Genomic DNA, 55,469 nt, shown 5'->3' on the forward strand with positions numbered 1-55,469 from the left:
GAGGGGAGAGGCCGGAGGTGTTGCAACCCCACCCGCAGCTATCCGAAGACCAAAGCCATAAGGCCGCGCTAAAACCATGTGCCCCGCACCCACCGGCGAAGCCAATCCGACCGGCGCGCACCCTTTCGCCTCCGTCGCGCGACCGACCGCCTATTCCGCCGCGACGGTGATCACTGGCTCCATGCCCGCCAGGTCCGCGTCAGGCAGATGGCATTTCACCTGGTGCCCTTCGGCAAGTATCCTGACCGGCGGCACCTCGCGTTCGCAAAGGTCCCCGGCCACCTTCGACTTCCACCGGCATCGTGTCTGGAACGGGCATCCGGGCGGCGGGTTCATCGCGGAAGGCACGTCGCCTTCGAGGACGATGTGTTTCTTCTTGACCGAGGTGTCGGCGATGGGCACCGCCGACAGCAGCGCCTCCGTGTAGGGATGGTAGGGCGGGGCAAAGACCTGGTCGGTCGTGCCCAGTTCCACCACGTGCCCGAGGTACATCACCATGACCCGGTCGCTGAGGTACCGCACGATCGAGAGGTCGTGCGATATGAACAGCAGCGTCGTCTTCTGCGCGCGCTGGATCTCCATCAGCAGGTCGGTCACGGCGGCCTGCACCGACACGTCGAGCGCCGAGACAGGTTCGTCCGCCACCACGATCCGCGCACCGCCTGCAAAGGCCCGTGCGATGCCGACCCGCTGCTTCTGCCCGCCCGACAATTGCCGCGGCATCCTGTCGGCGAAGGCACGGGGCAGTTTCACGAGGTCCAGAAGGCGCAGCATCTCCTCGCGCCGCTCGGCATCCGACGTGCCGTGGTTGAAGATTTCCAGCGCCCGGATGATCTGCCGGCCCACGGTCATCGACGGGTTCAGCGTGTCGAAGGGGTTCTGGAAGACCATCTGCACGTCGGCAATGGTCTGGGTGTCGCGCGCCTCGATGGGCGTCGATTCGATGTTGCGGTTGTCCAGCAGGATCTGGCCGGAGGTCGCGGTTTCCAGACCCATCAGCACCTTGGCAAAGGTCGACTTGCCGCAACCGGATTCGCCCACGATGGCCAGTGTCTCCGCTTCGCGGGCCTCGAAGGTCAGCGTCTCGTTCGCCTTCACCACCTTCCGGCCGGTCGCGCCGCCGAACAGCTTGTTTGCCGCGACCTCGTAGTACTTCTTCAGGTCGTCCATCTTCAGGATGGTGCGCCCCGGTTCCGCCTTTGCCCTGGTCACCACATTGGCGGGCGGCGCATCCCAGTCGATCTCGCGGAACCTCAGGCAGCGCGTGCGGTGGCGTTCGTCTCCCGGCACCGGTTCCATCGGAACCCGGTCGACCGCATCGCAGCGCCCGGCCTCGAAATAGTCGCAGCGGGGCCCGAAGTTGCAGCCCGGCGGGCGCTCGTGGGGCAGTGGGAAATTGCCGGGAATGGCCACCAGCGGGTGTGTCGTCTTGTCGGCGCCGGGCAGCGGGATCGACCGGAACAGTGCCTGCGTGTAGGGATGCTGCATCTGGTCGAAGACATCCTCGATGGACCCGGTCTCCACCGCCTCGCCGGAGTACATCACGCAGATCCGGTCGCAGGTCTCCAGCACCAGCCCGAGGTTGTGCGAGATGAACAGCATCGAGGTGCCGTATTTCTTGCCCAGCTCCTTCACCAGTTCGACGACCGCCGCCTCCACCGTCACGTCCAGCGCAGTGGTCGGTTCGTCGAGGATCAACAGCGATGGCTCCGCCATCAAGGCCATGGCGATCACGATCCGCTGCTGCTGTCCGCCGGACAACTGATGCGGATAGCTGTCGAGGATCCGCTTAGCATCGGGCAGCTTCACGTCGGTGACCACCTGCAACGCGCGGGCGCGGGCCTCCTTCTCCGACGCACCCTTGTGGATCATCGGCACTTCCATCAACTGCCGGCCGATCTTCATCGCCGGGTTCAGAGAGGCCATGGGCTCCTGGTAGATCATCGCGATCTCCGACCCGCGGATGTCGCGCAGTTCCTCCTGGCTCATGGCGTTCAGGTCGCGCCCCTTGAACCGGATGGCGCCGCCGACGATCCTGCCGTTCCGGCCAAGGTCCTGCATCACCCCCAGCGCCACCGTCGACTTGCCGCATCCCGACTCGCCGACAAGCCCCACCGCCTCGCCGGGCATCACCTTGACCGAGAAGTCCATCACGGCCGGGATCTCCCTGAGCCGCGTGAAGAAGGAAATCGAAAGACCCTCGATCTCGAGGATCGGGCCGTCGTAGCTCTCAGTCATCTTGTCTCTCACGGACCATGTCCTTCATCTTGGCGGAAAATACCTCGGGGGTCCGGGGGCTGGCCCCCGGTCCGGCAGGTTTCAGTCGCGCAACGATTCCTCCCGCAGCCCGTCGGCCAGCAGGTTCAGCCCCAGCACCAGAGAAAGGAGCGCCAGCGCCGGCGGCAGGGCCGGGTGCAGGTAGACCGACAGCAGGCGCCGCCCCTCGTTGATCGTGGTTCCCCAGTCCGGGCTTTCCGGCGGCAGGCCCAGCCCGAAGAACCCCAGCGTGCCCAGCAGGATCGTGGTGTAGCCGATGCGCAGGCAGAAATCGACGATCAGCGGCCCGCGGGCGTTGGGCAGGATCTCCCACAGCATGATATACCATGGCCGTTCGCCGCGTGTCTGGGCGGCGGCGACATAATCGCGGGTCTTGATGTCCATCGTCAGGCCCCGCACGATGCGGAACACGGTGGGCGAGTTCACGAAGACCACCGAGACGAAGACCACGAGGATACCGCCCGGCACGTCGAACAGGTCGAGCGGCCAGAAGTCGATCTGTGACCGCGGCGCGTTGACCAGAGACAGGTAGATCAGCGTCAGGGGCACCAGAACGATGGCCAGGTAGACCCAGTTCCTGGCCGGCTGCGTGCGGTAGCGCGCGTGGATCAGCACCCCGAAGAACACCAGCGGGAAGACGAAAAGCACAACCGCCATGTACTGCGGCAGGCCTGTCGCCACGATCTCGGGCGTGACCAGCAGGTAAAACAGCAGGATCACCGGGAAGGCGAGGATCAGGTTGGCGAGGAAGGACAGGAACGTGTCCAGCCTGCCGCCGTAGTACCCCGCGGGCAGGCCCAGCGTGATGCCGACCATGAAGGCAAACAGCGTCGCCAGCGGCGCGATGGCCATGACGATGGTGGAGCCCGCCACGACCCGGCTGAACACGTCGCGGGCCAGATTGTCGCCGCCGAGCAGGTAATAAGGATATTCGCCTTCCTCTCCCAGCGGCGTGCCGGGCACCTTGTTCTTCAGAAGCGCGTTCTGGCCCAGCGGGTCATGCGTGGCGATCATGTCGAAGAGGCCGGTGAAGATCGCGGTATAGACCCAGAACATCACGAGGCCGAAGCCAATCATGCCGATGGTCGAGTCGAAGAGTTTCCCGTAAAGCCCCAGCCTGCGTTTGTAGACGACCGACAGGCCGAAGGTCGCGGTCAGGGCGATCCACACGGGCAGGAGCCGCCGCGCCATGCCGCCGAGGATGCCCGCGGCGGTGTCCATGACGATGCCACCGATCAGGTAGGCCAGCGCCAGCGCCACAAGCAGCACACCCAGCCAGTTGACCGTCGCCCGCGACAGCCCCCAGATGCCACCCGTGGCGACGATGGTGCCGTCCGGGTTGGCCTGAATGCCTGTGTCGGGTTCGAAAAATGACAACAGGATGCGCAGCACAACGGCCAGCAGGAACAGCGGCACGAGAATCACGAGGATCGGGTTGAGGACGGTGCCGAGGCTTCCGGTCCAGGTCAGCGGGTCCATGGGCCTCTCCTTCAGGTGACGCTGATGCGCGGGTTGAGGTAGACGTAGCCGATGTCGGAGATCAGCTGCGTCACGAGCACCACGATCACCGACACGACCGACACGCCCAGGAGCAGCTCGATGTCGTTGTTCGAGGCGGCCTGCACCAGCGTCCAGCCGAAGCCCTTGTAGTTGAACAGCGACTCGACGATCACCACACCGTTCAGGAGCCACGGAAACTGCAGCATGATGACGGTGAACGGCGCGATCAGCGCGTTCCTCAGCGCGTGTTTCAGGACGATGTTGCTGAACGACACGCCCTTCAGGCGGGCGGTTCGGATGTACTGGGCGCTCATGACCTCGGCCATGGACGCGCGCGTCATCCGGGCGATGTAGCCCATGCCGTAAAGCGCGATGGTCAGCACCGGCAGGAAGAAGTTGTCGAAGGTCGGCGCCTCCATGGCCGAGGTCGCCGACCCCTTGAACCACTTCAATCCGACAGCCGAGGACGTGAAGACCGCGATGAAGATCACGCCCGACACGTATTCGGGCGTCGCCGTGGTCGCGATGGAGAAGGTCGACAGCGACCGGTCGAGCGGAGAGCCCTCGCGCATCCCGGCCAGAACGCCCACGATCAGCGCGGCGGGCACCATCAGCAGCATGACCCACAGCATCAGCCGGCCGGTCAGCGCCAGCCGCGTGCCGATCACGTCACCCACCGGTTCCTTGAAGACGGTGGAGCGGCCCCACTTGCCCTGCAGGATGCCGCAGAACCGCGGGGCCTCCTCCAGCGCCGTGCCGGGTGCCTGGCAGCGGGCGTTGACCTCGCCGGACGGGGTCTCGATCACGTAGCCCGGCGCCACGCCCAGCCACTCCGCGTAATTCCGCAGAAGGCGCGGGTCGAAGCCGGTGTTGAGCTGCGCGCTGGCCTCTTCCTGCGTCATCTGGCCGGAACGGTAGGCGGCCAGCACCTCCGGGTCCACCGGCGAGCGGTAGCCGTTGCTCGACAGGAAGGTCGCGACCTCGACGTCGGTCATCCGGAAGTTGCCCTCGGACTTCGCCAGCTTTTCGAGGTTCGGGTAGAGGTTCGTCAGGAAGAAGACGATGAAGGTCAGGCAGAGCGCGGTCAGGATCATCGTGCCGACACGTCTGAGGATGAACAGGCCCAAGGGCGCCTCCGTGAGGTCTGTCCGGAACCGCGCGCAGGGCCCGACCGGATCGAAAAGGCCGCCCTCCCGGGGGAGGACGGCCGATCGGATGTCGCGTCAGGCGGCGAGACCCAGCTTGTAGACGTGGATCTCGAACGAGGGGTGCATCTCGGCGCCCACGACGCCCGGCTTGAAGTGCCGGTAGAGCGACCGCCAGTAGGGCTGGATGATGACGTGATCGTTGCGCAGGATGGTCTCCACGTCCTTCATCACCGCGCTGCGCGCCTCCGCGTCAGAGATCGACATGGCCTCGGTGAGTTTGGCGTCGAACTCCGGGTTGGAATACCCCGCCTCGTTCCACGCCTCGCCGGTGCGGTAGGCCAGCGCCAGCACCTGCACGCCCAGCGGACGGTGGTTCCACTCGGTGATCGAGAACGGGTATTTCGCCCAGTCGTTCCAGAAGGTCGAGCCCGGCAGGACGGTGCGGCGCACGTTGATGCCCGCGTCGCGCATCTGCGCCGCCGCCGCGTCGGCGGTGTTCTTGGTGAACCCGTCGTCGAGCGAGATCAGCTCGTGCTCGAAGTCCGCCATGCCGGATTCCTCCAGCAACGCGGCAACCTCGTCGGGGGCGTATTCGGCGGGACCGATGTCGGCGTATTCCGGATGTACGGGCGCGACGTGGTGGTCGGCGGCAACGGTGCCCCGGCCGGCATAGCCCAGTTCCAGGCAGATCGAGTTGTCGACCGCCTTGACCAGCGCCTCGCGCAGCTTGGCATTGTCGTAAACCGGGGCGTCGCCCACCGGGGTCTGCTGGTTGAACCGCATGACCACGGTCGCGCCGGTGACCACCTCGGACTTCTCCCAGCCGATGGCGTCGGCGATCTCGATGAACTCGTTCACGTTTTGATAGAGCATGTCGACTTCTTCGGATTCGACCGCCGCGATCCACGAGGCCGGATCGGTGCCGTAGTCGATGAACTCGATCCGGTCGAGGTATGCGCCGCCGATGTCCTCCGCGTCCGCGCCCCACCACGTGTGATCGGTGTTCTTGACCAGCACGGCCTTCACGCCGACCTCCAGGCTTTCGGGCAGGTAGGGGCCGGTGCCGATCGGGTTGGTCAGCATGGTGTCGGGGTCATGGCTTTCGTGCACGACCGCCGCCGGGTAGTCCGCCATGCCGACGACGATGGCGATGTCGGGCGCGGGCAGCGTGACCGTCACGGTCATGTCGTCGGTGGCGGTGACCGCACCTTCGATCATCTTTGAGGTGGCGGGGTCGATCAGCGAGGCCATGCGGCCGGCCATCGAATTGCCCTCCACTGTCTTGTCGCACCAGTATTCGAACATCCGCACCACGTCCGCCGAGGTGAACGCGTCGCCGTTGTTCCAGGTCACGCCGGGCCGGACGTGCAGCGTGTATTCCGTGGCGTCGTCGTTGGTTTCCCAGCTTTCCAGCAGCAGGCCGCGCACTGTGCCGTCGCGGTTGTACTCCACCATGTACTCAAGCCACCCGCGCGAGAAGTTGGCCATCTGAGTCCAGTCGTAGGTGCGCGGATCCTTCAGCGCGCGGACCTCCTGCTGGATGCGCAGCGTGCCGCCGGACTGGGCGTGGGCCGCCGCCTGCGCCGGGCTGCCGAGGCCGCCGAGCGCATAGGCCGTCGCCGCGGAGACGCCGAGCGCGGTGGCGCGCGTCAGGAATTCGCGGCGGTCAAGTTTCCCGGCCTTGAATTCGCGCGCGTACATCTGTGCAGCCGGGTGGACCCGCTGCAGGGTGTCCTTCGATGTCATCATCATCTCCCTGTGACATGTTCTGGTTATTTTGCGGGGTCGGCTTCCTGGACGCCGTCGTCCTGTCCCGAGCCATCCGGTGCCCCCCCTTTGTTTGTGCCCCATAGCGCACCATTGCCTTTCAGGCGTCAACGCTTGTCATCGGCGTTCTGGTGTCGAAAAGCGACATGGCTCATATTCAAAAGCGACACGGACAGCCATGCAAGCCCCGCGTCCGGGCCAGGGATGGAAAAAGTGCCCGCGTTATCAATGACGCGCGGCAAGCATCTTCCGCGCGTCGGTGCGGAGTTGCGACGGCGACTTGCCCGTGTGCGTCTGGATGAACCGCGTGAAATAGGCGGCCGAAGAAAACCCCAGCGACTTCGCGACATCCTGCACCGGCGGGCGCGGGCTTTCGAGCGCGATCCGGGCAGCGTGCAGCTTGCGTTCGGTCAGCAGGTCAGCCGCCGTCTTGCCGCAGCACTGGCGGCAGATGCGGCTGAGGTGGGTGGGCGTCACGTCCAGCGCATCGGCATAGGCTGCCATCGGCTGCGCAGTACGGAAATCGCGGGTCAGGGCCTGCGCGTACCTGCGGGCCAGCCGCTGTGCCGCAGTGTCCTTGGGGGTCTCGGCGGCGCCCTTCTCGATCTGGCGGTGCAGCCAGATGCCGAGCAGATGCACCCGCGCTTCGAGACTGTCCTGCATCAGCGCCCGTTTCTGGGTCAGCTCGCGGTGCATGGCGTCGATCTCGCCGGTCAGCTCGGCCTGGGCAAAGCTGTCGCGGATACGCAGCAGCATCGGAGTCTCCGGCTCTTTCGGGGCAAGCCCGGTGGGCGCATGTACGAACAGCGCCTGCGTGCCCGGCTGCAGGTCGATGGCGAACAGCGTACCCGCCGGCAGCCACAGCGCCTGGTGCATCGACACGCCGCGCAGGACACCCGCCACCATCGCCCGGCCCTGGCCCTTGGTGATCCACAACAGCGTGCTGTCCTCGCGATCGTGGGCCAGCTGGTAGCGCCACGGCGCGCCCTGAAGCTCCAGCATGAAGGACCCGCACCGCACCGGGCCGCGCGTCCGCTCGGGGGCGGGCGGCATCGGGTTCTTCAGGAAACCGGGGCGGTTCATGCGTTCAGGTCCTCCGGGGTGACACGCGGCCAGTCGGACATACGCGATTTGAACCACGTGCGCTGCCGCTTGGCAAACTGCCGTGTGAGGATCGTCGCCCGCTCGATTGCATCGTCGAGTGTCATCTGCCCCCGAAGGTGGGCGATCAGCTCGGCCGCACCGATGGCCTTGGCAGAGGGCAGGGCAGGCGACCAAGTGTCGAGGTTCTCGCGCGCTTCCTCCAGCGCGCCGTCCCGGACCATCTGCCGGAAACGGCGCTCGATCCGCGGGGTCAGCCAGTCCTTCGGCGCGTCGAAGAGGAAGGGCTGCGCCCGCGTGACCGGCAGGAGAGGCGCCGGGGTCTCTGCCTGCCACGCGGTGATTCCCTTTCCGGTGGCGCGCAGCACCTCCCACGCCCGCTGGACGCGCATGGGGTTCCTGAGGTCGATGACAGCGGCGGTGGGCGCGTCCAACTGATCGACAAGCGCCGAGAGACCACGTGTCATTCGCATGTCGTCGCCCTCTGCCCGGACAGCGGCGGGCACGTCGGGGATCCGGGCCAGGCCCTCGATCAGCGCGGTGAAATAGAGCCCCGTGCCGCCGGTGATGATCGGCCTCTCGCCCTTCAGCAACGGCGCAAGATCGCGCAACCAGTCGCCCACGGAATAGGCCCGCGTGCCGGGAACGTGACCATAAAGCAGGTGCGGCGCGCGGGCTTCCTCCTCGGCGGAGGGGCGTGCGGTCAGCACGCGCCAGTCCGCAAAGACCTGTATGGCGTCGGCATTGACGATGACACCGCCCTGCCTTGCGGCGATCTTGAGCGCCAGCGCCGACTTGCCGGATGCCGTCGGCCCCGCGATCAGCACCGGTAGGTCCGGATCGAGGGCATCGAGGCGCTCGGCCAGTTTATTGGTCATGGGCATCGGCTTCGGGGTCCTCGTCGCGCCTGTTCCTGCGCTGCGGCATTGCAGTGGGCGGGCTTTTCCGCCAGAAGGTGCCCGACATTACCCCCCGGCAAATACGGAGCGCAACATGAGCGAGAGCGAGAGCGACAAGCCCGCCACAACCTACAAACGCGTCATGCTTAAGATCTCGGGGGAGGCGCTGATGGGCGATCAGGGCTACGGCCTCCATCCGCCCACCGTCGAGCGCGTCGCGCGCGAGATCAAGGCCGTGCACGACATGGGTGTCGAGATCTGCATGGTGATCGGCGGCGGCAACATCTTCCGCGGTCTCGCCGGTTCGGCGCAGGGGATGGAGCGGACCACGGCGGATTATATGGGCATGCTGGCGACGGTGATGAACGCGCTGGCCATGCAGTCGGCTCTGGAAGGACTGGGCGCCTACTGCCGCGTGATCTCGGCCATCCGGATGGACGAGGTCGCCGAACCCTACATCCGCCGCCGCGCGGTGCGGCACCTCGAGAAGAAACGGATCTGCATCTTTGCCGCCGGCACGGGGAACCCGTATTTCACCACCGACACCGCCGCGGCCCTGCGCGCGTCCGAGATGGCCTGCGAGGCGATCCTGATGGGCAAGAACGTCGACGGCATCTACGACTGCGATCCGAAGAACAACCCGGATGCGAAGCGCTACGACGAGGTCACCTACGACGACGTGCTGCGCAACAACCTCAAGGTCATGGATGCCTCGGCCATCGCGCTGACCCGCGACAACAAGATGCCGCTCCTGGTGTTTTCCCTCAACGAGCCGGGCGGCTTCCGGGGAATCATGGCGGGCGAAGGCACCTACACGCGCGTCATTCCCTGATCCCGGAGGTCAGACTGCGCCTGCCCCGAGGGGCGGGCGACCTCGGTCGCCGCGTCCCAGCCGGTGGGCGTGGCGGCCTTTCCCAGCTGCGCCCTTTGCGCCCGGGGTGGTTTGCCGAAGTGGTTTCTGTAGCTGCGCGTGAAGGCCGAAGGAGAGGTGAAACCGGTTGCCGCCGCAATCTCGGCCACCGTTAGCGTGGTCTCTTCGACCAGTTGCGCGGCGCGCCGCAGGCGCAGGTCCAGGTAGAACTCTGCCGGGGTCCCGCCCAGGGCCTTGCGGCAGCGCAGGCGCAGGCGTTTCAGGCTCATGTCCAGTTCGGCGGCGATGCGCGGCAGAGGTAATGGCGCATCCAAGTGTGCCGCCATCAGGGCCGTCATGCGGGTCATCAACGGATCGCCCCGGCCCACGCGCGCCGCCAGCGTCTGTGCCCGGCTGGTTTCAGCGATTTGGCCGTGGCCCAACGCCGCTCCGGTGCGGGCCGCCAGCGCCGGTCCGTGGCTGCGGGCGATCCAGTCGAGCATCGCCTCCGCTGTCGCCAGACCGCCCGAAGACGTCAGCCGTTGCCGGTCGATCGCATGTGTCCGTTCCGACAGGGCAATGTGAGGATAGGTCCGGTCGGGATCGGGCGGCAGCACGGCCTCCCGCCCGTCGAGCAGCCCCAGCCGCGCGAGTATCAGCGCGCCCTGGTCCAGACCGGCCAGTGTCGCGCCCGCCGCGTCTGCCCTTGCAAGGAAGCCGCGCAGGCCCATGGGCAGGTGATCGAGCGGGTGGGGCCCGGCACAAAGCACCACGAGGTCGAAACCCTGCGCCCCCTCCCAATCCTGTGCCTCTGCCGCGATGCGCATTCCGTCCGATGCGGCGACGTCCGCGCCGGTCACGGTACGGATGCGGCAGGAAAACAGCGGCTGTCCGGCGATGCGGTTGGCAAGCTCCAGCACCTCGCGGATCAGGACGAACCCCAGAATGGGAAACTGCGGGAAGAGGATCAGGCAGACATGCATGGCGGTTCCGGCAGCGGTTCCTAAGGGGCACAAGGCAGGGCGTTTCCTGCACGGTTTCGGTCGGTGCGGGGCGGACGTCGCCGCAAATCCATGTCTTGCACGCGGGGCGTTAAGGAAGGATGAGGACGCCCGGAGACAGGTCGCGGCCATGCGGACCCGGCAAGAGACATTGATCTGCGCGCGGTGACGTAATAAGCCTGCGCACCGACAAAGGCTCAGCGAAGCGAGGCAAGACGCTCATGTCCGACGAATTCGAACTCGACACCGATGATCTCACCCGGCGCATGGAAGGGGCCATGGGCTCGCTGAGGACGGAATTCGCCTCGCTCCGCACCGGGCGCGCCTCCGGTTCGATGCTTGAGCCGATCATGGTCGACGCCTACGGCGCGATGACCCCGATCAACCAGGTCGGCACCGTGAACGTGCCGGAGCCGCGCATGGTCACGATCAACGTCTGGGACAAGTCGCTGGTCGGCAAGGTCGAGAAGGCGATCCGCGAGTCGGGGCTGGGCATCAACCCGCAGCTCAACGGCACGATCATCATGCTGCCGATCCCGGAACTGAACGAGGAGCGCCGCCGCGAACTGAGCAAGGTCGCTGGTCAGTATGCCGAGCACGCCCGCGTCGCGATCCGCAACGTTCGCCGCGACGGCATGGACCAGATCAAGAAGCACAAGGACGACATGTCCGAGGACGACGCAAAGCTCTGGGAAAGCGAAGTGCAGGAGCTGACCGACAGCTACATCAAGAAGGTCGACGCCGCGCTTGAGAACAAGCAGGAAGAGATCATGCAGGTCTGATCCCTGCGTGACTGATTGGGACGACAGGGGCGGGCGACCGCCCCTTTTTTCATGTCGCGCTTGCCCAAACCGTGTGCGCTGAGGGCGCCGGTCGCATGGCCGAAGTTGCGTTGAACGGGCCGGGCGGTACTGCCGTGCAACGTGCGCAGCACCTGCTGAAACCCTGCACGACTATCTCTTTGGCAAGGGCCGGGGGATCGGCTATGAAACCCGCAGACGTGGCCGATGCCTAAGAAGGAGCCTTGAATGAGCCGTGACGAAAGCCAGTCCCATGGTCCGCGACACGTGGCGATCATCATGGACGGCAACGGCCGCTGGGCGACCATGCGTGGCAGACCGCGCCTGTTCGGCCACCACGCCGGCGCCCGCCGCGTCCGCGAGATCGTCGAGGCCTGTCCGGCGGCCGGCGTCGACTACCTGACGATCTTCGCCTTCTCGACGGAGAACTGGCGCCGCACGCAGGTCGAGGTGGCCGGGCTCATGAGCCTCTTCCGGCGTTACATCATGAAAGAGATGCAGGCCTTCGTGAAGGAGAACGTCCGCGTCCGCTTTATCGGCGACCGCCCCCGGCTGGACGCGAAACTGCGCGGCCTGATGGACGAGGCGGAGGCGATCACCGGCCATTGCACCGGCACCAACCTGACGATTGCGCTGAACTACGGCGGCCGGGACGAGGTTGCGCGCGCCGTCAAGCGGCTGGCGGAGGACGTCGCCGCGGGCAGACTGCGGTCCGAAGACGTGACGGAAGAGACCCTGCCGCGCTACCTCGACACCCGCGTCCTTCCGGATCCGGACCTCGTGATCCGCACCAGCGGCGAGGCGCGGATCTCCAACTTCCTGCTCTGGCAGTCGGCCTATGCCGAGTACGAATTCGTCGACACCCTGTGGCCCGATTTCACGCCCGAGGAATTTGCCCGTCTGTGTGGTGCCTACGGTCGGCGCGACCGCCGGTACGGGGCCGTGAAGGCATGAGTGCACACCGCTGGGACGACCTGAAAGTGCGGCTGGCCTCTGCCGTCGTGATGATCGCCGTGGGCGTGATCGCCGTCTGGGCCGGGGGCTGGGTGTTCCACGTCCTGATCGCGGTGGCCTCGGGGGTGATGGTCTGGGAACTTGTCTGCCTGCTCGATACCGGGCGGACGAAATCGCAGTACATCCTCGGCGCCGCGACCTTCCTGGTGGCTCTGGCCGCCAACGTGATTCCACCGTCCTTTGCCCTGCCGCTGCTGATGGCGCCGGCGATGCTGGGCTTCACCCGGATGGAGCAGGGGGGCACCCGGTACGCCGTCTTTGCGACGCTGATCCTGTTCGCGGGCTACGGGATGATGGACCTGAGGGACGAGCTGGGCCTTGTCTGGATGCTGTGGCTGATCACCGTGGTCGTGGTCACGGACGTCTTCGGCTACTTCGCGGGGCGCGCCATCGGCGGGCCGAAGTTCTGGCCGAAGGTGTCACCGAAGAAGACCTGGTCCGGAACCGTCGCGGGCTGGATCGCCGCCGCAGCGGTGGGCGCCTATTTTGCGTGGTTCGCCGGGGCGGGCATCGGGCTGATGGGGATTTCCATCGCGCTCAGCATGGCCAGCCAGATCGGCGACATTGCGGAAAGCGCGCTGAAGCGGAAGGCGGGGGTGAAGGATTCCTCCTCGCTGATCCCGGGACATGGCGGGCTTCTGGACCGGTTCGACGGGATGCTGGGGGCTGCGGTCTTCCTTGTGTTCGCCGACCAGTTGGTGGCATTCCCGCCCGGCATCGGCTGACCGGGCAGGCGGAGGAGGTTTCATGCGGCGTGTATCCGTGTTCGGGGCCACGGGGTCCATCGGACAGAATACGCTCGACCTGATCGGTCGTGATCCGTCTTCCTATCGGGTGGTCGCGCTGACCGGCGGCCGCAACGTCGCGCAACTGGCCGCCGACGCCATGCGACTGCGGGCGGAGGTCGCGGTGGTGGCAGACGAGGCGCTGCTTCCGGACCTGCGCGCGGCTTTGGCAGGCTCCGGGGTCGAGGCCGGGGCAGGGCGCCACGCTCTGCTGGAGGCCGCCGACAGGCCCGCCGACTGGGTGATGTCCGCCATCGTGGGGGCCGCCGGGCTGGAACCGGGCTTGCGCGCGCTGAGGCAGGGGGCCACGCTGGCACTGGCCAACAAGGAAAGCATGGTCTGCGCCGGACGCCTGATGCTGCGCGAGGCCGCGGCACACGGCGGACGCCTGCTGCCGGTGGATTCAGAGCATTCAGCGGTCTTCCAAGCCCTCATCGGAGAGGACATGGCCGCGGTCGAGCGTGTCATCATCACGGCCTCGGGCGGCGCCTTCCGCGACTGGCCGCTGGACCGGCTGGACGAGGCCACGCCCGAGCAGGCCGCGACCCATCCCAACTGGGCGATGGGGCAGCGGATCACCATCGACAGCGCGTCGATGTTCAACAAGGCGCTGGAACTGATCGAGACGCGGGAGTTCTTTGGCCTCGACCCGGCGATGATCGAGACCGTCGTGCATCCCGAGAGCATGATCCACGCGCTGGTGGGCTTCAACGACGGTGCGCTTATGGCCCACGTCGGTCCCCCCGACATGCGTCATGCCATCGGTTTTGCCCTGCACTGGCCCGAACGACGGTCGCTTCCGGTCGAACGTCTCGATCTTGTGAAGCTCGGTCAGATGACCTTCCGTACCGCCTGTGAGACCCGATGGCCCGCGCTGCGGCTGGCGCGCGAGGTCATGGACGCAGGCGGCCTTTCGGGCGCTGTTTTCAACGCCGCAAAGGAAGTTGCGCTCGACGCCTTCATTGACGGACGCATAAGGTTCACGCGCATGGCGGGCGTGGTCGAGGACGTGCTCACCCGTGTTTCGTCGCAGCCGGGCCTTATTGATGACGACTTTGACCTTGATATGGTGGTCGAAGCCGACCATCTCGCACGGGTAGCGGCGGGTGATATCATTGACAGCAGTACCTAGAAGGGGCGCGTTTTGGACCTGACGACACTGACCTCGACATTCGGCGGCTTTCTCTGGACGGCCCTGTTCTTCATCGTGGCCCTGTCGGTCATCATCGCGATCCACGAGTACGGCCATTACATCGTCGGCAAGAAATCCGGGATCTTCCCTGAGGTGTTCAGTCTCGGCTTCGGCCCGGTGCTGTGGTCCAGGACGGACCGCGACGGGACGAAGTGGCAGCTGGCCGCGATCCCCTTCGGCGGCTACGTGAAGTTCCGCGGCGACGGCAACGCCTCTGGCGCCATCGCCGAAGAGGGCGCCATGGACGGCCTCGACGATGCGGAGAAACGCTCCACCATGATCGGCGCGCCGCTGTGGGCGCGGGCGGCGACGGTGGCGGCCGGGCCGTTCTTCAACTTCGCCCTGTCGATCCTGATCTTCACCTGCATCTTCCTGTTCCGCGGCGAGATCACCGAACCGCTGACAGTGGGCGAGCTGCGCCCGCTGCCGGTCCAGCAGGAACTGATGGAAGGCGACGTGCTGGTCGCCATCGAAGGGCAGGCGCCCCCGGGATCGGACGAGGCGCTGGCCTACGAGGCCTTCATGAAGGCGCTGCCGCATGAACCGACGCTGGACTACACGGTGGTCCGCGACGGCACGGAAATCGACGTCTCAGGCCCCTACGTCTACCCGCCGCTCGCCACGCAGATCGCGCCGCGGTCTGCCGCGGGCGACGCCGGGATGGAACCGGGCGACGTCATCATCGCCGTCGACGGGGAGGATATCTTCGCCTTCGACCAGCTGAAGGAAAAGGTCGAAGGCTCCGAAGGCGCGACGCTGGCCCTCACCGTCTGGCGCGACGGCGAGACGCTGGACCTCGACCTGACGCCCAAGCGGGTGGACGAACCGCAGGCGGAGGGCGGCTTCAAGACGTACTACCGCATCGGCATCGTCGGCGGCGTGGCGTTCGAGCCCGCCACCCAGACGCCGGGCTTCGGCACCGCCGTGGCCGGCAGCGTGACCCAGGTCTGGGAGATCATGCGCGGTTCCGTCTCCGGCCTGTGGCACATGGCGACGGGTGCGATCAGCACCTGCAACCTGTCCGGTCCCATCGGCATCGCCGAGACGGCGGGCGACATGGCAAGCCAGGGCACGACGAACTTCATCTGGCTGATCGCCGTCCTGTCGACCGCCATCGGCCTTCTGAACCTTTTCCCGATCCCGGTGCTGGATGGCGGCCACCTCGTGTTCTACGCCTACGAGGCCGTCTCCGGTCGTCCGCCGAGCGACAAGGCGCTGAAGGTGCTGATGTCCATCGGCCTGACGCTGGTGCTGGGCCTGATGGTCTTTGGCCTGACGAACGACCTGTTCTGCCCCTGATCGCAGGCGCCCGACCCGTAGAATGAAAGCGAAAGATCCCCGGCGAGGGGATCTTTCTGTTTACGGACCGGCAGAAAATTCTTCGGCGGCTGCCCAAATCCCGCCCGATTCCTCGGGCATAAGGCGTCGGTGAACACATCCGATCCAACTCTGATCGACCCAAGGACCGAATCCATGCAGCACATCCACGACGGCTACCGCAGCATGAGCCTGCTCGTGAGCATCAACTTCGACAGATTGCTGTACATCTTCACGATCGTCGCAGCCCTCTTTTTCGGAGCGTACCTCGGGACCTTCATGTACTGAAAGGCCGCCATGGCATGCCTGTCGCGGCGTGCCGGCGACACCTTCAGGAAATCCGCGTCATGGTTTTGACAAGCCAGGGCAATCCAGCTAGTGACAATCCGTGGGATGTCGAAGTGGATTGCGAGAATGGCAAAGGTCATTTCCGCGCAAGGCGCGCAAAATGATAAGAAAATTCAACGCCTGAGCGAGGTCGTTCAAGCCGTCTGCCTGTCTATGGCACTCGGGCTAGGCGCCGGGGCGGTCGCGGTCATTCCGCAGGCCGCCTATGCGCAGAGTTACGCCTTCAGCAGCGTTGACATTCAGGGCAACCAGCGCGTCGAGGCAGGGACCATCCTGTCCTACGCCGGGATTGCGCGGGGCCAGCAGGTTTCCGCCGGTCAGCTCAACGACGCCTACCAGCGTATCCTCGGCTCCGGCCTGTTCGAAAGCGTCGACCTGATCCCGCAGGGCAACACCCTCGTGATCCGCGTGGTCGAGTTCCCGACGGTCAACCGCATCGCCTTCGAAGGCAACCGCCGGATCAAGGACGAGGACCTCGCGCCGATCATCCAGAGCCAGACGCGCCGGGTCTTCAATCCCCGCGTGGCGGAGCAGGACGCGCAAGCGATTTCCGAGGCTTACGTGGTGCAGGGACGGATCGCCGCCCGTGTGTCGCCCAAGGTCATCCGCCGCAGCGAGAACCGCGTCGACCTCGTGTTCGAGATCTTCGAAGGCGGCGTGTCCGAGGTCGAGCGCATCGGCTTCGTCGGCAACCAGGTCTATTCCGACCGTCGTCTGCGCCGTGTCGTCGAGACGAAGCAGGCCGGTCTCCTGCGCGCCCTCATCCGTAAGGACACCTTCATCGAGGACCGCGTGGAATTCGACCAGCAGCTGCTGCGCGACTTCTACATGGCACGCGGTTACGTCGACTTCCGCATCACCGGCACCAACGCCGAGCTGGCGCGGGAGCGTGACGGCTTCTTCGTGACCTTCAACGTCGAGGAAGGCCAGCAATTCCGGGTCGGTGCCGTCACCGTCAACTCCGATCTGCCGGACGTCGACACCGAACTTTTCCAGCGGGCGGTGAAGCTGCGCTCGGGCGTGGTCTATTCGCCGATGCGCGTCGAGAGCGAGATCGCCCGGCTGGAACGGCTTGCTATCCGCGAAGGTCTGAACTTCGTCCGCGTCGATCCGCAGATCAGCCGCAACGACCGCGACCTGACGCTGGACGTGTCCTTCAACCTCGTGCGCGGCGACCGCATCTTCGTCGAGCGTATCGACATCGAAGGCAACACCACCACGATGGACCGTGTCGTGCGCCGCCAGTTCGACACCGTCGAGGGCGACCCGTTCAACCCGCGCGCCATCCGGGAAAGTGCCGAACGCATCCGCGCGCTCGGCTTTTTCTCGAACGTGGACGTGGACGCGCGCGAAGGCTCCACCCCGCAGCAGGTCATCATCGACGTCGACGTCGAGGAACAGCCGACTGGCTCGCTGTCCTTCGGTGCGAACTACTCGTCGACCAACGGCTTCGGCGCGGCGATCTCCTTCTCGGAGCGCAACTTCCTCGGCCGCGGCCAGACTCTCGGGTTCACGATCAACACGGCTTCTTCGTCCAAGAGCTACGGCTTCAACTTCGTCGAACCGGCGGTGTTCGGCCAGGACCTCGCGTTCGGGCTCAACCTCAACTACTCGGAGACCGACAAGCTTGGCGGCGACTACGACACCACGTCGGGCATCTTCCAGCCGTCGCTGTCCTTCCCGGTCTCGGACAACGGCCGTCTTTCCTTGCGCTACACCGCGAAGCTGACCGACGTCAGCAGTTCCGGCGCGATCGAGGGCGGTGTGATCGACGTCGAATCCGAGGAGGGCCAGCGCATCGACAGCTCGCTGGGCTACACCTACAGCTGGGACACGCGGCGCGCGGGCCTCGATCCGAAGAACACCTACCTGTTTGAATTCAGCCAGGACTTCGGCGGTGTCGGTGGCGACACCACCTTCGTCAAGACTGGCGTGAAGGCCATTGCCCAGACCAAGGTCATGTCCGAGGAAGTCACCCTCCGGGCCAGCATCGAGGGCGGCGCGCTCAACTACTCCAGCGGCGAAAGCCGCGTGACCGACCGGTTCCTGCTCAGCCCGAACCTGATGCGCGGTTTCGATTATGGCGGCATCGGCCCGCGGGAACTGGACGCGCAGGGCAACAGCGACGCACTGGGCGGCAACTTCTACGCGGTGGCCAAGTTCGAAGCGGAATTCCCCATCGGTCTGCCGGAGGAATACGGCATCTCGGGCGGCCTGTTCTACGACATCGGCTCCGTCTGGGGCGTGAACGACGAGAACAGCAACGTCGCGGGCGGCAGCATCGTTTCGGCGGACTTCGATCCCCGGCACGTGGTCGGCTTCTCGATCTTCTGGGACTCCGCGCTTGGTCCGCTCCGGCTCGACTTCTCCGAACCGATCAAGAAGGCGAAGTACGACGAAGAGAAGAACTTCAACCTGACCATTTCCACCGAATTCTGATCCCGTGGTCCGGCTCGTTCACTGGCTGCTTGTCCTGACGCTCTGCGTCGGGGCGGCGTCCGCGGGCCGGGCGCAGGACGGGGTGGAAAGCCCGGTGCTGGTGATCGACTTCGAACGCGCCTTTGCTGAGAGCGCCTTCGGCCGGCGGCTGAACGAAGAGGTGGAGCGCGAGGGCAATGCCATCGTCGCCGAGAACCGCCGGATCGAGGCGGAACTGACCGCCGAGGAACTGCGCCTGACGGAACAGCGCGCCACCATGGCGCCGGATCAGTTCCGCGCGCTGGCCGATGCCTTCGACCAGAAAGTGCAGCGCCTGCGGGCCGAGCAGGACGCCAAGGCGGAGGCGCTGGGGTCGCGTGGCGAGGAGAGCCGGATAGAATTCCTGCAGGCCGCGCGTCCGGTTCTCGAAGGGCTGATGCGCGAAACCGGCGCTGCGGTGATCCTCGAACGGCGCTCGGTTCTGGTGGCGGTGGATTCCGTCGACATCACCGACCGGGCGATTGCGCGGATCGACGCGCAGGTGGACCCGGAGCCTGCCGAAACCCCCGAGGCGCCCGACCAGTCCCAGCCCCAGTCTCCGGCACCGCAGGACGATGCCGTCCCGTCAGACGGCACGGCCCCCGCCCAGCCCTGACACAGCCGCCCGAGGCCCGCGCTTGCCCAGACGGGCGCGGCTTGCTAGGGACGCTGGCAAGAGATCAACGTGAAGGCCAGACCAGATGAGCGACCTGAAATCCGCAGACATCCAGCTGATCCAGCGGATCATCCCCCACCGCTACCCGTTCCTGCTGGTGGACCGCGTGGTCGACATCGACGGCACGCAAAGCGCCACCGGCATCAAGAACGTGACGATGAACGAACCGCATTTCCAAGGCCACTTCCCCGGTCTGCCGATCATGCCCGGCGTGACCATCGTGGAGGCCATGGCCCAGACGGCGGCGGTCATGGTGGGCACCACGCTCGACATGGCCGACAAGGAGATGAAGGTCTATTTCATGTCCATCGACAAGTGCAAGTTCCGCCGCAAGGTTGTGCCCGGCGACCAGCTCCGGATGAAGCTGACAACGCTGCGCGGGAAGCCCGGCGGTAAGGTCTGGAAGTTCGGCGGCGTGGCCGAGGTGGATGGCGAAATGGCCGCCGAGGCTGAATTCACCGCCATGATGGACCTCCCGTCGTGAGCGCCTCCATCCATCCGTCGGCCGTGGTCGAAGAGGGCGCCCGCATCGGCGAAGGCGTCATCGTCGGCCCGTTCTGCCACATCGGGCCCGAGGTCGTCCTGCACGACCGGGTCGAGCTGAAGAGCCACGTGGTCGTCACCGGCGCAACGGAGATCGGTGAGGAGACAGCGGTCTTCTCCTTCGCGGTGATCGGCGAGATCCCGCAGGACCTGAAGTTCAAGGGCGAGAAGACGCGGCTGGTGATCGGCAAGCGCAACCGTATCCGCGAGCATGTCACCATGAACACCGGCACCGAGGGCGGTGGCGGCGTGACCCGCGTCGGGGATGACGGGTTGTTCATGGCGGGCTGCCACGTGGCGCATGACGTCCAGGTGGGCGACCGGGTCATCATCGTCAACAATGCCGCGCTTGCGGGGCACTGTGTCATCGAGGACGACGTCATCATCGGTGGCCTGTCGGGCGTGCACCAGTGGGTGCGCATCGGCCGGGGCGCCATCATCGGGGCCGTGACCATGGTGACGAACGACGTGATCCCCTACGGCCTCGTGCAGGCGCCGCGGGGCAAGCTGGACGGGTTGAACCTCGTCGGACTGAAACGCCGTGGCGTCAAACGCGACGACATCACCGCGCTGCGCGCCGCTTTCCAGATGCTGGCACAGGGCGAGGGCGCCTTCCAGGACCGCGCAAGGCGGCTCGGGGACGAGACGTCCAGCCAGTATGTCAAGGAAATCGTTGCGTTTATCTTGGGCGACAGCGACCGGTCGTTCCTGACCCCGGGGTGACGCCATGCTGGCGCTGATCGCCGGAAAAGGCGCCTTGCCCGGGGCAGTGGCCGCGGCGCACGGCGGGCCGGTGCGCGTCTGTGCATTGGAACACTGCCCGCCTGACCTGCCCGTAGACCGGACCTTCCGACTGGAGACGCTGGGAAGCCTGCTGCGCTGGCTGCGGCGGCAGGGGGTGACGGAGGTCTGCCTTTGCGGGTCGGTCACGCGGCCGCCTGTGTCGCTGGCGCGGGTGGATCTGCGGACGTGGCCGCTTGTGCCGCGCGTGCTGCGTGCGCTGCGGCGTGGCGACGATGGGGCTTTGCGCATCTTCATCGCGATCTTCGAGGCGTCGGGCTTCCGCGTCGTGGCCGCGCATGAGGCGGCGCCGGCGCTGTTGCCGCCTGTCGGCGCGTGGGGGCAAATCCCTGAGGGCGCTGCCGAACTGGCCCGACTGGGCGACGCCGTGAGCGAACGGCAGGCGGCGGAAGACCTGGGCCAGGCCTGCGTGCTGCGAGACGGAATTGTCCTTCAACGCGAAGGGGTTGAGGGGACGGACGCGATGCTTCAGGCGCTGACGGATGCGGAGGGCGGCGTGCTCTACAAGGCGCCGAAGCCCGGGCAGGACCGGCGGGCCGATCTGCCGGTGATCGGGCCGGAGACGGTGCGGCGGGCGGCGGCGGCGGGGCTGTCGGGGATCGTGATCGAGGCGCAGGGGGTCATGGTGCTGGAGCAGTCGCTTGTCAGGGCGCTGATCGAGGAGACAGGCCTGTTTCTCTGGGTTCGGGAAAGGGGCGCCTGATGCGGGTTTTCGTTACGGCCGGGGAGGCCTCCGGCGACAAGCTGGGCGCGGCTTTCATGAAGGGTTTCAGGCAGTTGTGCCCCGATGTGGAGTTCCGCGGCATCGGCGGGCCATTGATGGAGGCCGAAGGGCTGGAGAGCCTTTTCCCGATGGACGAAATCTCGATCATGGGGATTTCGGAAATCCTGAAGGAATACAGGCATTTGAAGGCGCGTATTCGCGAAACCGCAGAGGCGGTCTTGGACTGGCGGCCGGACGTGCTGGTGACCATCGACCTGCCGGAGTTTTCGCTGCGCGTGAACCGGCTGGTGAAAAAAGCTGCGCCGGATCAAAGGGTTGTGCACTATGTTGCCCCCACGGTCTGGGCGTGGCGGCCGGGGCGCGCGAAGAAGATGGTCGGCGTGGTCGACCAGGTGCTGGCCCTGCTGCCGTTCGAGCCGCCCTATATGCAAGCCGTTGGAATCGCATGCGATTTCGTCGGACACCCGGTGGTCATGGAGCCTGTTGCCACGGCGGAGGAGGCGGCGGCATGGAAGGGCGACAGCGGCGACAAGGTGGTGCTGGTGCTGCCGGGGTCGCGGCGGTCCGAGGTGGCGCGATTGTTGCCGGTTTTTCAAGAGGTTGTGGAACGTATCGCGCGGCCCGGCCTGCGGTTTGTGCTGCCTGCCGGTCGGCAGGTCGTGGGGCCGGTGAAAGAGGCGGTAGCCGGCTGGAAGGTTCCGGTGGAAGTCATTGATCCGGAGGGAAATTCCGCGGAGAAACTGGCGGCGTTCCGGGCGGCGGACGTGGCCTTGGCGGCCTCCGGCACGGTGTCGCTGGAGCTGGCGGCCAATGCGACGCCCATGGTGATCGCCTATGATATGTCGTGGCTCAGCCGCCAGATCATCGGGCGGATGCTGCTGGTGGATACCGTGACGCTGGTCAACCTTGTGAGCGAGACGCGGGATATCCCTGAATTCATTGGAAAAAACTGCAAGCCTGAAGCGATAGCCAAGGCCGTGCTCGACGTACTGGAGGCGCCGGACAGACAGCTTCGGGCGATGGATCTGACCATGGAACGGCTGGGTCGCGACGGCGAGGAGCCGGGGTTAAGGGCGGCGCGTGCCGTGCTTAACGGACTGTGAATTAACAGGATCGGGCCGTTCCTTGAGCGACCGCACGATGGTTAACGCACCGCGCGCCTACAGAATCTGGGGGTGCCGACGCACGGGCCACATAGGTAAACGAATGGTAAACCGCCGTTCCGGGCAGGTTTAACGGTTTTGAAAGGGGTGAACCGGCCGGTTCGACCCCTCCAACCGGCCGGTTGTTAACACTTGCGATTTCAACGCCTTGTTAAGGTTAACGCTTTGCCGGACGGCACGCTCTGGTCGGGTGGCAGGAGGCCTCCGAACCGACGGCTGTGCCGCCCGGTGGACGCGTGTTTCAAAGCTCAGGCAGCGCACCGTTCACGGGTCAGGGACGGCGCGGGCGCATGCTGGCCGACACGCGGATGCGTGCCACAGCCTCCGTCCCTCAGTGGTGCAGGACGATGTTGAACCCCTCGTTCGGAGAGGGCGGCACGAAGTGGCTGGAGATTTGCCGGAACTGTTCGTCGGTGACCGCGAAGGGATGATCGCCCTGCGCGTTGCGGGCGTGCAGGCGCGCCAGACAAACCTGGTCGGGCACATCGAGGACATGCAGGACATGAGAGGCGCCCGCCTGTTCGAAGATGCCGCGCATCCAGTTGCGGGCGTCCACGGTGTTCGCCTGAAAGTCCAGAACGACGGACACACCCGCCTGCAGCACCGACGCGATGTGCGGCGCCATGACCTTGTGAAGCTTCGCCGTGCATCGGACGTAATCGGCGATGGAGGTCATCTCGTCACCGAAGAGCGCCTTCAGCCAGTCGTCCTCTGCGATGACGATGGTGGCCGGTTCCTGCCCGAGGGTGGCGGTCAGCGTCGATTTGCCGGAGGCGATCTTGCCGCAGATCATGTGCAGGGTGGGTGTCTGTTGGGTCATGGGGTCTTCCGGGGCGGTTCATCGGGTCGTGCGGGGGGTGTCGGTGACGACACATGCGACGTGACCGGACGGAATGCAACAGGGGGAGGCGTTTGTGGCGCGGACAGGAAAAGGCCCCCGCCGGGCGTGGCGGGGGCCTTTCTGGTTGGTGCGTTGATAAGGTTGGTGCGTTGATAACGCACCCTACGGTGGTGCCTTTACAGCAGGCCCTTGGCCGCTTCGGCCACCGCCTCGGGGGTGATGCCGAACTTCTCGTAGAGCGTCTCGTAGGGGGCGGAGGCGCCGAAGCCGGTCATGCCGACGAAGGCGCCCTTGTCGCGCTTGCCGCGCTCGGAGAACAGCCACTTGTCCCAGCCGAAGCCCACGGCGGCCTCGACCGCGACGCGCACCGGACCTGCGGGCAGGACCTTGCGGCGGTAGGCCTCGTCCTGCGCCTCGAACAGTTCCCAGCAGGGCATGGAGACGACGCGGGTGCCGATGCCCTCGGCCTGCAGCGCGTCGCGGGCAGCCATGGCGATGGCGACCTCGGAGCCGGTGGCCATCAGGATGACCTGGCGCTTGCCCTCGGCGTCGGCCAGCACGTAGGCGCCTTTCTCCGACAGGTTGGCGGTCTTGTGCTCGGTCCGGACGGTGGGCAGGTTCTGGCGGGTCAGCGACAGCACGGAGGGCGTCGCCTTCTGCGTCAGGGCGATTTCCCAGGCCTCGGCGGTTTCCACCGCGTCGGCGGGGCGGAAGACCAGCGTGTTCGGCGTGGCGCGGGAAATGGCCAGATGCTCGACCGGCTGGTGGGTCGGGCCGTCTTCACCGAGGCCGATGGAATCGTGGGTCATCACGAAGATGGTCGGGGTCTTCATCAGCGCGGCGAGGCGCATGGCCGGCCGGGCGTAGTCGGTGAAGGCCATGAAGGTGCCGCCGTAGGGACGCAGGCCGCCGTGCAGGCCGATGCCGTTCATCGCCGAGGACATGCCGTGTTCCCGGATGCCCCAGTAGACGTAGCGGCCCTTGCGGTTGTCGGTGTCGAACTTGCCGAGATCGCCGGTCAGCGTGTTGTTGGAGCCGGTGAGGTCCGCCGAGCCGCCGATGGTTTCCGGCATGATCGGGTTGATGACCTCGAGCGCCATCTCGGACGCCTTGCGGGTGGCGACCTTGGGCTGGGTTTCGGAGATCTGCTTCTTCAGCGCCTTGATGGTGGCGGAGAGCTTCTTCGGCGCGTCGCCGGCGATGACGCGGGCGAATTCCTTCTGGCGGGAGTCGGAGGCGGCGGCGAGGCGCGCTTCCCATTCCGTGCGGTCGGCGGCACCGCGGGCGCCGGTGGATTCCCACCAGGATTTCACCTCGGCGGGCACTTCGAACGGGCCGGTGTGCCAGCCCCAGGCTTCCTTGGCGGCGATGTTCTGTTCGTTGTTGGTCAGCGCGCCGTGGCCCTTGGAGGTGTCCTGCGCGGCGTGGCCGAGGGCGATGTGCGTCTTGCAGGCGATCATCGAGGGCTGGTCGGAGGCCTTGGCGGCGGTGATCGCGGCGTCAATGGCGGCGGGATCGTGGCCGTCGATCTCCTGCACGTGCCAGCCGGCGGACTTGAAGCGCGCCACCTGGTCGGTGCGGTCCGAGAGCGAGACCTTGCCGTCGATGGTGATGTCGTTGTTGTCCCAGAAGACGACGAGCTTCGACAGGGCGTAGCGGCCGGCGAGGGTGATCGCCTCCTGGCTGACGCCTTCCATCAGGCAGCCGTCACCTGCGATGACATAGGTGTGGTGGTCGACCAGCTTCTTGCCGAAGCGGGCGCGGAGCATCTCCTCGGCCATGGCGAAACCGACGGAGTTGGCGATGCCTTGGCCGAGCGGGCCGGTGGTGGTCTCGACCGCCTTCAGAAGGAAGTTCTCCGGGTGGCCGGCGGTCTTGGCGCCCCACTGACGGAAGTTCTGGAGCTGGTCGAGCGTGACCTCCGGATCGCCGCAGAGGTAGAGCAGCGAGTAGATCAGCATGGAGCCGTGACCGGCGGACAGGATGAAGCGGTCGCGGTCGGGCCACTCGGGGTTGGCGGCATCGAACTTCAGGTGGTTGCCGAAGAGCACGGTGGCGACGTCGGCCATGCCGATGGGCATGCCGGAGTGGCCGGAGTTGGCGTTGGCCACACCGTCGAGGGCCAGCGCGCGGATCGCGGTTGCGCGCATCCAGTGGTCGGGATTGGCGTTGCGAAGCTCTGAAATGTCCACCGTGAGGTTCCTTGCGTTGCAGCGTTTCGCGCTGAATAGCAGCCGCGGGGCAAATGGCAAGGTCGCGGCCCGGCAGGCCGCGGGCAGGCGGATGAAAACCGCCGTCCAAGTGCTTGGGAAGGCGTTGGTAAACAGGGGGGCGCATTTTCCTTTTGCGCTTGCTAGACTTCCTCCAAAGGGTCGAGGGGCGATTCGCGATGCGGTTGTCCCGGCACAAGACCCGAAAGACGGGACGGCCCGGCATACGGGCGAGGAAACGGGGGCGAGAGGGCAGATGACCCAGATCGACGAGTTGCAGACGCGCCTGTCGCGCGCGCTGGATCGGATTGGCCAGCGGCTGGAGGCCCATACGCCCGGGCCGGACGGCGGAGAGCTGGAGGCCTTGACGGCGAAACTGGCGGCGGCGGAATCCGCGCTGGCGGAGGCCGAGGAACGGGCCGCCGCGGCGGCGGAAGCGACCGAGGCCGAGCGCGCCTCGGCCATCGAGGCGGCGCGGCTGGACATGGCGGAGGAACACGCCTCGGCGCTGGCCACCCTGAGGGGCGAGGCCGCGGCGGAACAGGAACTGGCGGTAGCCCAGGCGCTGGAGAAGGCGGCGGAGGAGCGCGACGCGGTCATCGCCGCCGTGCGCGCCGAGGCCGAGGCGGCGGTCGCCGCGGCAGGCGCGGGGTCTTCGGACGACAGCGCGGCCGGGGGCGAGGGCGCCGACCTGAGCGAGATCGAGGGCGAACTGACGGCGCTGCGCGAGGCGCTGGACGACGAGAAGGTTGCCAATGCCCAGCTCGAGGAGCGGATGCGCCACCTGAAGGCGCGGCTGGCCGAGGCGGAAGCCGGAGCCGGGGCCTCGGGCGAGGCGGCGGGTGTCCCGGCGGAACTGATCGAGGGGCTGGACGCGGAAGTGCAGCGCCTGCGCGCGGCCAACGCCGCCCTGTCGGAGAGCAACGCGGCCCTCAGGGCGGCCAACGCGCAGGGCGTCGGCGATGCCTCGCTCATCAACGATGCGATGAAGGCGGAACTGGACGGGCTGCGCGCGGCGCGCGCGGTCGACGCGGCCGAGACCGAGGCGCTGATCGCGACCCTCGGGCCGCTGCTCGAGGCCGCCGGAACGGACGGACAGGAGGCCAAGTCATGAGCCAGGTCGAAGTGGAGATCGGGATCGGCGGGCGCACCTTCGAGGTGGCCTGCCAGGACGGCGAACAGCAGTTCCTGCTGTCGGCGGCGGCGCTTCTGGATGCGGAGGCGCAGGTGCTGGTGCAGCAGATCGGGCGCATCCCCGAGACGCGGATGCTGTTGATGGCCGGGCTGATGCTGGCGGACAAGACCGCCGGTCTGGAAGAGAAGCTGCGCGATGCCGAAGAGCAGCTTGGTGCCATGAAGGCGGAGATCGCCGAGCTGAAGGGGCGGCCCGCGCCCGCGCCCGAGAAGGTCGAGGTGGCGGTGATCCCCTCGGACGTGACGGATGCGCTGGCGGAGCTTGCGGCGCGGGCGGAATCGCTGGCCGAGACGGCGGACGAGAAGCTGGGCGCCTGAGAAGGCTGTGCGGCCGGGCAGGGCGGGTGGCCAACCCGGCTGCGCCGGAAAGCCCACCCTACGGCATGTTGCGCCTCAGGCGGTGGCCCTGAGCCGGTCCGCCAGACTGTTCCCGAGGGAAATGAACGCGCGCAGCTGCTCCGGCTTGCGGATGAGGCCGGTCTGGCGCAGGGCGAAGCCTTGCGTGTCGCGGATCGCCATGGGCTGCTGCGCGGGATTGCGCCCCTCGCGCGCGGCGGCGAGGTCCGGCGCGTCGCGGACCGGGTCGAGCGCGGTTTCGGCGCCGGGGGTCGCGAGCAGCGTTCCGGGGCCTGTGCCCGGGGCGGCCTGAAGGCGGGCCATGTCCTCGCCCAGCGGCCCGAGGAATTTCATGAGGATCATGCGGCCCACGCCGCCGGTGCTGCCGAGCGCGCTTTCCATGCGGATGCGGGCGCCGTCGGGCATGTCCGGTCCCAGCACGGCCAGCCCTTCGGGCAGCGCGAGGTCGGGTGCGGTGAAGCGGGTCCAGCGGGTGGTGCCCGACGAGCCGCCCGGGGTGGAATGGCTCAGGCTGTAGAGCGTGAGGGTCCAGCCTTCGGCGGGGTGCGAGATGTCGATCTTCATGCCGTTGCGGCCGGAGGCGGTGGCCTCCTCGATCTGCCAGCCTTCGGTGGATGCAAGGTGGCGGAGTTCGGCGCGCCATCTGCGGTTCTGGCGGAAGGCCGCGAAGACGATCATGGCGCCTGCAAGGGACGCAATGATGAGGAACGCGGCGGCGGACACGGTGCCCATTGTCAAAGTCCTGTCGGAAAAATGTATGGTCTCAAATGACAAAGGGCGGCCCGGTGCGGGGCCGCCCTTCGATCTGCAGCAAGTCCTGCGGGCACTGTCAGGGGCCCGGCGCCGGGATCGGCTCAGGCGTTGGCTTCGCGGATCTTGTCGGCGGCGTCCTTGTTGAAGGCGATGCCGTTCTGGTCGAACAGGCCGTCGAGTTCGCCGGACAGCGTCATCTCGGTGATGATGTCGCAGCCGCCGACGAATTCGCCCTTCACGTAGAGCTGCGGGATGGTCGGCCAGTCCGAGTAATCCTTGATGCCCTGGCGGATGGCGTCGTCGGTCAGGACGTTCACGTCCTGGAATTCGACCCCCATGTAGTTCAGCACGCCCGCCACGCGGGAGGAGAAGCCGCATTGCGGCATCGCCTTGGTGCCCTTCATGAAGAGCACCACGTCGTTGGATTTCACGGTTTCCTCGATGCGGGTCTTGGCGTCGGTCGTCTCGGTCATGTCGTTCTCCGTTGTCGGGCGCGCGCCGGGCGGGGCGGGCCGGGATGTGCGTGGCCCGCGAGGGGCCGGGCGGGTCAGTCGGGGGCCCGGGTGGTCAGGGCGAGGGCGTGCAGTTCGCCGGAGGGGCCGTCCATCTTGCCCTTGAGCGCGGCGTAGACGGCGCGCTGCTGCTGGACGCGGTTCATGCCTCGGAAGCTCTCGTCGACCACCATCGCGGACATGTGCACGCCGTCGTCACCCTCGACGACGATCTTGGCGTCCGGAAAGGATTGGCGCAGAAGGTCCTCGAGGTCCTGGGCATGGATGGGCATATGGGGCTCCGCTCTGGTGTCTCTGGTGGGTCCGGCTGTTTCCGGGGGCTTTTGTCAGGAATCTAGACCGCCCGGTGGGGCTGTGCAAGGGCAGGTGGCACGGCCTTGCGGCCGACGAAAGGCGCTGCCTCTCGTGCTCTCCGAGGTATTTCCGTCCAGGTGAAGCGGTGGGCGGCGGAGCCTCAGGCGGCGAGGGCGCACCAGACCGGGACGTGGTCGGAGGGCTTTTCGGCGGCGCGGACGTCCTTTTCGATCCAGCAGTCCTCGAGCAGGTCGGCGGCCTGCGGGGTCAGGAGCATGTGGTCGATGCGGATGCCGTTGTTCCGTTCCCAGGAATTGGCCTGGTAATCCCAGAAGGAATAGTGGCCCGGACCTTGCGTGCGGGCGCGGAAGGCCTCGGTGAAGCCCAGGTTGAGGATGCGGCGGAAGGCCTGCCGGGTCTGCGGCAGGAAGAGCGCGTCGTCCTTCCAGGCGTCGGGCCGGGCCGCGTCCTCGGCCTGCGGGATGACGTTGTAGTCGCCGGCCATGACCGCGGGCATCTCGGCGGCGAGGAGTTCCTCGGCGCGGGTGTGGAGGCGGTCCATCCAGGCGAGCTTGTAGTCGTATTTCGGGCCGGGGGCGGGGTTGCCGTTGGGCAGGTAGAGACCGCAGAGGCGCACGGCGGTGGTGTCGCCCATCACCGTCGCCTCGATCCAGCGGGCCTGTTCGTCCTCCGGGTCGCCGGGCAGGCCGCGGGTCACGTCCTCCAGCGGCAGTTTCGACAGGATGGCAACACCGTTGAACCCTTTCTGTCCGTGGGTCTCGACGACGTAGCCCATGTCCTCGAAATGCTCCCTGGGGAAATTTTCGTCCACAGACTTGATTTCCTGCGCCAGCACGACGTCGGGGTTTGCAGATTGGAGCCAGTCGGAAAGGGCCCCGATGCGGGCCTTGATGCCGTTTATGTTGAATGTCGCGATTTTCATTCGTTCCCCCGATTTTGATTCAGGTGGACCGTGGATCGTGTCGAAGGTCAAGCGCGGGGATTTCAGGAGTGAGAAAAGGGGTGACGCCAAAGAGAGTTAAGTGATGTTGATCAACGTCATTTTTCTGATATTTTGTGTCGCGTAGTGGCAGGGGTATTCAACTTTGGGTTGCGCTCTGCTATTTAACTCAACCGAGTCTCCCCTCATCTCGAATCGCCTTTCCCGACTTTGCAAACCTGCAAAGTTGCGTTGCGTGGCGTCGATTCCACTTTTCCACAAGTTTTGTCGGTCTGGGGATAAGTCCTATTGTTTCGCGTTCAGAGACAGATGTTTCCACCGGTCCCTGTGGATAAACAATTGATTAAACAACCTTAACAGGAATTAACTTTTCTGCAAACGCTTTTTGCGGGCAGCGTTAGGGGGTCAACAACGCACTTCCCACAACGGAGAACGACAATGTCCGCACTCATCAAAACCCAGGCTTCTGAAGAAATCGTTTCCAGCGTCGAAACGAGCGCCTTCTCCGGCGATTCGGTCGAAATGTTCACCTCCTGGTCCGGCCCGGCGGCTGGCGACATCGACACCGGCGACGCGGTCGAAGCTTTCACCTCCTGGTCCGGCCCGACCCGCGGCGACCTGCGTGACGGTTCCGCAGTCGAGATGTTCACCTCCTGGTCCTGCCCGGTGACCGGTTCCGCAGCCCAGGGCGACAACGTCGAGGCGTTCACCTCGTGGTCCGGCCCGGTCCGCGGCGACAAGATTTCCGGCGACAACGTCGAAGCCTTCACCTCGTGGTCCGGCCCGGCGGCAGGCGACAAGATCTCCGGCGACAACGTCGAAGCGTTCACCTCGTGGTCCGGCCCGGCGGCTGGCGACAAGATCTCCGGCGACAACGTCGAGGCCTTCACCTCGTGGTCCGGCCCGGCCGCTGGCGACAAGATCTCCGGCGACAGCGTCGAGGCGTTCACCTCGTGGTCCGGCCCGGCGGCAGGCGACAAGATCTCCGGCGACAGCGTCGAGGCCTTCACCTCCTGGTCCGGCCCGGCCGCTGGCGACAAGATCTCCGGCGACAATGTCGAAGCCTTCACCTCCTGGTCCGGTCCGGCCGCTGGCGACCGTGTGTCCGGCGACAACGTCGAGGCTTTCACCTCCTGGTCCGGCCCGGCTGCCGGTGAGCGCGAAGCAGGCGATGCCGTCGAAGCCTTCACCAGCTGGTCCGTCAAGGCCTGAGCCGCGACCGAGAACCTGCGAACCCGGGCGGGGCGCGAAGCTCTGCCAACGACAGAGGAGAAGACCAAATGCAAAATGTCATCCAACTGACCGTCCCGTCCCGGATTGCGCCTCTGGAAGCGCGGATCACCGCGCTTCTGGGCTCCTTCGCCGATCATCGCCGCACAGGTGACGACGTGTTCTGGCTGAAGGAAAACGCGGAACTCCTGAACATCCTGGAGTGCACCGGCCAGCCCGTCACCGCAGAGGCGCTGAGCGTGCACGAGGCCTTCTACGAGCAGGCCGAAGACAGGCTGACATTCTTCCCACAGTACTACAGATTTCTACTGTCGCTTGCATTGGATCTTGAGGATCTCGGCTTTTCGGGGAATTCTGCTCAGCGTATGGTTGAGTTTGCCGCATCACAGCGCCTTGCCGAGGCTGAACTGTCCGATCTCCAGCGCGCCGAAGCCCGGCGCCTGATGATGCGCCGCGGGATCGATCCCGTGCGCGACGAAGGACTGGATGACCGGCTGCGCGCCTTCTGCGGACGAACCGCGACCTTCGCGCTGCCGAACAAGAAGGCGGCCTACGAGCTGACGCACATCGTCTATTACCTGTCGGAGTACGGACGGCGCGATCCGCTGCTGGACGACAAGGCCATGATCAGCCTGCATTATGCAGGGCTGACCGCCTTCCTCGACCAGAACGCCGACCTGCTGGCAGAGGTCTGCATCGCGCTGGTCTATGCCGGACAGGAACCGCCGATTGCCTGGAGCGCCTGGCTGGAAGAGGAAACCGCCGCCTACAGCGTCGATCACGGTGAGGGGCTGCCGCTGAACGACGATTACCACGAGTTTCTGGTCTGCAACTGGCACCAGGCGGTGATCGGGGCGCCGGTGTTCCGCAAGCCGCTGGAAAACGAGCGGATGACCTATTCCAAGAACGGCCGCCGTTCGACCGCGCTGCGCGAGATCAGCCAGGCCATGCTGGGGATGGAACGCCGCAGCGGCGACTGGGAGCGGATGCGCACCATGATCCTGCCGGCGCTGTCGGAGACGACGCTGGAGGTGCTGACCGTGGCGAGCGAAAGCTGCGCCTTCTTCCCCGACTACTTTGCCGGTTTCGCCCGCGCAGGTGCCGCATGAAGCGCGTTTCGAAGATGACGATGGCGCTGGGTGGCGCCGGTCTGGGGGCGCTCTTGGTGGTGGTCTACACCGGCATGATGGCGGCGGCCGACGGGATCACGAAGTTCATCGCCGGGTCCTACGCCGCGCCGCAGCTTTTCGTGCTGTCCTCGCTTCTGGTGGTGGCGCTGTCGGTGGGCGGTGCGCGCATGGGCGGGCAGGGGGTCGTTGCGGGGCTTCGGGTGAAGTCGCGCACGGCCATGCTGATCCGCGCGGTGCTGACGGTGGTCGCTTCGGTGGCGTTCTTCATGGCCTTCCGGCTGCTGCCCTTTGCCGACGTCTTCCTGTTCATCGGTCTCATCCCGCTGATCGCGGCGGTTCTGTCCGGCCCGATCCTCGGCGAGACGCCGCGCCCGCTCGCCTGGGCCGCGCTGACCGTCGGCGCCTGCGGCGTGCTGTTCCTGATGCCGGGCGGTGTGTCCGGGATGCAGGCGGGCCATGCCTGGGCGCTTCTGGCCGCGGTGTCGGGGACGGGGTCCATGCTGGCCGCCCGCGTCATCGCCAAGGTCGAACGGGCGCCGCTGGCGCAGGTCTTCTGGCCGAACCTTGCGCTGATGGTGTCGATGGCGGTGGCGCTGCCCTTCGTCTGGCAGCCGATGGGCCTGACCGACCTGATGTGGGTTGCGGCCTATGCCGGGGCGCTCTTCGGGGCACGCTACGTGGTGGCCGAGGCGCTGCGCCTGCTGCCGGCCTATGTCGCCACGCCGCTGATGAACCTGCAGTTCGTCTGGATGGTCGTCATCGGTTTCGCGGCCTTCGGCGAGGTGCCGACAGCGGCCACGGTGGTTGGCGTGATGCTGGTGGTGGGCTCCGGCGCATGGCTGGTGCTGGAGGATCACGTGGGCCGGGTGCGTGCGGCGCGGATGGTTCCGGCGGAGTGAGACCGGCCCGAGCCGGGGCGGGCGCTGCCCTCCCCGGACCCCTCCCGAGGTATTTTCGCCAAGATGAAGGGATACGGAAAAAGGGGCCGCTTGGCCCCTTTGTCGTCTGTCGGTGTGCCCTTGCGGGCCGCGGTCAAGGCCGCGCGTTCCCTCCTTATATATAGAGTGCGCGCGCAGCGGCCGTCCGGGCCGCATTCTCCTTATATGGAGAAGGACGTGCCGCAGCCGCAGGAGCTGGTGGCGTTCGGGTTGTCGATGGTGAAGCGCGCGCCGATCAGCTCGTCGGTGAAGTCGATCGTGGCGCCGGACAGGAACGGCAGGGAGACCGGGTCGACCACCACCTTTTCCGGGCCTTCGGCGATGACGAGGTCGTCGGTCGCGGGGGCGTCGAGGCTGATGTCGTACTGGAAGCCGGAGCATCCGCCGCCTTCGACCGCCACGCGCAGGGCCTTGCCCTGGTCGGCGGCACCGATTTCGGACAGGCGGGCAAAGGCGCGTTCTGTGACTTTCGGCGGGAGCTGCATGGATCGGTCCTCGGTTGCGGTCCTTACAGACTTAAGTGCAGGCGGGCGCCGGGGCAAGATGGGGCGAGGGGATCGGGGCCGCGCGGCGCGCACAGCCGGTCTGCGCGGCCCTGGCCCTTGTTGCGACAAGTTGTTGTTATCGCAGGAACGAGGCGCTAAGAGACCAACGTCAGATTGTACGGGAGACAGGCCGGATGGGCGCAGTTTACGCAAGCGATCCGGAAACGGCACGCGGGCGGCTTTTCGCGGAGGATGAGAGCGCGCACCGTTCCTCTTTCCAGCGCGACCGCGACCGGATCATCCATTCGTCGGCGTTCCGGCGGCTGAAGCACAAGACTCAGGTCTTCATCGAGCACGAGAGCGACTTCTACCGGACGCGGCTGACGCATTCGATCGAGGTGGCGCAGGTGGCGCGCACCATATCGAACACGCTGGGGTTGAACATCGACCTCGCGGAGGCGGTGGCGCTGGCGCATGACCTGGGCCACACGCCCTTCGGCCACACCGGGGAGGATGCGCTCGACGGGCTGATGAAGCCCTATGGCGGGTTCGACCACAACGCCCAGACGATCCGTATCGTGACCTCGCTGGAACGGCATTATGCCGAGTTCGACGGGCTGAACCTGACCTGGGATACGCTGGAAGGCATCGCCAAGCACAACGGGCCGCTGACCTCGGGGCCGGACGATCCGGGCGACGATCTGCCCTATGCGCTGAAGGCCTACAACGATGTGCACGACCTGGAGTTGCACACCCATGCCAGCGCCGAGGCGCAGGTGGCGGCCCTGTCGGACGACATCGCCTACAACAACCACGACCTGCACGACGGGCTGCGCGCCGGGCTGTTCTCGGAGGAGGCCGTGGCCGAGCTGCCGATGGTGGGCGAGGCCTATGCCGAGGTCGACCGGCTGTATCCCGGCACCGACTGGTACCGCCGCCGACACGAGGCGCTGCGCCGGGTGTTCGGCGTGATGGTCACCGACCTGCTGGACGTGTCGCGGCAGATCCTCGCGGACAGCGGCGCACGGTCCGCGCAGGAGATCCGGGAGCTGGGCTACCCGGTGATCGCCTTTTCCGACCGGATGGCGCAGGACATCACGGAGTTCCGCAAGTTCCTGTTCACGCGGGTCTATCGCGCGCCGACGGTCATGGACCAGCGGCGGCGGGTGACGCAGGCGGTCGACGACCTGTTCCCGATCTTCATGGACGATCCGACCCTGCTGCCGCGGCGCTGGCACAAGGATGTGCAGGCGGCGCAGGACGAAACCACGCGGGCGCGTCTTGTGGCCGATTACATCGCGGGCATGACCGACCGTTTTGCCCTGCAACAGCATGCCAAGCTGACCGGCACCGACATTCTGGACGGGCATTGGGAAACCGGGCTTTCCCGGCAGTGACGTCTGTGGCACTTCTGTGACCGAGAGGGTTGCAGAGTGTCGGAACAGTCGGGGCGGTTCGAGGGCAGGGTTGCCGTGGTGGCGGGGGCGGAACATCCGCTTGCCGCATCGCTGTGTCGCCGCATCGCGTCCGAAGGGGGCCGCGTCGTGGCGCTTGGCCGCAAGCACGATCTCCTTCTCGACGTCGCCCGGGACCACCCCGACCTGATCCAGACGCTGACGCTGGGCGGGATGCCGCACAACGTGGTCGACCTGCTCAAGGGGAGCTGGAACGGCGAGCCGCTGGATTGTTTCATCGACTGCATGCTGCTGACGGTGGCCGGGGATGCCGCGGCCTCGCGCGAGATGATCGCGCTGAGCTGGGGGCTGACGGATGCGCTGGAGGGTGGCCTGAAGACCGCCGAGGGCTGCGGAGTCCTGGTCGTGCCGGAGAATTTCACGTCTTCCGATAGTATATCCGGATCAATCAGTTACGATGGTTTGTTAAACCGCTTTGTGAACGCTTCGGGGCGCGGGCGGCGCAGGGCCGTGCGGGTGCTGGACGCGCCCGAAACCTGGACCGGGGCGGACTGCCTTTCCGCCGGCGACCTTGTGTTGTCCCTTTTCGATGTGACGGAGGCCGAAAACATCGACACAAGAACAGTCGACTGGACACCTGTACCGTCCTAGGTCTGTCGAAACCACACGGAGAGGGACGAATGGCGGTTGCGGAAACGGCGGGGGCACTGGACCCCGTTCTGGCCTTTGGGCTGGTGGGGGCGCTTGGCGTGGGCAGCCAGTGGCTGGCCTGGCGGCTGAGGCTTCCGGCCATCGTGCTGATGCTGGCGGCGGGCCTGATCGTCGGCCCGGTGCTGGGCATTCTGGACCCTGCGGCGCAATTCGGGTCGATGCTTTCGCCGATGATCGCCATCGCCGTGGCCATCATCCTTTTCGAGGGCGGGCTGACGCTGGACCTCGGCCACCTGAGCGACGCGGCGACGGGTGTGCGGCGGCTGGTGATCATCGGGGCGCCGCTGGGGTGGCTGATGTCGGCCTGCGCGCTGCACTACGTGGCGGGGCTGTCGTGGGAAAGCTCGGCCGTCTTCGGCGGCATCATGATCGTTACCGGCCCCACGGTGATCGCGCCCCTCTTGCGGCAGGCCAAGCTGGCGAAGCGCCCGGCGGCGCTCTTGCAGTGGGAGGCCATCGTCAACGATCCGGTCGGCGCGCTGGCGGCGGTCCTGGCCTTCGAGGTGGTCGTGGTTCTGCAGACCGCCACGGGCGCGGGCCACGCCATCTGGGAGCTGGCGATGGGCATCGGCGTGGCAAGCGCGCTGGGGCTTGCGGGGGGCGCGGGCCTTGCGGCTGCCTTCCGCCGCGCCTACGTGCCGGAGTACATGAAGGTCCCCGTCCTGTTCGTTGTTTTGCTTGCGGTTTTCGGGCTTGCGGATTCGGTGCTGCATGAAAGCGGGCTGCTTGCCGTGACGCTGATGGGGCTGTGGATCGCCAACGCCGGGTTGCCGTCCTTCACCGAGCTCTACCGCTTCAAGGAGCACGCGACGGTGCTGCTGGTGTCGGGCGTGTTCATCCTGCTTGCGGCGGGCATGAGCTTTGACCGGCTGATGGTGCTGGACTGGCGGGCGCTGGTCTTTGTCGCGGTGGTCATCCTGATCGCGCGCCCGCTGCCGGTGCTGATCGCGCTGGCCTTCACCAACGTGCCCGCGAAGGAGCGGCTTCTGGTCGCCCTGACCGGGCCGCGCGGGGTCGTGCTGGTGGCCGTCGCCGGGCTGTTCGGCGAGCGGCTGGTGGAGCTGGGCATCCCCGACGGCGACCGCGTGGCGCCGCTGGCCTTTGCGCTGGTGGCGGCGACGGTGGTGCTGCACGGCTTCACCCTGTCGCCGGTGGCGCGGTTCCTCGGGCTCAGCGCCGGAGAGAAGCCGGGCGTGCTGATCCTTGGCGGATCGCGCTGGTCGGTGGAACTGGCGCAGGCGCTGCGCAAGCTGGGGCAGGTGGAGAAGAAGGGCGAGAAGGGCGAGGTGAAGAAGTCCGCCGGCCTGCCGGTGATGATCGCCGACCCGAACCACGCCCGTCTGCGTGGTGCGCGCGAGGCCGGGATCGACGTGTTCTTCGGCGACATCCTGTCGGAGGCCGCGGAGGAACGGGTGGAGCTGATCGCCTACGAAAAGCTGATCTGCGCCGCCGAGAACGACGCTTACAACACGCTGGTCGCCACCGACCTCGCGCCGGAGTTCGGGCGCGACAACGTCTTTCAGCTGAAGCGCGTGAAGGAGACGAGTTCGCGCCACCAGCTGCCCGCCACGCTGGGCGGACGGCCGCTGGCGCTGCAGCAGACCTACTTCGAGGCGAACGCGGCTATTGCCGAGGGTTACGAGTTCCGCGTCAGCACCCTGTCGGAGGAGTGGAAGCTGGAGAACTGGCGCGAAACGCTGGAGGGCGCCGTGGCCGTGGCCGAGCTGACCCCCGGCGGGCGGCTGCGCTTCCTTGCCCCTGACGAGGACCCGCAGGACCGCCCCGGCACGCGCATCCTGTCGTTCACCAAGAAGCGGGAGGAGCGGCGCGAGGCCTGAGGGCGCAGTGACACGTTTGACGCGCGCGGCCAAAGTGATAGAGGAGGCGCCAATCCTTGGAGCCTGAACATGAACCTCTTTGCCGATATCCGCGCGCTTGTCCTCGATTCCATCGCGACCCTCGTGACCGAGGGTGTGCTGCCTGACGGTCTCAATACCGATGCCGTGACGACGGAGCCTCCGCGAGATCCGGCGCATGGCGACATGGCGACCAACGCGGCGATGGTGCTGGCCAAGCCGGCAAGGCAGAAGCCGCGCGACATCGCGGAGGCGCTGGCGGCGAAGCTGGCGGACGATCCGCGCGTGTCGAGCGCCGAGGTGGCGGGCCCGGGCTTCCTGAACCTGCGGCTCGAGCCGTCGGTCTGGCAGACGCTGCCCAAGGCGATCCTCGGCAACGGCACCGCCTATGGCCGGTCGGACATGGGCAAGGGCGAGAAGGTCAACGTCGAGTATGTCTCGGCCAACCCCACGGGGCCGATGCACGTGGGCCACGCGCGGGGTGCCATCGTGGGCGACGCCATGGCCTCGCTTCTGGCTTACGCGGGTTATGACGTGACCCGCGAATACTACATCAACGACGGCGGCGCGCAGGTCGACGTGCTGGCGCGGTCCGTCTACCTGCGCTACCAGGAGGCGCACGACCTGTCGGTCGACTGGCCGGAGGGCAGCTATCCCGGCGACTACCTGATCCCGGTGGGCGAAGCGCTGAAGGACAAGGTCGGCGACATCTGGCTGGACGCGCCCGAGAAGGTCTGGCTGCCGGAGGTGCGCGAGTTCGCGACCGAGGCGATGATGGACCTGATCCGCGACGATCTGGCCGCGCTTGGCGTGCACATGGATGTCTTCTTCTCCGAGAAGTCTCTTTACGGCACCGGCCGGATCGAGGCGGCGATCGACGCGCTTAAGGAAATGGGGCTGATCTACTGGGGCGTCCTGCCGAAGCCCAAGGGCAAGACGGACGAGGACTGGGAAGAGCGCGAGCAGTGGCTTTTCAAGTCGACCGAGTTCGGCGACGACGAGGACCGCCCGGTGATGAAGGCCGATGGTTCGTGGGCGTATTTCGCGCCGGACATCGCCTATCACTACGACAAGGTGCAGCGCGGCTTCGACCTGCTGATCAACATCTTCGGCGCCGATCACGGCGGTTACGTCAAGCGGCTGAAGGCGGTGGTCAAGGCGCTGAGCCAGGACCGCGTGTCGCTGGACATCAAGCTGATCCAGCTGGTGAAGCTGTTCAAGAACGGCGCGCCGTTCAAGATGTCGAAGCGGGCAGGGACCTTCATCACGCTGCGCGACCTCGTGGACGAGGTGGGCTCGGACGTGGCGCGGTTCCACATGCTGACGCGGAAATCCGATGCGGCGCTGGACTTCGACTTCGACAAGGTGGTCGAGCAGTCGAAGGAGAACCCGGTGTTCTACGTGCAGTACGCCCATGCGCGGATCTGTTCGGTGCTGCGCAAGGCCGGGGCCGAGGGCATCGACGTGTCCGACGCGACGCTTGCCGCGCAGGACCTGTCCGGCATGACCCATCCGGCGGAACTGCACCTTGCCGCGAAGCTTGCCGAATGGCCGCGGCTGGTCGAGATCGCCGCCCGCACGCACGAGCCGCACCGGGTGGCGACCTACCTGGGCGAACTGGCGTCGGACCTGCACGGGCTGTGGAACCGGGGCAACGACGAACCGGCGCTGCGTTTCCTGCAGGATGACCCTGTTGCAACACAGTCGAAAATCGCGCTGGCACGCGCCACGGCGGTTGTGATTTCCGCAGGCCTTGGTATCTTGGGCGTGACCCCGGTGGAAGAAATGCGCTGACACAAGGCGCGCGCCTCCGGGTCCGACAGGCGCTTTTCCAATTCTCTTGGGCTGGTCCGCAGGGCCGGTGGCGTCGTTAATAAGGACGAGCAGCATCACCTTGCCGGCAATGTACTGGCGGGGGAACACGAGGCAGACATGGCGGACTATTCCTATGACGCGGGGCGCATTGCGCCTGTTTCCGGGCATTTCCAGCGCGGTGGCCACCGTTACGACGGCGGATACGGTGCCGATTACGGCGTGCAGGATCATGGCGCTGCGGCGCAGGTCCGGGCCGTTTCGATGACCAACCTTCTGGGGGCCGTGGCGTCCCTGGCGCTGGTGGTGGGTGTCGGCATCTGGGGTTACGGCGTGATGGCGCGCGACGTCAGCGGCGTGCCGGTCGTGCGCGCGGCCTCCGGCCCGATGCGCGTGGCGCCCGAAGATCCGGGCGGCACGCTGGCCGATCATCAAGGGCTGGCGGTGAACGCCGTGGCGGGGCAGGGCTCGGCCGAGGGACCGGCGCAGCAGCTTTTGCTTGCACCGCGCCCGGCGGGGCTGGCGGCAGAAGACGTGGCCACGGGCGCGCTGTCGCTGGCGCTGCAACAGGACGCGGAGGCGATTGCCGAGGCCGAGGCTTTCGCGGCCATGGACGCCGTGACGCCCGCCGTGATGTCGACGCAATCCGGTGAGGATGCAGAAAACGACCCGATCCTTGCACTGGCAGCCCAGATCGCGGCCGAGAGCGAGCCGCTTTCGCCGCTTGCGCCCGGCGCGGACAACCCGGTGGTGACGGCGGTGCAGGACGTGTCGTCCTCCGGCGCGCTCGATATCTTCCCCGAAGACGAATACGCCGACGAGGAAGCCGCCGAGGCGCAGATGCCGAAGCCCGGGCCGGGTCTTGGCCGGTCGCTCAGGCCCAAGCTGCGGCCGTCGGGCTTGCAGGTGGCTTCGGTCGGTCCGGTGGATGCGGATGTGATCGCCGCCGCCGTGGCCAGCGTCACGAAGGAGATCGACCCGGCGTCGCTGCCCGCGGGCACGCGTCTGGTGCAGATCGGCGCCTTCGACAGCGCCGAGACAGCGCGGTCGGAATGGACGCGTCTGGAGGCGCGCTTCGGCGACTTCATGGACGGCAAGGGCCGGGTGATCCAGCAGGCGACTTCGGGCGGGCGCACGTTCTACCGCCTGCGGGCCGAGGGCTTTGTCGACCTGTCCGATGCGCGGCGCTTCTGCGCGGCCTTCGTCGCCGAGAAGGTGGACTGCATCCCGGTGGTCACGCGATGAGCCGCTTCGGCGCGGCCATCCTTGGCTGCGCGGGGCTTGAGCTGACGGCGGACGAGAAGGCGCTCTTCAGGGAAGTGCGCCCTTTCGGATTCATCCTGTTCGCCCGCAACATCGAGAGCGCGGATCAGGTCCGGGCACTGTGCGACGCGCTGCGCGCGGCGGCGGGTTTCGACGCGCCGGTGTTCATCGACCAGGAAGGCGGGCGCGTGCAGCGTCTGCGGGCGCCGCTCGCGAAGGAGTTCCGGCCGCCGCTGGAGGACGTGGCGCTGGGGCCGCGGGCCTTCTGGCTGCGCGCCCGGCTGATCGCGCATGAGCTGCGGTCCATGGGCATCGATGGCAACTGCATTCCGACGCTGGACGTGGCCCGCGACGAGACCCATCCGATCCTGCGCAACCGCTGCTACGGCACCGATGTGGAGACCGTGGTGCGCCATGGCCGCGCGGTGGCCGACGGGCTGTTCACGGGCGGCGTGCTGCCGGTGATGAAGCACATCCCCGGCCATGGCTTGGGCACGCTGGACAGCCACAAGGACCTGCCGCGCGTCGGAGCGCCGCGAGATGTGCTCGACCATACCGATTTTGCCGCCTTTCGTGCACTGAACGACCTGCCCCTGGGCATGACGGCACATCTGGTGTTCGAGGAGATCGACCCGCAACCGGCGACGATCTCGGAGGTGATGGTGAAGATTATCCGGGACGAGATCGGGTTTGACGGCCTGCTGATGACCGACGACATCTCGATGGAGGCGCTGAGCGGCACGGTGCGCGAACGCGGTGCGGCGGCGCTGGCGGCGGGCTGCGACCTTGTCCTGCACTGCAACGGTGCCTTCGACGAGATGGTGTCGATCTGGCAGCGCTGCGGAGAGATGACCCCGGCGGCACAGACCCGCGCAGAGGCGGCGCTGGCCGCCCGCCGCGCGCCCGACGATGTTGACATCGCGGCGCTGGAGGCTGAATTTGACGCCTTGACCGCGTGAAGGGTGTCCGATGGACGAAACCACCGCAGAGCCGGAACTGCCGCTTTCCGTCGCCGATCGCATGGCGGCGGAGGCTCTGGTCGTGGACGTGGAGGGCTTCGAGGGGCCGCTGGACCTGCTGCTGAACATGGCGCGCACGCAGAAGGTGGACCTGCGCCAGATCAGCGTGCTGGAACTGGCGCGGCAGTACCTCGTCTTCGTCGAGAAGGCCAAGGCGCTGCGGATCGAGCTGGCGGCGGATTACCTCGTGATGGCGGCTTGGCTGGCGTTCCTGAAATCGCGCCTGCTGCTGCCCCCCGATCCGGCGGAGGAAGGCCCCTCGGGCGAGGATCTGGCGGCGCATCTGGCGTTCCAGCTTGAGCGGTTGCAGGCGATGCGCGAGGTGGCGGCAAAGCTGATGGCGCGCGACAGGCTGGGCCGCGACTTTTTTGCCCGCGGCGTCCCCGAAGAGATGGAGCGCGTGCGCAAGGTGGTCTACACCGCCTCGTTGCTGGACCTGATGCAGGGCTATGCGCGCATCCGCACCCGAGACGAATTCCGGCCCTTCGTGATGGACCGGGACAAGGTGTTCACCATGGAGCAGGCGCTGGACCGGATTCGCGGCATGATCGGCTTTGCGGGGCAGTGGACCGACATTCAGGGCTACCTGCCCGAGGGCTGGAGCGAGGACCCGGTGATGTGGCGCTCGGCCACGGCGGCGACGTTCGCGGCCTCGCTGGAACTGGTGAAGGAAGGCAAGGCGGAGATCCGGCAGAGCGGCACGTTCGAGCCGATCCAGCTGCGCCGCCGGGAGGGCCGGGAATGAACGATCTGCCGGAGACCGGCGACGAGACCGAAACAGACGAGCCGATCCGCGACTCGCTGTTCGAGGCGCCGCCCATGGGCGAGCAGGAGCGCATGGTGGAGGCGATCCTCTTTGCCAGCGCGGAAGCGGTGACGGTCAGGGACCTGGGCGACCGGATGCCCCACGGCTGCGATCCGGCGGAGGCGCTCGTGCACCTGCGCAAGCGCTACGAGGGGCGCGGCGTGCGCGTGGTGCGCGTGGGTGACGCCTGGGCGATCCGCACGGCGCCGGACCTTGGCTACCTGATGCAGCGCGAGACGGTGGAGACCCGCAAGCTGTCGCGTGCGGCGGTGGAGACGCTGGCGATCATCGCCTATCACCAGCCGGTGACGCGGGCGGAAATCGAGGAAATCCGGGGGGTTGCCGTGTCGCGCGGCACGGTCGACCAGCTGATCGAGATGGACTGGATCCGCTTCGGCCGCCGCCGGATGACGCCGGGCCGCCCGGTGACATTCGTGGTGACGCAGGGCTTCCTCGACCACTTCGGGCTGGAATCGGCGCGCGATCTGCCCGGGCTGGCGGAGCTGCGGTCGGCCGGTCTGCTGGAAAGCCGTCCCTCGCCGATCGGGCCGATGGGCGACGAAAGCGACCCGGACGAGATGGAGGCGGGCGAAGGCCAGTCCGAACTGTTCGAGGATTGAGGACAATTCCGCGTGTTCGCCCAATATTGGACGCAATTTCGCGGTATGGTCAGGCAAGTTCCACGCGGGGCCATGGGCGCGATCCGAACCGGGTGCCCGTGGCTACAACATTATCCAGCAGGTGCGGGCGAGGGCGCCGCATCGGACAGGAGACAGGCATGAACATCGACCAGATCGTCCGCATGATCGTCAACCAGGTGGTGCGGCAGTTCGTGAGCAGGGGCGTGAACGCCGGCATGGGCCGCGCCTTCGGGCAGGGGCGCGGCCGGAGCGGAGCCGACCGTGTGCGCGGCGACGGCATGGCGCACAGCTTCGATGACGAGGCGCGGCACGAGGACCGGCAGGCGCAGCGGGAGGCCCGTCAGGCGCGCCGTGCGGCCCGGCAGGCCCGGCGCGGCGACAATGGCTGAGGGCGTCTGCGCCAGGGGGTATTGACAGATCAGTGAGGGGCGCACCCTGAGGGGTTTTCCCTGAAACGAAAAAGGCCCTGCCGGGTGGCAGGGCCTTCCTTGTGTATGGCTTGTGTCTGGCCGTATCAGCGCACGACGTAGACGATGCGGCGGTTCTCCGGGTTCACGATGACCGGCGCGTCGTTGACGTAGGCGTAGGTGTAATCGGCTTCCGGCACGTCGTAGAGCGTCACGCCTTCCGGGATACCGGCGCCGACGACGACTTCACCGTTCAGGTAGACCGGCTCGACCGGGTTCTGCGACACGTAGGTGACGGTGGTCTCTTCCGGGGTGGCTGCGGCGCCACCTGCGGCACCCAGCACGACGCCAGCGGCGACGGCAGCGGGGCCACCGACCAGAAGCGCTGCTGTTGCGGCACCGAAGCCTGCGCCCGCGGTCGCGTTCACGGCCGTTTCAGCACCGTCCCTTTCCTCTTCGATGATCTGCACGTCCATCGCTTCGGTGTTCTGGTAGATCACCGTCGGTTCCGGCATGGTGGTGTTGATCAGGTAGGGGCTGTAGGCCCAGCCTTCGGCACCGTCGAAGGTCACCTTGCACCAGTCGGAGGCGGTGCAGCCGTCGACGGTGACCATCGCGTCCTGCGGCATCACGCTGACGACGCCGTACTGCGGGCCGGGGCCCTGACGCAGGTTCAGCTCGGTCGTGGTGGACGCTTCGAGCGCGAACAGCGGCGCTGCGGTCACGGCGGTGAGGGCAATGGCGGAGACTGCGATTTTCTTGAACATGGGATGCTCCCTTATCTTCGGTTCTGGGCACCGGACGGTGTGTCCGACCCTTGGAGCGACAACAGGGAGGGGCGCCAACCGGTTCCGGTGAAAGGGAAAAATCCGACGGTTGACGTTACGCCATCCGGCAAGGCGCCGCCAAGCCCCCTGCCGGATGCGCGGAAAGGCGCAGGTTCCCGCGTCAGGCGGTCATGAAATGTTTCGAAAGTTTCAGGCCCTGGCCCTGGTAGTTCGAGGCGATGCCCTGACCGTAAAGCTGGGCGGGCACCTCGGACATGCGTTCGTAGACGAGACGGCCGACGGTCTGCCCGTGTTCGAGCACGAAGGGCGCCTCGTGGCAGCGCACCTCGAGCACGCCGCGTGCGCCCGCGCCGCCCGCCGGGGCATGCCCGAAGCCCGGGTCGAAGAAACCGGCGTAATGCACGCGGAACTCGCCCACCATGGCGAGGAAGGGGGCCATCTCGGCGGCGAAGCCCGGCGGGATGTGCACGGCCTCGCGGCTGACGAGGATGTAGAAGGCGCCGGGGTCGAGGATCAGCTGCTTGCGGTCGGAGCGCAGCCGGTCCCAGTAGTCGGCGGGATCGTAGTGGTTGAGCTTTGCCAGGTCGATCACCCCGGTGTGCGGGCGGGCGCGGTAGCCCACGATGCCCTGCGGCCCGGGTTCGAGATCGACGGAGAAGCCGAGGCCCGCGTCGATCACCGCCGGACCGCCCGCGACGAGGCCGACCTCTTCGTGCAGCGCCCTGAGCTGCGCGTCGGTGAGCACCGCCTGCCCGCGGCGGAAGCGGATCTGGTTCAGCGTCATGCCGGGGCGCACGAGGACGGAGAAGCTGCGCGGGCAGATCTCGGCCCAGAGCGGGCCGTCGTAGCCGGGGGCCACGCGGTCGAATTCCGTCCCGCCGTCGGTGATGACGCGGGTCAGCAGGTCGAGCCGGCCGGTGGAGCTTTTGGCGTTGGCGATGGCGGTGATGTCGTCGGGCAGGCTGAGCCGTTCCATCAGCGGCACGAGGTAGACGCAGCCCTTTTCCAGCACGGCGCCGGGGGAGAGGTCGATCTCATGCATTTCGAACTCTGAAATGCGGGAGGCCACCGTCTTGCCCTTGCCTGCGAGGAAGGAGGCGCGGACGCGGTAGGCGCGGGTTCCGAGCCGCAGGTCGAGGCTGGCAGGCTGCAACTGGCCAGGGGCGAAAGGTTCGTCCGCCGCAAGCGCGCCGGTGGAGATCAGGGTCTGGATCTGCTGGCTGGCCAGTACGCCGGTCATGGATGCCTCCGTCTTGTCGGGGATCGTCTTAACAAGCCGCGGCGCGGAGGGGGAGGCGAAAAGCGACGCGGAGGCACGTGTGCCATTGTGCGGCGATTGCGGATGTTCCGGGAGCGGCAGACACGGTGCGCCAAGCCACCGGACGCGCGGTGCGCGACGGCGTGAGGATGCTTGGCGGGGTGTGATTTGGTCGGGCTAGCAGGACTCGAACCTGCGACCTTCCGTCCCCCAGACGGACGCGCTACCAGGCTGCGCCATAGCCCGACTTGTCCGGCCTAATTACCGTTTTCTGCGGCAAGGGCAACCCCCCGCCGCAGCAATTTTCGGGGTTTTCAGAGAGGCCGTTCAGGCGTCGTCGGGGGCGGCGCCGTTCAGACGGTCGAGCCGTTGTTGCAGCGCCGGCATCTGGGCTGCGATGGCCTGCGCCTGTTCGGGCGAAAGCGTCCTGAGCGCCGCGGCGCGGGCCAGCAGGCCGGGCCCGGCGGTCGGGGGACCTGCGTCCTCGGGCTGGCCGAAGTCGGGCAGGTTGAGGGCGTTCGCGGCACGCGCGGGCGCCTCCGGCACGGCGATGTCCGGCACCGGGGCGGCGTCTGTATCGGTATCGGGCGCGGCGAGGTCGTCGTCTGCCTCTGCCACGTTGCTGTCCGTGGCGTCCTCCATGACATCCGCCGCTTCGGGGGCGGTGTCGAAGGGGTCTTCGTCCGGTGTGGTCAGGTCGGGTTCGGTTCCCGTTGCCATGTCGTCGGGCGAGGGGATGCCCGCGTCCTGCGGCAGGTCGAAGGCGAATGCGGTCTGCAGCGTGTCCTCTGCCGGGCGGGCCATCTCGTCGTCCTCCGTCACCGATTCTCCCGCATTCGTTGCGGTCACTTCGGTGTGCTCTCCCGCAGCGTCACTTGGCAAGGGCGCGGCGGAGGGCAGGGGCGCGGGCTGTGGCGCGAGGGAAACGGCGCTGTCCTCTGCCGCGGGCGCAGGTTCGGGCGCGGGCGGGGCGAGGGTGTCGTCTGACGTTTCGAACGGGGCGAGCGGTGGCAGGGAGGGCAGATCGTCGTCGGATTCGCCAACCTCCGGTTCGTCCTCCGGGGGCATCGCCGCCATCTGGTCGGGTTCCACCGGCGCCGGTTCGGGCGTGTCCTGAACGGCGGCCTGCGGTGCTTCCTGCTGAGGGTCCGCGGTCCGGCCGGGGAAGGCCACGATGCCGTCGTCGGTCTGTTCGACCTCGGCGTAGGGCGCGTCCTCGATCAGTTCGGCGTCGGTGTCGTCGTCACCCACCTGAGGCGACAGGCCCGAGACATAGCGCACGCCCTGTTCGCGCAGAACCTTCTGGACGCCCTTGATGGTCAGCCCGTCCTCGTGCAGCAATTTCTTGATTCCGCCCAGCAATTCCATGTCGGCAGGGCGATAGTACCGACGCCCGCCTGCGCGTTTCACCGGTTTGACCTGGGTGAACTTGCTCTCCCAGAACCGCAGAACATGCGCAGGGGTCTCGAGCCACTCGGATACTTCCGAGATGGTGCGGAAGGCGTCAGGCGACTTGGACATCTGTTACGCGCCTCAGCGCTTGTTGCCCGCGGCCACGCGGTCTTTCATCAGGTGCGAGGGCCGGAAAGTCAGCACGCGGCGCGGCTGGATCGGCACTTCTTCACCTGTCTTGGGGTTGCGCCCCACACGCGCGGCCTTCTCGCGCACGGAAAACGTGCCGAAGGACGAAATCTTGACCTGCTCACCTTCGACGAGCGCGTCGGACATGTGTTGAAGCACCGCTTCGACCAGTTCCGCGCTTTCATTCCGCGACAAACCAACCTCGCGAAACACGGCTTCGCTCAGGTCCATACGCGTCAGGGTTTTTTCCCCCATACTCCATCCCTCCGCTGTCCTGTCGCAGCTTATGCCCGTGCCAAATCACAAGTCAATATCAATGGCTTGGAGAGGGGATTTTAGGTGTCATGCCAAGAGGCAGCGTTAACTTTTCGGGCAGGCTGGAAAAAGCGCCCGGCGGCGTGCGGCCTTGTACTGCCGGGCCATGATCCCCGTAAGGAGCGGCTGCTTTGCGATCCCGAAGCCTCGGCGGTTGACCGCCCATCGGACGGTTGCAACGGCGGCGGGAGCGCCCTTCGCAGGTGGGACGATAGCAAGCCGGTGATGCGGCGGCAACGACGCCGCGGCGATCAGCGGGTGATTTCGGTCCGGTGGATTACCAGCGCAGCACGACCGCGCCCCAGGCGAGGCCGCCGCCGATGGCCTCTGTCACCACGACATCGCCCTCGGCGATCTGGCCGCGGGCCCGGCCCACGGAAAGCGCCAGCGGGATCGACGCGGCGGAGGTGTTGCCGTGGTCCTGCACAGTGACGACCACACGCTCCATCGGCAGGCCCAGCTTCTTGGCGGTGCCGGAGATGATGCGGATGTTGGCCTGATGGGGCACGACCCAGTCGACTTCGGACGAGGCCATGCCGATCTTGTCCATCGCGGTGTTCGCGGTGGAGGCCAGCTTTTCCACCGCGTGCCGGAAGACTTCCTTGCCCGCCATGCGCAGGTGGCCCGTGGAGTTCGTGGCCACGCCGCCGTCGACGTAGAGGATGTCGCGGAACCGCCCGTCGGAGTTCAGGTCGCAGGACAGGATGCCCCGGTCGGCGTTGGTGCCTTCGCCTTCGCGCGCTTCGAGAATCAGCGCACCCGCGCCGTCGCCGAAAAGCACGCAGGTGGAGCGGTCGGTCCAGTCCATGATCCGGCTGAACGTCTCGGCCCCGATGACCAGCACGCGTTCTGCCTGGCCAGAGGTGATGAGTGCGTTGGCGTTGGCCAGCGCATAGATGAAGCCCGCGCAGACCGCCTGCACGTCGAAGGCAAAGCCCTTCGTCATGCCCAGTTCCGCCTGCACCATGGTGGCGGCGGAGGGGAAGGTCAGGTCGGCGGTGGAGGTCGCAAGGACGATGGCGTCGATGTCGTCGGCGGTGATGCCCGCGTCGGTCAGGGCGACACGGGCGGCGCGCGTGGCGAGGTCCGAGGTCGTCTGGCCGGGGGCCGCGATGTGACGGCGTTCGATGCCGGAGCGCGCCCGGATCCATTCGTCGGAGGTTTCGAGAACGATCGGTTCGGGGGTCAGCCCTGTCAGCCCGGTCTCGAATTCGGAGTTCTCCACGATTCGATCGGGAAGGTAGTGTCCGACCCCGATAACGGTCGCGCGTCGTGTCATTTCAGTTGATGTCCTTCTGCCCGGGCGCATCCTGCGACGCAGCGTCGCCAGACGCAACACCCGGCGGGTCGGTTTCATCGAGCACTGTGGCCACGCGGGCGGCGAGCCGCTCCCCGAAACCGGTTTCGGCCAGCTGGAACGCCAGCTTGACGGCGGCGGAGATGCCGGTGGCATCCGCCGAGCCGTGCGATTTGACCACCGTGCCGTTCAGCCCGAGAAAGACGCCGCCGTTCACCCGCCGCGGGTCGATGCGCTTCTTGAGGCGGCTGAGCGAGGTCAGCGCCAGAAGCGATGCGATGCGGGAGAGGGGGGAATAGGCGAAGGCCTCCTTCAGGAGGTCGCCGATCAGCGAGGCGGTGCCTTCGCCGGTCTTCAGCGCCACGTTGCCGGTGAAGCCGTCGGTGACGATCACGTCGCAGCGGCGGCCCGGGATGTCGCCGCCCTCGACGAAACCCACGAAGTCGTAGCTGCCGCTGTCGGCGCTGGCGCGGATCAGGTCGTGGGCTTCCTTCAGTTCGGCGCGGCCCTTGTGCTCTTCGGTGCCGACGTTCAGCAGGCCGATGCGGGGGCGTTCGAGGTGCAGGCCGTTGCGGGCGTAAGAGGCGCCCATCAGCGCGTATTGCAGCAGGTCCTGCGCGTCGGCGCGGATGTCCGCGCCCACGTCGAGCATCACGTTGAAGCCCTGCGGATTGCGCGAGGGCCAGAGGATCGCGATGGCGGGACGGTTCACACCCGGCAGCTTACGCAGGCGGATCATCGACAGCGCCATCAGCGCGCCGGTGTTCCCGCAGGAGACCGCCACGGTCGCATCGCCGTCGCGCACCGATTCGAGCGCGGACCACATGGACGTGCCCTTGCCATGGCGCATGACCTGGCTGGGCTTGTCGTCCATGCTGACCACGCCCTCGGCGTTCTTCAGCGTGACGCGTTCGGGCAGGCCCTTCTTCTTGGCGACGAGCTTTTCAAGCTCCGCCTCGGGGCCGTGCAGGATAAAGTGGATCTGTGGATTCTTGATCGCAGACGCGGCAATGCCGGCGACTACTGCCGCCGGTCCCCGGTCTCCGCCCATGGCGTCCACTGAAATCACGACGCGGTCCGCGCCCGTGGCCTTCCTGTCGTTCCGAGAGGTCATGCCGCGGAGCCCCGCCGTGCAGCAATCAAGCTGCGTCTTCGTCCAGGTCGATCTCGTCTGCCTGCGCGATCACTTCCCGTTCCGCGTAGTGGCCGCAGGACGGGCAGACGTGGTGCGGGCGCTTCAGCTCGCCGCAGTTGTCGCACTCGTTCGGGTTCGCGGCGGTCAGCGCATCGTGCGCGCGGCGGTTGTTGCGGCGCGACTTCGAAACCTTGTTCTGTTGGACAGCCATGTCTCAACCTTTCTCGAAGGGCAGGGATCTGCCTGCCGTGTGTCTCTTTGTGGTGGCGTCGCAGGGGGGTGGTTTCACCCCCGGTACGGCCCCGGTTCCTGGTCCTGATATGGCCCTGGTCAACTGGGTGCCTGCCATGCTCATGAGCGCGCGAAAATACGCAGGATCGCCCGAATGGCAAGCAGATTCTCAGCCTTCCCCGCCCGCATCGTCCATTTTTTTCTTCAGGTCGGCCAGACCGGCGAAAGGCCGAACATCGTCGTCGGTGATCGGCGTCACGCCGGGTTCGGCGAACTGGGCCTCGCCCAGCTCCACCCCTTCCTTGCGCGGATAGGGCGGGAGGGCAAGGGCAAGTTCCTCCTGCATGACGGAGGAGAGGTCGATCACCTCGCCCAGCGGTTCGAGGCTGTCGTCCTCCGGCACCTCGGTTTCGGAGCCGGCCTCGGGTTCCTCCAGCCAGCGGGCGGGCACGAAGCGGCGCAGCACGGTGGTGTCGATGCGGGTGGTCACCGGGTCGAGCGTGACGATGCAGGACTGCACGACGGTGGCGCCCAGCTTGGCCTCGAGCTGCCAGCCCTCCTTGCCGCGGGGCGTGAGGACGCCTTCGAAGCGCAGCTTGCGCACCGCCTGGATCCCCAGCGAGGTGGCGAGATCGGCGCGTGCCTCGGCGTCGGGTTCCAGAAGGAAGGGCGATTCACCGGACTGGCGCAGTTCCGTCACCCGAAGGCGCGTCCGGTCGGTGGGGCGGCGTGGGGCGGGTTGCGTCATGACGACAGGCTTTCCTGACCTTGCTTGGGGGGGTAAACTTGTCTAATCGGGATAAGAGTCTGCGGACGTCAATACAAGAGGGGCCGGAACATGTACGGCATCGGGACATCGCTGAAGTGGGCCGTTCTGGCGATTGCGCTGGTTGGCGCGGCCGGCTGCGAGACACGGTATCGCAACCACGGCTACGTGCCTTCGGAAGAGGTGCTCCAGCAGATCGTGCCCGGCGTGGACACCCGCGCGACGGTCGAGGACGTGGTCGGCGTGCCCAATGCCTCGGGCGTGCTGAACGACTCCGGGTTCTATTATATCCAGTCGGAAGTGAAGCATTTCGCCTGGCAGCGCCCCACGGTGACGGAGCGCGAGATCGTCGCGATCACCTTCGACCAGGCGGGCGTGGTCGACAACATCGTGACCTACGGGCTGGAGGACGGCCGCGTGGTGCCGCTGACCAAGCGCGTGACACAGACGTCCGATGGCGACATCAGCTTCATCCGCAAGCTCTTTGGCAACATCGGCGGGATCAACCTGGGTGACGTGCTGGGCGGGTGATCCGGACCGCCGGGAGACCGGCGGCACGCACCCCTGTCATGACGCCGCCTTGCCCCGTGACCGCGGGGCGGCGGGCGGTCATGCCGAAGAACGCCCCATGATCCTCTTGTCCCGCGGACGCTATGCCGCCCGGCTGGCCGCCGGGCCCGCCGACGTGGCCGCGGCGCAGGCGCTGCGCGGGCGGGCCTTCCTTGCCGGCGCGCGGTCCGACACCGACGCCTTCGACGCCATCTGCGATCACGTTCTGGTCGAGGACCTGAGGAGCGGGCGGCTGGTCTGCTGCTTCCGTTTCCTGCGCCTGGGCAGCGGGGCGGAGATCGGGCGCAGCTATGCCGCACAGTATTACGACTTGTCCCGGCTGGAGGCCTTCGGCGGCCCGATGGTCGAGATGGGCCGCTTCTGCGTCGATCCGGAGGTGCACGACCCCGATGTGCTGCGCCTGGCCTGGGGGGCGATGACCGCCTACGTGGACGGGCAGGGGGTGGAGCTGCTGTTCGGCTGCGCCTCCTTCGCGGGGACGGATGCGCGTGTCTATTCCGACGCCTTCGCCATGCTGAAGGCGCGGCACCTGGCGCCCGCGCGCTGGCTGCCGCGGGTGAAGGCGGGGGACGTCTACCCGTTTGCCCAGCGGCTGCGGCGCAAGCCCGATACGCGCAAGGGGCTGCTGCGGATGCCGCCCCTGCTGCGCACCTACCTGCTGATGGGCGGCTGGGTGTCGGATCACGCGGTCGTGGATCGGCAGATGAACACGCTGCACGTCTTTACCGGGGTGGAGATCGCGCTTATCCCCGCCGCGCGCAAACGCCTGCTGCGGGCCGTGGCCGGGTAGCGGGGTGTGCTGCGTCGGGTGGAGTATGGTGTCGCGGCATGGCCTGAAGGTCGGGCGGCGCAGAGCCCCGCCCTACATGCGGTGTCCGCCAGCGGACGGGGCGCGCCATGAACGGCGGATTGGCGACGCCCCCCGGCGATGCCGGCGGCGCGTTGTGAGGACGGCGTTTCGGGGCGGACGCCGTTGCCGCGACCGGGCCGGGACGCGCGAGGGCGCTTGACGGCGCGGGCGGGCGGGCATAGCTCGCGCGCATGGTTGCACCGCTTCTCCAGCTTTCAGACGTGTCGCTCACCTTCGGGGGTGAGCCGGTCTTCGACGCCCTGTCCCTAAACGTCCAGCCGGGCGACCGTGTCGCCCTCGTGGGGCGGAACGGGTCGGGCAAATCCACGCTCCTGAAGGTCATGGCCGGGCTGGTCGAACCCGACCGGGGCGAGCGGGTGGTGCCGGTCGGCACCTCCGTGGGCTACATGGAGCAGGACCCGGACCTCTCGGGCTTCGAGACGCTGGGCGATTTCGCGGCCTCCACCCTGCAGGCGTCGGAGATGTACCGGGTGGAGCGCGCCTCCGAAGGGCTGAAGTTCGATCCGGACAGGCCGGTGGCGACTGCCTCTGGCGGGGAGCGGCGGCGCGCGGCGCTGGCCAAGCTGATGGCCGAGGAGCCGGAGCTGATGCTGCTGGACGAGCCGACCAACCACCTTGATATCGAGGCGATCCAGTGGCTGGAGGACGAGCTGAAGGCGACCCGCCGGGCGTTTGTGCTGATCTCTCACGACCGGCGGTTCCTGACCGAGCTGACGCGCGCGACGCTGTGGATTGACCGCGGCGCGGTGCGGCGGCAGGAGCAGGGCTTTGCCGCCTTCGAGACATGGCGCGACAAGATCTGGGAAGAAGAGGACACCGCCCGCCACAAGCTGGACCGCAAGATCAAGTCGGAGGCGCGGTGGGCGGTCGAGGGCATCAGCGCCCGGCGGACGCGGAACATGGGCCGGGTGCGCCGCCTGCAGGACATGCGCGCCGAACGCTCGGGCCAGATCCGGCGGCAGGGGACGGCGGCGATGGACCTCGCCTCTGGCCCCAAGTCCGGCAGGAAGGTGATCGAGGCGGCGGGTGTCAGCCATGCCTTCGGCGACAAGGCCATCGTTAAGGGGTTCGACCTGAAGGTGCAGCGCGGCGACCGCGTGGCCTTTGTCGGGCCGAACGGCGTGGGCAAGACCACCCTGATCCGCATCCTGATGGGAGAGATCGTGCCGGACGAGGGCACGGTGACGCTGGGCACGAACCTTGTGCCGGCGGTCTTCGACCAGACACGCTCGCAGCTCGACCCGGAGAAGTCGCTGTGGGATTCGCTGACCACCGACAAGGACATGCGGGTCTCGGGCTCGTCTGACCAGGTGATGGTGCGCGGCGTGCCGAAGCACGTGGTGGGCTACCTCAAGGAGTTCCTGTTCGACGAACGGCAGGCGCGGGCCAAGGTCGCGTCGCTGTCGGGGGGCGAGAAGGCGCGGCTGCTGCTGGCGAAGCTGATGGCGCGGGAATCGAACCTTCTGGTGCTGGACGAACCGACCAACGACCTCGACGTGGAGACGCTGGACCTGCTGCAGGAGATCCTCGACGACTACGACGGCACGGTGATCCTGATCTCGCACGACCGGGATTTCCTCGACCGGGTGGCGACGACGACGGTGGCGATGGAGGGCGGCGGCCGGGCCGTGGTCTATGCGGGCGGCTGGTCGGACTACCAGACGCAGAAGCGCGAGGCCGAAGGCGGCGGACGCGAGAAGGCGAAGAAGAAGGGCGGCGGCGGAGAGACGTCGCAGTCCGCGCAATCCGCGCAGCCGTCGAAACCGGCAGAGAAGCCGGCGCTGAGCTTCACCGAGAAGCACAGGCTGGAGGAACTGCCCGGGGTGATCGACCGGCTGGGTGCGGAGATCGCCAAGCTGGAGGAATTCCTCGCCGCGCCGGACCTGTTCACCAAGGAGCCGCTGAAGTTCAAGAAGGCGACGGAGGCGCTGGTGGAGCGCCAGCAGACCCTGGCTGCCTCGGAAGAGGAATGGCTGGAACTGATGGAGAAGGCGGAGGGCTGACGCGGCCTTTTGCCTGTGCGGGTGTGTTTTAACGGGTCCTGTCTGTCCGGGACAGCAGGGACACCCGACCGGATGTTATCACGGGTCGCGTGCTAGAAGCGCGGCGGGCGAAGCCCCATGACACGGGCGGCCAGCGGCATTTCCACCACCGTGATCAGGATGCGCACGACGTGGTGCAGGCTGACCAGCGCCGGGTTCGCGGCAAGCGAGAGCGCGACCACCGACATCTCGGCCACGCCGCCCGGCGCGAAGGAGATGAAGAGGTGCAGGAAGGCGATGCCGGTCAGCCGCTCCAGCACGATGGCGAAGGTCATGCCCAGCAGCAGCATGTAGGACACGGACAGCGCGGCCAGCCAGAGCGAGCGGCGCAGGAGGCCCGCGTCCACGCCCTTGAACCGCATCCCGAGGCTGACGCCGATCACAAGCTGCGCCGTGGCGATCAGCCAGAACGGAAGGTGCAGGTCCAGAACGCCGGTGACGGTGGCCGCGGCGGCCAGCAGGAGCGGCCCGGTCAGCTGTGCCGCGGGCAGGCGGATGCGCCGTCCGACCCACAGGCCCAGCACCGCCGTTATCGCGATCATCACCAGCGCCAGGGGCGTCACCGGCGGCTTGTCCCCGCCGATGGTCAGCCCGGCGGCGCTGCCCACCGGGTGCCCGATCCACAGCGACAGCCCCACCGGCAGAAGTGTGATGACGAGGATGATCCGCAGGAACTGCTGCACCGTCAGGATGCGCGTGTCGGCGCCCGCGGCCTCGCCCATGAAGATGCTCTCCATCAGCCCGCCCGGGGTGCCGGAGAAGAAGGCCGTCGACCTGTCGTAGCCGCCGATGCGGTGGAAGATTGCCATGTTGCCCGCGTGGGCCGCCACGACGAAGAGGACCAGCGCCGACAGGGTGATCGGCAGCTCTCCGGCCAGCGACAGCAGGTCCGGTGTCACCTGCGTGCCGATCATCACGCCGATCAGCGCGACGAAGAAGGTGCGGAAGTCCATCGGGAAGTCGTAGTCGGAGAGCGACACGGGCTGTACCAGCCGCACGGTCACGCCCGCGGCCAGAAGCGCGCCGAACATCCACGGCATCGGCCAGCGCACCCAGTAGGCCAGAAGTCCGCCGATGGCTCCGATGGCCAGCATCATCGCGGTTTGCAGGACGACTCGGAGCGTTATCTTGGGAAGGTGCATGGTCTTCCGGATACACCCGGGGGCCGGGAGGGGCAATTGGCTGCCCGACTTTTCCTTTGCACCTCAGAGGGGTAGAGCAGACGCATGACAGGGGCACGTTTCATCACCTCGCGGATCTACCGCGGTTCGGTCTATGGGGCGCGGCATCCGCTCTCGATCCAGCGGGTGCCTGCGGTGACCGATCTGGCGGCGGCACTGGGGTGGCTGGGGGCCGGGCGGATGCTGACCTCGCCCCGTGCGAAACCCGCCGCGCTGACCGGCTTCCACACGCCCCGC

The 55,469-nt window shown here is 67.0% G+C and carries 54 protein-coding genes and 1 tRNA gene (1 of these 55 only partly in view); 31 read left to right on the top strand and 24 right to left on the bottom strand.

Going from position 1 to position 55,469, the window contains the following annotated elements:
• Nucleotides 1-150 precede the first annotated feature (150 nt).
• The 6 genes from CDO87_RS19825 to miaA all read right to left on the bottom strand — a co-directional run bounded on the left by CDO87_RS19825 (nt 151) and on the right by miaA (nt 8,677).
• On the bottom strand, nt 151-2,238 hold the full coding sequence (locus CDO87_RS19825; protein WP_100930380.1) for an ABC transporter ATP-binding protein: 2,088 nt from the start codon (nt 2,236-2,238) through the stop codon (nt 151-153).
• A gap of 81 nt (nt 2,239-2,319) precedes the next feature.
• Nucleotides 2,320-3,756 (bottom strand): ABC transporter permease, encoded by a 1,437-nt coding sequence (locus CDO87_RS19830; protein ID WP_100930381.1) that lies wholly within the window; start codon nt 3,754-3,756, stop codon nt 2,320-2,322.
• Nucleotides 3,757-3,767: 11 nt separating this feature from the next.
• Entirely contained in the window at nt 3,768-4,904 is a 1,137-nt protein-coding gene (locus CDO87_RS19835) for an ABC transporter permease (RefSeq protein WP_100930382.1), read from the bottom strand.
• 96 nt (nt 4,905-5,000) lie between these two features.
• Entirely contained in the window at nt 5,001-6,671 is a 1,671-nt protein-coding gene (locus tag CDO87_RS19840) for an ABC transporter substrate-binding protein (protein ID WP_100931050.1), read from the bottom strand.
• A 246-nt stretch (nt 6,672-6,917) separates the two neighbouring features.
• Nucleotides 6,918-7,775, bottom strand: a complete 858-nt coding sequence (locus CDO87_RS19845; RefSeq protein ID WP_254698218.1) for an AraC family transcriptional regulator — start codon at nt 7,773-7,775, stop codon at nt 6,918-6,920.
• Nucleotides 7,772-8,677, bottom strand: coding sequence for a tRNA (adenosine(37)-N6)-dimethylallyltransferase MiaA (miaA, locus tag CDO87_RS19850; RefSeq protein WP_100930383.1), 906 nt, complete (start codon nt 8,675-8,677; stop codon nt 7,772-7,774). The genes CDO87_RS19845 and miaA overlap by 4 nt, the downstream gene beginning before the upstream one ends.
• A 109-nt stretch (nt 8,678-8,786) precedes the next feature.
• On the opposite strand from miaA, the gene pyrH reads away from it, so the two are divergent.
• On the top strand, nt 8,787-9,524 hold the full coding sequence (gene pyrH, locus CDO87_RS19855) for a UMP kinase (protein ID WP_100930384.1): 738 nt from the start codon (nt 8,787-8,789) through the stop codon (nt 9,522-9,524).
• Here the strand turns inward: pyrH and CDO87_RS19860 are convergent.
• Entirely contained in the window at nt 9,503-10,525 is a 1,023-nt protein-coding gene (locus CDO87_RS19860) for a GlxA family transcriptional regulator (protein WP_157815058.1), read from the bottom strand. The two genes, pyrH and CDO87_RS19860, sit on opposite strands and share 22 nt — an antisense overlap.
• Before the next feature lie 239 nt (nt 10,526-10,764).
• On the opposite strand from CDO87_RS19860, the gene frr reads away from it, so the two are divergent.
• The 12 genes from frr (at nt 10,765) to lpxB (ending at nt 22,303) form a co-directional block, all read left to right on the top strand.
• Nucleotides 10,765-11,325, top strand: a complete 561-nt coding sequence (frr, locus tag CDO87_RS19865; RefSeq protein ID WP_100930386.1) for a ribosome recycling factor — start codon at nt 10,765-10,767, stop codon at nt 11,323-11,325.
• 246 nt (nt 11,326-11,571) lie between these two features.
• The gene (gene uppS, locus CDO87_RS19870; protein WP_100930387.1) at nt 11,572-12,297 is read left to right on the top strand and encodes a polyprenyl diphosphate synthase; all 726 of its coding nucleotides are present in this window, start codon (nt 11,572-11,574) and stop codon (nt 12,295-12,297) included.
• Nucleotides 12,294-13,082 carry a phosphatidate cytidylyltransferase gene (locus CDO87_RS19875; protein ID WP_100930388.1) on the top strand — a complete coding sequence of 263 codons (789 nt, stop codon included), beginning with the start codon at nt 12,294-12,296 and terminating at the stop codon, nt 13,080-13,082. Before uppS ends, CDO87_RS19875 begins: the two co-directional genes overlap by 4 nt.
• A gap of 22 nt (nt 13,083-13,104) precedes the next feature.
• Nucleotides 13,105-14,274, top strand: coding sequence for a 1-deoxy-D-xylulose-5-phosphate reductoisomerase (dxr, locus tag CDO87_RS19880; RefSeq protein ID WP_100930389.1), 1,170 nt, complete (start codon nt 13,105-13,107; stop codon nt 14,272-14,274).
• 12 nt (nt 14,275-14,286) lie between these two features.
• The gene (gene rseP / locus CDO87_RS19885) at nt 14,287-15,633 is read left to right on the top strand and encodes an RIP metalloprotease RseP (protein WP_100930390.1); all 1,347 of its coding nucleotides are present in this window, start codon (nt 14,287-14,289) and stop codon (nt 15,631-15,633) included.
• 174 nt (nt 15,634-15,807) lie between these two features.
• A complete protein-coding gene (locus tag CDO87_RS27455; RefSeq protein WP_256388381.1) occupies nt 15,808-15,939 on the top strand; it encodes a hypothetical protein in 132 nt (43 codons plus the stop codon).
• Nucleotides 15,940-16,152: 213 nt separating this feature from the next.
• Complete coding sequence (gene bamA, locus CDO87_RS19890) at nt 16,153-18,438, top strand: outer membrane protein assembly factor BamA (RefSeq protein WP_100930391.1); 2,286 nt, start codon at nt 16,153-16,155, stop codon at nt 18,436-18,438.
• A 4-nt stretch (nt 18,439-18,442) separates the two neighbouring features.
• Nucleotides 18,443-19,072, top strand: a complete 630-nt coding sequence (locus CDO87_RS19895) for an OmpH family outer membrane protein (RefSeq protein WP_254698219.1) — start codon at nt 18,443-18,445, stop codon at nt 19,070-19,072.
• A gap of 85 nt (nt 19,073-19,157) precedes the next feature.
• Complete coding sequence (fabZ, locus tag CDO87_RS19900; RefSeq protein ID WP_100930392.1) at nt 19,158-19,616, top strand: 3-hydroxyacyl-ACP dehydratase FabZ; 459 nt, start codon at nt 19,158-19,160, stop codon at nt 19,614-19,616.
• Nucleotides 19,613-20,398, top strand: coding sequence for an acyl-ACP--UDP-N-acetylglucosamine O-acyltransferase (gene lpxA / locus CDO87_RS19905; protein ID WP_100930393.1), 786 nt, complete (start codon nt 19,613-19,615; stop codon nt 20,396-20,398). Before fabZ ends, lpxA begins: the two co-directional genes overlap by 4 nt.
• 4 nt (nt 20,399-20,402) lie before the next feature.
• Nucleotides 20,403-21,179 carry an LpxI family protein gene (locus tag CDO87_RS19910; RefSeq protein ID WP_100930394.1) on the top strand — a complete coding sequence of 259 codons (777 nt, stop codon included), beginning with the start codon at nt 20,403-20,405 and terminating at the stop codon, nt 21,177-21,179.
• Nucleotides 21,179-22,303: a lipid-A-disaccharide synthase gene (gene lpxB, locus CDO87_RS19915; protein WP_100930395.1), complete on the top strand. Its 1,125-nt coding sequence runs from the start codon at nt 21,179-21,181 to the stop codon at nt 22,301-22,303. The genes CDO87_RS19910 and lpxB overlap by 1 nt, the downstream gene beginning before the upstream one ends.
• Before the next feature lie 391 nt (nt 22,304-22,694).
• On the opposite strand, the gene CDO87_RS19920 is transcribed toward lpxB, so the two are convergent.
• Both CDO87_RS19920 and tkt read right to left on the bottom strand, forming a co-directional pair.
• On the bottom strand, nt 22,695-23,183 hold the full coding sequence (locus CDO87_RS19920) for an ATP-binding protein (protein WP_100930396.1): 489 nt from the start codon (nt 23,181-23,183) through the stop codon (nt 22,695-22,697).
• A gap of 197 nt (nt 23,184-23,380) precedes the next feature.
• On the bottom strand, nt 23,381-25,396 hold the full coding sequence (gene tkt / locus CDO87_RS19925) for a transketolase (protein WP_100930397.1): 2,016 nt from the start codon (nt 25,394-25,396) through the stop codon (nt 23,381-23,383).
• 274 nt (nt 25,397-25,670) lie between these two features.
• On the opposite strand from tkt, the gene CDO87_RS19930 reads away from it, so the two are divergent.
• Together CDO87_RS19930 and CDO87_RS19935 are read left to right on the top strand one after the other, a co-directional pair.
• Complete coding sequence (locus tag CDO87_RS19930) at nt 25,671-26,528, top strand: hypothetical protein (RefSeq protein ID WP_100930398.1); 858 nt, start codon at nt 25,671-25,673, stop codon at nt 26,526-26,528.
• A complete protein-coding gene (locus tag CDO87_RS19935) occupies nt 26,525-26,926 on the top strand; it encodes a cell division protein ZapA (protein WP_100930399.1) in 402 nt (133 codons plus the stop codon). The genes CDO87_RS19930 and CDO87_RS19935 overlap by 4 nt, the downstream gene beginning before the upstream one ends.
• Nucleotides 26,927-27,001: 75 nt before the next feature.
• On the opposite strand, the gene CDO87_RS19940 is transcribed toward CDO87_RS19935, so the two are convergent.
• The 4 genes from CDO87_RS19940 to xth all read right to left on the bottom strand — a co-directional run bounded on the left by CDO87_RS19940 (nt 27,002) and on the right by xth (nt 29,467).
• Nucleotides 27,002-27,697 carry a hypothetical protein gene (locus CDO87_RS19940; RefSeq protein WP_100930400.1) on the bottom strand — a complete coding sequence of 232 codons (696 nt, stop codon included), beginning with the start codon at nt 27,695-27,697 and terminating at the stop codon, nt 27,002-27,004.
• A 122-nt stretch (nt 27,698-27,819) separates the two neighbouring features.
• Nucleotides 27,820-28,191 (bottom strand): Grx4 family monothiol glutaredoxin, encoded by a 372-nt coding sequence (gene grxD / locus CDO87_RS19945; protein WP_100930401.1) that lies wholly within the window; start codon nt 28,189-28,191, stop codon nt 27,820-27,822.
• A 74-nt stretch (nt 28,192-28,265) separates the two neighbouring features.
• Nucleotides 28,266-28,502 (bottom strand): BolA/IbaG family iron-sulfur metabolism protein, encoded by a 237-nt coding sequence (locus CDO87_RS19950; protein WP_005857816.1) that lies wholly within the window; start codon nt 28,500-28,502, stop codon nt 28,266-28,268.
• Between the two features lie 182 nt (nt 28,503-28,684).
• Nucleotides 28,685-29,467 (bottom strand): exodeoxyribonuclease III, encoded by a 783-nt coding sequence (xth, locus tag CDO87_RS19955; RefSeq protein ID WP_100930402.1) that lies wholly within the window; start codon nt 29,465-29,467, stop codon nt 28,685-28,687.
• Nucleotides 29,468-29,923: 456 nt separating this feature from the next.
• Here xth and CDO87_RS19960 point away from each other — a divergent pair, with 456 nt between their 5' ends.
• From CDO87_RS19960 to CDO87_RS19970, 3 genes are all read left to right on the top strand, one after another.
• Nucleotides 29,924-30,697: a DUF6749 family protein gene (locus tag CDO87_RS19960; RefSeq protein WP_100930403.1), complete on the top strand. Its 774-nt coding sequence runs from the start codon at nt 29,924-29,926 to the stop codon at nt 30,695-30,697.
• Between the two features lie 68 nt (nt 30,698-30,765).
• Nucleotides 30,766-31,824, top strand: coding sequence for a DUF6902 family protein (locus CDO87_RS19965; protein WP_100930404.1), 1,059 nt, complete (start codon nt 30,766-30,768; stop codon nt 31,822-31,824).
• Nucleotides 31,821-32,744, top strand: coding sequence for a DMT family transporter (locus CDO87_RS19970; RefSeq protein ID WP_100930405.1), 924 nt, complete (start codon nt 31,821-31,823; stop codon nt 32,742-32,744). The genes CDO87_RS19965 and CDO87_RS19970 overlap by 4 nt, the downstream gene beginning before the upstream one ends.
• A gap of 200 nt (nt 32,745-32,944) precedes the next feature.
• On the opposite strand, the gene CDO87_RS19975 is transcribed toward CDO87_RS19970, so the two are convergent.
• Nucleotides 32,945-33,268 (bottom strand): iron-sulfur cluster assembly accessory protein, encoded by a 324-nt coding sequence (locus tag CDO87_RS19975; RefSeq protein WP_100930406.1) that lies wholly within the window; start codon nt 33,266-33,268, stop codon nt 32,945-32,947.
• Nucleotides 33,269-33,462: 194 nt separating this feature from the next.
• On the opposite strand from CDO87_RS19975, the gene CDO87_RS19980 reads away from it, so the two are divergent.
• The 9 genes from CDO87_RS19980 to CDO87_RS20020 all read left to right on the top strand — a co-directional run bounded on the left by CDO87_RS19980 (nt 33,463) and on the right by CDO87_RS20020 (nt 43,179).
• On the top strand, nt 33,463-34,665 hold the full coding sequence (locus CDO87_RS19980) for a deoxyguanosinetriphosphate triphosphohydrolase (protein ID WP_100930407.1): 1,203 nt from the start codon (nt 33,463-33,465) through the stop codon (nt 34,663-34,665).
• 36 nt (nt 34,666-34,701) lie between these two features.
• On the top strand, nt 34,702-35,334 hold the full coding sequence (locus CDO87_RS19985; RefSeq protein WP_100930408.1) for a hypothetical protein: 633 nt from the start codon (nt 34,702-34,704) through the stop codon (nt 35,332-35,334).
• Nucleotides 35,335-35,363: 29 nt separating this feature from the next.
• A complete protein-coding gene (locus CDO87_RS19990; RefSeq protein WP_100930409.1) occupies nt 35,364-37,232 on the top strand; it encodes a sodium:proton antiporter in 1,869 nt (622 codons plus the stop codon).
• A 69-nt stretch (nt 37,233-37,301) separates the two neighbouring features.
• Nucleotides 37,302-39,044 carry an arginine--tRNA ligase gene (argS, locus tag CDO87_RS19995; protein WP_100930410.1) on the top strand — a complete coding sequence of 581 codons (1,743 nt, stop codon included), beginning with the start codon at nt 37,302-37,304 and terminating at the stop codon, nt 39,042-39,044.
• 138 nt (nt 39,045-39,182) lie between these two features.
• The gene (locus CDO87_RS20000) at nt 39,183-40,307 is read left to right on the top strand and encodes an SPOR domain-containing protein (protein WP_100930411.1); all 1,125 of its coding nucleotides are present in this window, start codon (nt 39,183-39,185) and stop codon (nt 40,305-40,307) included.
• Entirely contained in the window at nt 40,304-41,284 is a 981-nt protein-coding gene (locus CDO87_RS20005) for a glycoside hydrolase family 3 protein (RefSeq protein WP_100930412.1), read from the top strand. The genes CDO87_RS20000 and CDO87_RS20005 overlap by 4 nt, the downstream gene beginning before the upstream one ends.
• 10 nt (nt 41,285-41,294) lie before the next feature.
• A complete protein-coding gene (locus CDO87_RS20010) occupies nt 41,295-42,089 on the top strand; it encodes a ScpA family protein (protein ID WP_100930413.1) in 795 nt (264 codons plus the stop codon).
• Nucleotides 42,086-42,769, top strand: coding sequence for an SMC-Scp complex subunit ScpB (gene scpB, locus CDO87_RS20015; protein WP_100930414.1), 684 nt, complete (start codon nt 42,086-42,088; stop codon nt 42,767-42,769). The genes CDO87_RS20010 and scpB overlap by 4 nt, the downstream gene beginning before the upstream one ends.
• 158 nt (nt 42,770-42,927) lie before the next feature.
• The gene (locus tag CDO87_RS20020) at nt 42,928-43,179 is read left to right on the top strand and encodes a hypothetical protein (RefSeq protein ID WP_100930415.1); all 252 of its coding nucleotides are present in this window, start codon (nt 42,928-42,930) and stop codon (nt 43,177-43,179) included.
• Between the two features lie 125 nt (nt 43,180-43,304).
• Here the strand turns inward: CDO87_RS20020 and CDO87_RS20025 are convergent, their stop codons facing one another.
• From CDO87_RS20025 to CDO87_RS20065, 9 genes are all read right to left on the bottom strand, one after another.
• Nucleotides 43,305-43,964 carry a DUF1236 domain-containing protein gene (locus CDO87_RS20025; RefSeq protein WP_100930416.1) on the bottom strand — a complete coding sequence of 220 codons (660 nt, stop codon included), beginning with the start codon at nt 43,962-43,964 and terminating at the stop codon, nt 43,305-43,307.
• Between the two features lie 181 nt (nt 43,965-44,145).
• On the bottom strand, nt 44,146-45,225 hold the full coding sequence (locus tag CDO87_RS20030) for a 2'-deoxycytidine 5'-triphosphate deaminase (RefSeq protein WP_100930417.1): 1,080 nt from the start codon (nt 45,223-45,225) through the stop codon (nt 44,146-44,148).
• Nucleotides 45,226-45,412: 187 nt separating this feature from the next.
• A tRNA-Pro gene (locus tag CDO87_RS20035) sits at nt 45,413-45,489 on the bottom strand.
• Nucleotides 45,490-45,570: 81 nt separating this feature from the next.
• Nucleotides 45,571-46,764, bottom strand: a complete 1,194-nt coding sequence (locus tag CDO87_RS20040) for a MerR family transcriptional regulator (RefSeq protein ID WP_100930418.1) — start codon at nt 46,762-46,764, stop codon at nt 45,571-45,573.
• A 12-nt stretch (nt 46,765-46,776) separates the two neighbouring features.
• Entirely contained in the window at nt 46,777-47,079 is a 303-nt protein-coding gene (ihfA, locus tag CDO87_RS20045; RefSeq protein WP_005857850.1) for an integration host factor subunit alpha, read from the bottom strand.
• A 337-nt stretch (nt 47,080-47,416) separates the two neighbouring features.
• Nucleotides 47,417-48,418: a beta-ketoacyl-ACP synthase III gene (locus tag CDO87_RS20050; protein WP_100930419.1), complete on the bottom strand. Its 1,002-nt coding sequence runs from the start codon at nt 48,416-48,418 to the stop codon at nt 47,417-47,419.
• Between the two features lies 1 nt (nt 48,419).
• A complete protein-coding gene (plsX, locus tag CDO87_RS20055) occupies nt 48,420-49,550 on the bottom strand; it encodes a phosphate acyltransferase PlsX (RefSeq protein ID WP_100930420.1) in 1,131 nt (376 codons plus the stop codon).
• Between the two features lie 25 nt (nt 49,551-49,575).
• Nucleotides 49,576-49,782 carry a 50S ribosomal protein L32 gene (rpmF, locus tag CDO87_RS20060; RefSeq protein WP_100930421.1) on the bottom strand — a complete coding sequence of 69 codons (207 nt, stop codon included), beginning with the start codon at nt 49,780-49,782 and terminating at the stop codon, nt 49,576-49,578.
• A 189-nt stretch (nt 49,783-49,971) separates the two neighbouring features.
• Complete coding sequence (locus CDO87_RS20065) at nt 49,972-50,550, bottom strand: DUF177 domain-containing protein (RefSeq protein WP_100930422.1); 579 nt, start codon at nt 50,548-50,550, stop codon at nt 49,972-49,974.
• A 90-nt stretch (nt 50,551-50,640) separates the two neighbouring features.
• Between CDO87_RS20065 and CDO87_RS20070 the strand changes: the two genes are divergently transcribed.
• The 3 genes from CDO87_RS20070 (at nt 50,641) to CDO87_RS20080 (ending at nt 54,012) form a co-directional block, all read left to right on the top strand.
• On the top strand, nt 50,641-51,099 hold the full coding sequence (locus CDO87_RS20070; protein WP_100930423.1) for an outer membrane protein assembly factor BamE: 459 nt from the start codon (nt 50,641-50,643) through the stop codon (nt 51,097-51,099).
• A 97-nt stretch (nt 51,100-51,196) separates the two neighbouring features.
• Nucleotides 51,197-51,928: a GNAT family N-acetyltransferase gene (locus CDO87_RS20075; RefSeq protein WP_100930424.1), complete on the top strand. Its 732-nt coding sequence runs from the start codon at nt 51,197-51,199 to the stop codon at nt 51,926-51,928.
• Nucleotides 51,929-52,179: 251 nt separating this feature from the next.
• Nucleotides 52,180-54,012 (top strand): ABC-F family ATP-binding cassette domain-containing protein, encoded by a 1,833-nt coding sequence (locus tag CDO87_RS20080; protein ID WP_100930425.1) that lies wholly within the window; start codon nt 52,180-52,182, stop codon nt 54,010-54,012.
• A 92-nt stretch (nt 54,013-54,104) separates the two neighbouring features.
• On the opposite strand, the gene CDO87_RS20085 is transcribed toward CDO87_RS20080, so the two are convergent.
• Nucleotides 54,105-55,193 (bottom strand): AbrB family transcriptional regulator, encoded by a 1,089-nt coding sequence (locus CDO87_RS20085; protein WP_100930426.1) that lies wholly within the window; start codon nt 55,191-55,193, stop codon nt 54,105-54,107.
• Nucleotides 55,194-55,277: 84 nt separating this feature from the next.
• Between CDO87_RS20085 and CDO87_RS20090 the strand changes: the two genes are divergently transcribed.
• Nucleotides 55,278-55,469, top strand: the 5' portion of a protein-coding gene (locus CDO87_RS20090) for an acetoin utilization protein AcuC (protein WP_100930427.1). 921 nt of this gene lie beyond the right edge of the window; the window shows 192 of its 1,113 coding nt (coding positions 1-192); its start codon is at nt 55,278-55,280; the stop codon falls past the right edge of the window.

This window comes from Sagittula sp. P11 (assembly GCF_002814095.1).
Lineage (GTDB): Bacteria > Pseudomonadota > Alphaproteobacteria > Rhodobacterales > Rhodobacteraceae > Sagittula.

Excerpts from the sequence above, each read along its gene's own strand:
- CDO87_RS19825 (WP_100930380.1), bottom strand. The coding sequence starts at position 2,238 with ATGACTGAGAGCTACGACGGCCCGATCCTCGAGATCGAGGGTCTTTCG.
- CDO87_RS19830 (WP_100930381.1), bottom strand. The coding sequence starts at position 3,756 with ATGGACCCGCTGACCTGGACCGGAAGCCTCGGCACCGTCCTCAACCCG.
- CDO87_RS19840 (WP_100931050.1), bottom strand. The coding sequence starts at position 6,671 with ATGACATCGAAGGACACCCTGCAGCGGGTCCACCCGGCTGCACAGATG.
- CDO87_RS19845 (WP_254698218.1), bottom strand. The coding sequence starts at position 7,775 with ATGAACCGCCCCGGTTTCCTGAAGAACCCGATGCCGCCCGCCCCCGAG.
- miaA (WP_100930383.1), bottom strand. The coding sequence starts at position 8,677 with ATGCCCATGACCAATAAACTGGCCGAGCGCCTCGATGCCCTCGATCCG.
- pyrH (WP_100930384.1), top strand. The coding sequence starts at position 8,787 with ATGAGCGAGAGCGAGAGCGACAAGCCCGCCACAACCTACAAACGCGTC.
- CDO87_RS19860 (WP_157815058.1), bottom strand. The coding sequence starts at position 10,525 with ATGCATGTCTGCCTGATCCTCTTCCCGCAGTTTCCCATTCTGGGGTTC.
- frr (WP_100930386.1), top strand. The coding sequence starts at position 10,765 with ATGTCCGACGAATTCGAACTCGACACCGATGATCTCACCCGGCGCATG.
- uppS (WP_100930387.1), top strand. The coding sequence starts at position 11,572 with ATGAGCCGTGACGAAAGCCAGTCCCATGGTCCGCGACACGTGGCGATC.
- CDO87_RS19875 (WP_100930388.1), top strand. The coding sequence starts at position 12,294 with ATGAGTGCACACCGCTGGGACGACCTGAAAGTGCGGCTGGCCTCTGCC.
- dxr (WP_100930389.1), top strand. The coding sequence starts at position 13,105 with ATGCGGCGTGTATCCGTGTTCGGGGCCACGGGGTCCATCGGACAGAAT.
- CDO87_RS27455 (WP_256388381.1), top strand. The coding sequence starts at position 15,808 with ATGCAGCACATCCACGACGGCTACCGCAGCATGAGCCTGCTCGTGAGC.
- bamA (WP_100930391.1), top strand. The coding sequence starts at position 16,153 with ATGGCACTCGGGCTAGGCGCCGGGGCGGTCGCGGTCATTCCGCAGGCC.
- fabZ (WP_100930392.1), top strand. The coding sequence starts at position 19,158 with ATGAGCGACCTGAAATCCGCAGACATCCAGCTGATCCAGCGGATCATC.
- CDO87_RS19910 (WP_100930394.1), top strand. The coding sequence starts at position 20,403 with ATGCTGGCGCTGATCGCCGGAAAAGGCGCCTTGCCCGGGGCAGTGGCC.
- lpxB (WP_100930395.1), top strand. The coding sequence starts at position 21,179 with ATGCGGGTTTTCGTTACGGCCGGGGAGGCCTCCGGCGACAAGCTGGGC.
- CDO87_RS19920 (WP_100930396.1), bottom strand. The coding sequence starts at position 23,183 with ATGACCCAACAGACACCCACCCTGCACATGATCTGCGGCAAGATCGCC.
- CDO87_RS19930 (WP_100930398.1), top strand. The coding sequence starts at position 25,671 with ATGACCCAGATCGACGAGTTGCAGACGCGCCTGTCGCGCGCGCTGGAT.
- CDO87_RS19935 (WP_100930399.1), top strand. The coding sequence starts at position 26,525 with ATGAGCCAGGTCGAAGTGGAGATCGGGATCGGCGGGCGCACCTTCGAG.
- CDO87_RS19940 (WP_100930400.1), bottom strand. The coding sequence starts at position 27,697 with ATGGGCACCGTGTCCGCCGCCGCGTTCCTCATCATTGCGTCCCTTGCA.
- grxD (WP_100930401.1), bottom strand. The coding sequence starts at position 28,191 with ATGACCGAGACGACCGACGCCAAGACCCGCATCGAGGAAACCGTGAAA.
- CDO87_RS19950 (WP_005857816.1), bottom strand. The coding sequence starts at position 28,502 with ATGCCCATCCATGCCCAGGACCTCGAGGACCTTCTGCGCCAATCCTTT.
- xth (WP_100930402.1), bottom strand. The coding sequence starts at position 29,467 with ATGAAAATCGCGACATTCAACATAAACGGCATCAAGGCCCGCATCGGG.
- CDO87_RS19960 (WP_100930403.1), top strand. The coding sequence starts at position 29,924 with ATGTCCGCACTCATCAAAACCCAGGCTTCTGAAGAAATCGTTTCCAGC.
- CDO87_RS19965 (WP_100930404.1), top strand. The coding sequence starts at position 30,766 with ATGCAAAATGTCATCCAACTGACCGTCCCGTCCCGGATTGCGCCTCTG.
- CDO87_RS19970 (WP_100930405.1), top strand. The coding sequence starts at position 31,821 with ATGAAGCGCGTTTCGAAGATGACGATGGCGCTGGGTGGCGCCGGTCTG.
- CDO87_RS19975 (WP_100930406.1), bottom strand. The coding sequence starts at position 33,268 with ATGCAGCTCCCGCCGAAAGTCACAGAACGCGCCTTTGCCCGCCTGTCC.
- CDO87_RS19980 (WP_100930407.1), top strand. The coding sequence starts at position 33,463 with ATGGGCGCAGTTTACGCAAGCGATCCGGAAACGGCACGCGGGCGGCTT.
- CDO87_RS19990 (WP_100930409.1), top strand. The coding sequence starts at position 35,364 with ATGGCGGTTGCGGAAACGGCGGGGGCACTGGACCCCGTTCTGGCCTTT.
- argS (WP_100930410.1), top strand. The coding sequence starts at position 37,302 with ATGAACCTCTTTGCCGATATCCGCGCGCTTGTCCTCGATTCCATCGCG.
- CDO87_RS20000 (WP_100930411.1), top strand. The coding sequence starts at position 39,183 with ATGGCGGACTATTCCTATGACGCGGGGCGCATTGCGCCTGTTTCCGGG.
- CDO87_RS20005 (WP_100930412.1), top strand. The coding sequence starts at position 40,304 with ATGAGCCGCTTCGGCGCGGCCATCCTTGGCTGCGCGGGGCTTGAGCTG.
- CDO87_RS20010 (WP_100930413.1), top strand. The coding sequence starts at position 41,295 with ATGGACGAAACCACCGCAGAGCCGGAACTGCCGCTTTCCGTCGCCGAT.
- scpB (WP_100930414.1), top strand. The coding sequence starts at position 42,086 with ATGAACGATCTGCCGGAGACCGGCGACGAGACCGAAACAGACGAGCCG.
- CDO87_RS20020 (WP_100930415.1), top strand. The coding sequence starts at position 42,928 with ATGAACATCGACCAGATCGTCCGCATGATCGTCAACCAGGTGGTGCGG.
- CDO87_RS20025 (WP_100930416.1), bottom strand. The coding sequence starts at position 43,964 with ATGTTCAAGAAAATCGCAGTCTCCGCCATTGCCCTCACCGCCGTGACC.
- CDO87_RS20030 (WP_100930417.1), bottom strand. The coding sequence starts at position 45,225 with ATGACCGGCGTACTGGCCAGCCAGCAGATCCAGACCCTGATCTCCACC.
- CDO87_RS20040 (WP_100930418.1), bottom strand. The coding sequence starts at position 46,764 with ATGTCCAAGTCGCCTGACGCCTTCCGCACCATCTCGGAAGTATCCGAG.
- ihfA (WP_005857850.1), bottom strand. The coding sequence starts at position 47,079 with ATGGGGGAAAAAACCCTGACGCGTATGGACCTGAGCGAAGCCGTGTTT.
- CDO87_RS20050 (WP_100930419.1), bottom strand. The coding sequence starts at position 48,418 with ATGACACGACGCGCGACCGTTATCGGGGTCGGACACTACCTTCCCGAT.
- plsX (WP_100930420.1), bottom strand. The coding sequence starts at position 49,550 with ATGACCTCTCGGAACGACAGGAAGGCCACGGGCGCGGACCGCGTCGTG.
- rpmF (WP_100930421.1), bottom strand. The coding sequence starts at position 49,782 with ATGGCTGTCCAACAGAACAAGGTTTCGAAGTCGCGCCGCAACAACCGC.
- CDO87_RS20065 (WP_100930422.1), bottom strand. The coding sequence starts at position 50,550 with ATGACGCAACCCGCCCCACGCCGCCCCACCGACCGGACGCGCCTTCGG.
- CDO87_RS20070 (WP_100930423.1), top strand. The coding sequence starts at position 50,641 with ATGTACGGCATCGGGACATCGCTGAAGTGGGCCGTTCTGGCGATTGCG.
- CDO87_RS20075 (WP_100930424.1), top strand. The coding sequence starts at position 51,197 with ATGATCCTCTTGTCCCGCGGACGCTATGCCGCCCGGCTGGCCGCCGGG.
- CDO87_RS20080 (WP_100930425.1), top strand. The coding sequence starts at position 52,180 with ATGGTTGCACCGCTTCTCCAGCTTTCAGACGTGTCGCTCACCTTCGGG.
- CDO87_RS20085 (WP_100930426.1), bottom strand. The coding sequence starts at position 55,193 with ATGCACCTTCCCAAGATAACGCTCCGAGTCGTCCTGCAAACCGCGATG.